We start from the raw sequence: 40,658 nt of genomic DNA on the forward strand, positions 1-40,658 counted from the left end.
GGGGTTGGTCGGCCTGGACCCGCGGCCCCCGCCGGCGGCCGACGCGGGCGCGGTGGTCGCCCCCCCCCCCCCCGCCGCGCGGGGGGGGGGGGGGGGGGCCCCCCCCGCCCCCCGCGGCAGGTGGTACTGCCGCGCGGTCAGAACCGGAGGTGTGCTGGGGCATTCGTCGCCTTGAGCCGTTCTGCCGAGACACGGGTGGATGGGTGGGCGGACTGGTCGGATGTGAGCGTAGCGTGACTGAAGCGTCGCTGTGTGCGAGGGAGTGCGGTTCGGGTGTGCGCAGATACGTTCCGCTGCCCGCACCCCAGGGTTACCGCGTACGGCACGCCGCGGCGTTGCGCGCGGCGCGTCGGGAAGGCGGGCCACCGGCCGAAGAGGCGGGGCCGACGGGGCCTCTCGCGTCCCGCGTGCCACATCAACCTCTCCTTGCGGTGTGGTTTAGCCTGCTGAAGCATGCCAAATCTGGATTCGACAGTTCTTGTCCTCACCTTTTCACCCGTTCGCGCCAGGTCAAGTACCGCCTCGCCGGGAACCGGTGGGGGGATCGGCCTGCCGTACGAACTCCCAGCGCGTGCCGGATCTCCGGACGAATCCGAGCGTGCACAGTTCGTGGAGTCTGCTGTGGGTGACATCCTGGGAGAGGCCGGATGCGTGGGCGACGTCGGCGAGGGACACGGTCCCGCGGGGTGGCAGGGCCTCCAGGACGCGTGCGGTGGCCGGTTCGAGGAGGTCGCGGGCGAGCACTGGGCCGCGTGGTTCAGGGGCGAGGTCGCCGATGGCACCGGCGTGCTCGACGACTTCGTCGGCGCAGGTGACCACCGTGGCCTCACCGCGCAGGAGTTGATGCACACCGGCAGAGAGTGCGCTGGTGACCGGCCCCGGTACGCCCATGGTGAGTCGCCCCAGGGTCTGCGCGCGGCGGGCGGTGACGAGGGAGCCGCTGCGCAGTGCAGCTTCGACGACGACGGTGCCGCGGGTGAGGGCGGCGATCACGCGGTTGCGCTGGATGAACCGACTGCGGGTGGGATGCGCGCCGGGTGGTAACTCACCCACGATGAGGCCCTGTTGGACGATGCGGTCGATCAGTTCGGTGTGGCCGGAGGGGTAGGCGCGGTCGATGCCGCAGGCCAGGACGGCGAGGGTGGCGCCGCCTGCGGCGAGGGTGCCACGGTGGGCCGCTCCATCGATGCCGTAGGCGGCCCCGGAGACGACGGTCCAGCCGCGGTCGGCGAGCCCGGCGCCCAGGGTGGCGGCGAGGTGGGCGCCGTACTCGGTGCACGCCCGGGCGCCGACGAGGGCGACGGAGCGCAGGGCCCACAGGCGGAGGTTCGCGCCGCCGCGTACCCAGAGGCCGGTGGGGCGGGTGTCGCCGAGGTCGTCGAGCTGACCGGGCCATTCGTCGTCCCCGGGGCAGAGGAACCGGGCCCCGAGAGCGGCTGCCGTGGCGAGGTCGCCCGCGGGGTCGGCGCGGGCGGCGCGCAGGCGCAGGCCGTCCAACGCGGCGCGGCTCCCGCCCCTGGGCGGCGGCCCGTCGCCGGTGAGGGCGTGCCACAGGGCGACGGGTCCCAGTTCGCGCAGCCAGCGTCCGGCGCGTGGATCGCCCGGTTCGATGACGCGGCTGAGGGCGGCGCGGGCGGTGCGCTCCGGGGTGGGGCAGTCCGGTGGCGCCGGTGCGGGGGCGGTGGGGCCGTGGGGTCGAGGTTCGCCGGTGGCCGGGCGGCGGGGCTCGTGAGGCGGGTGGGGTGTGGTCATGACGTCACCCGGGCCGGGTCGGGGGCGGGGTGCCGGGGGTGTTTCCCGTCCGGGCGGGGGCGCCGGCGGGTGGTGGGTGCGGGGACGCCGCGCTGAACGCCGGTGCGGAGTTCGAGGGCTGCGGCGACGTCTTCGGCCGTGGGGCGGTCGCGTCTGGCGAGGTCGGCGGCGGTCCAGGCGACGCGGAGGACGCGGTCGAGGCCACGGGCGGTGAGCAGGCCGCATTCCAGGTCGCGTTCGGCCTGGGCGAGCGCGCCGGGTTGGGCGTGCCAGCGGGTGCGGAGTTCGTGGCCGGGCACCTCACTGTTGGTCGTCCAGGGCGTCCCGGCGTAGCGGGCGGCGGCGCGGGCGCGGGCCTCGCGTACCCGTTCGGCGACGGTGGCGCTGGATTCGGCACCGGCGCCGAGGCTGGCGAGGGCGGAGCGGGCGACCGGTTCGACGGTGACGCGCAGGTCGACGCGGTCCATGAGGGGGCCGGAGAGGCGGGCGCGGTAGCCGCGGACGGAGGACGGGCGGCATTCGCAGCCGCCGCCGGGGGTGCCGTGGCGACCGCAGGGGCAGGGGTTGGCGGCGAGGGCGAGGAGGAAGCGGGCGGGCATCCGTAGCATGGCGGCGGCTCGGGCGACCACGACATGCCCGGCTTCGAGGGGCTGGCGCAGGGCGTCCAGCACGCGGGCGCTGCATTCGGCGGCTTCGTCGAGGAAGAGCACTCCGCGGTGGGCGAGCGAGACGACTCCGGGGCGGGGCAGTCCGGTGCCGCCGCCCACGAGGGACGCCATCGTCGCGGAGTGGTGCGGTGCGCAGTACGGCGGCCGTTCGACGAGTGGCTGGCCGGGCGGGAGGGTGCCGGCGACGGAGTGGACGGCGGTGACTTCGAGGGATTCCTTGGGTGTCAGGGGCGGCAGCAGGCCCGGGAGACGTTCGGCGAGCATGGTTTTCCCTGCTCCGGGCGGGCCTTTGAGGAAGATGTGGTGGCGTCCGGCCGCGGCGATCTCCAGGGCGCGGCGGGCAGTGTGCTGGCCTGCGACGTCGGCGAGGTCGGGGATGTGGTCGCCGGAGGGCAGTCCGGCGGCGATGCCGGTGCCGGGCACGGCGAGCCCGGCCAGCAGCGGGTCGGGATGCCCTTCCCGTGGCACTTCCTCCTCGTCGGGGACCGGTTCGTCGGCCAGGATGGCGATGAGTTGGCGCAGGCTGCGAACACCGAGGACGGTGACGCCTGGGACGAGGGAGGCTTCGGCCGCGGTGCATTCGGGGACCACGACGGTGCGGTATCCGGCTTCGGCGGCGGCGAGGACGGCGGGCAGTACGCCGCGGACGGGGCGGACCCGGCCGTCGAGCCCGAGTTCGCCGATCATCATCAGGTCGGTCAGCTCCCGGGGGTCGAGGCGTTCGGCGGCGCCCAGGACGGCGCAGGCGACGGCGAGGTCGAAGCCGCTGCCGCTCTTGGGGACCGATGCCGGGCTCAGACCGATGGTGAGTTTCTTCTGCGGCCATTCGGCGCCGGAGTTGACGACGGCGGCGCGGACCCGGTCCTTGGCCTCGACGAGGCTCTTGTCGGGGAGTCCGACGAGAGTGAAGGCGGCGACGCCCGGTTCGAGGTCCGCCTGGACCTCGACGACGACGCCTTCGACGCCGACGAGCGCGACGGAGCAGGTGCGGGCGAATCCCATCTCACGCCACCCCCCGGACGTGCTCGACGACCGGGGCGCCCCGGGCCGGCAGGAGGACGCCGATCACGTCGATGCGGACGCCTCCCGGCGGCGGTCCGCCGTGGCGTTCCATCCATCGTTCCGCCAGGAGCCGCAGCCGGCGGGTCTTGTCGGGGCGTACGGCGGCCATCGGGTGTTCGTAGGCGCTGGCGCGGCGGGTCTTGACCTCGCAGATGACGAGGGCGTCGGCGTCGGTGGCGACGATGTCGATCTCGCCGTCGCGGCAGCGCCAGTTGCGGTCGAGAATGCACATACCGCTCGCAGTGAGACGGCGAACCGCCAGGTCCTCGCCGTACCGGCCCAGGGCACGGCGCGGCGTGGTGACGGGTCGGGTGACCGGCGAGGCAGGGGTACGGCGCGGAGCTTCGCGGCTGCCCCGAGCCTCGGCGGCGGGGGTGCGGCGGCCCGGAGTGCGGGCCTCGCCGCGGGGTTTCCGGGGGCTCGTACGCCCGGTCCACTCACCGTCGCGGGCCGGGCGGGTGGCGGGCGCGTGGTCCGGGGCGTCCGGCGGCTCCGCCCCGGCTGCGGAGTGTGGGGCCGGGGGCGGCTCCGGGATGTCGGCAGATGCGGGCTCCCGGCTCCCGGCACCGGGGTGGTGCGGGGTGGTGCGAGTCGGTGCGGCGTAAGCCTGACCGGGCGGCGCACCGCTCACCGGAACGAGCCGGACGCCCTCCGCCTCTTGCCGTACCTCACTCGCCGGAACGGGCGGGGCTCCGCGCTCCGACCCGGACGACGCGCCGCACTCCGGCCCGGGCCGGACAGCGCCCCTCTCCCCCGGCCGCGCCTCACCCGCCGTACGGAACGGCGCCCCGGGTACCGAGCCGACCCGGGCAACGCCCCCTGGCCCAGCCTCCCCGGCCCCCGTCGCCCCAACCGACGGGGCCCCCATCCCTCCAGGCCACCCGCCACTCTCCGGCCCCACCCACAGGCCATTCCTCACACCGTGCTGCATGACGTTCATGCGGTACCACCTCCGGCACCGACTGTGACGGCTCAGACCGGAAGTATTGGATCTTGGTGGATAACCGCCCGGCTGTGGATAACCCAGCCACCCGGACGAGCGGAGTAACGCCCTCGCCACACCACCCCGGCAGCCCCGAGCACGTATCCACGCCACCGACCGCACGCCCTGGAGACCGCACGCCCCGGCCTCTCAGCCGCAGGTCGCACGACCCCGGCCCCACCGACCCGGCCCAGCCTGCACGCCCCGGCATACCGCAGGCCCCGACGTCCCGCCCGCCGTCCGAAGCCCCGGCCCCGCCGTCACTCAGCTCCCCGGCAGATCCAGATCGCTCTTGTTCAGCTCTTCGATGTTCACGTCCTTGAAGGTCAGGACGCGGACCTGCTTGACGAAGCGAGCCGGGCGGTACATGTCCCACACCCAGGCGTCGGCCATCGACACCTCGAAGAAGACCTCGCCCTGGACGGAGTGCACCTGCATCTCGTAGTCGTTGGTGAGGTAGAAGCGCCGCTCGGTCTCGATCACATATTTGAACAGTCCGACGACGTCGCGGTACTCCCGGTAGAGCTTCAGCTCCATCTCGGTCTCGTACTTTTCGAGGTCCTCGGCGCTCATGGCAGATCCCCTTCAGCCGTGCGTGCCCCTATTGTGCGTCAGGCCCGCTCGGTCTCCAGGGCCAGCGGCGCACTCGGGGGCCCTTCTTCGAGCAGCGTGCGCAGCAGCCCGGCGAGTCTGGTCGGGTACACCGTCTCATGGGTCGCCGACAGTTCCGCCACGGTCCACCACCTCAGCCCGGATACGCTGCGCCGCTCCAGGGTGGTCTGGCCCCGGGTGTCGGTCGCGGTGCGCTCCGTGCGGGCCAGGTAGTACCACTCGTCCTGCTCCCAGCGGCGGCCGTCGAATGGGAAGGAGCAGCGGCGCTGCCAGAGCACCGGGCCGAGGACCGCGCCGGTGATGCCGGTCTCCTCGGCCAGTTCCCGCAGGGCGGCCTCCTCGTGGGTCTCGGTGCCCTCCAGGCCGCCGCCGGGCGTGAACCACCAGGTCTCCTCCGGGTGCGCCGGTTCGAAGCCGTGCAGCAGAAGGATGCGGTCGGCGGGGTCGAGGAGGATGACGCGGGACACCCGGCGCGCCTCCTCAGGCAGGCCGCCCTCGGCCGCGCCGGTGACGTCGTCAGCCATGGGCCCGCTCCCCGTCGGCCGCGGGCGCCGCCCCGGCAGCCCCCGCGGGCGCGCCCTGAGCTGCTCGTTTCCTACGGGCGGCAAGGGGCCCGTACGCGGCGCCGCCCAGGATGAGGACAGCTCCGGCGACGATGGCGACGGTCAGCGGAGACAGCGGACCCGGCTCGGAGGTGCCGCCGGGCAGCGCGGCGAAACCGTCGGCGCGGTCGAGCATGCCGACGTCGCTCAGTGGCCAGGCCAGGGCGTCGACGCGGCCCAGGACGGCGTCGCGCGGCACGGCACCGTCGTCGCCGTCGGTGGCGTGGGAGCGGGAGTCGAGGGAGTCGCCACGGTGGTCGCCGAGGAGGAAGAGGCGGCCGTCGGGGACCTTGGCGGTGAAGCCGGTGGGCGAGGCGAGCCGCGGGTTCTGGAGGTACGGCTCGTCGACGGGGATGCCGTTGACCGTCAGCTTCCCCTTGGTGCAGCAGGCGACGGTGTCGCCGCCGACCCCGGCCACCCGCTTGACCATGGGGACGTCGCCCCAGACGTTGTCCCGGAAGACGACGACGTCGCCGCGGAGCACCTGGGAGCCGTCGACGTTCTCGGCCAGCACCCGGGCGCCGGGCGCGATCGTCGGGGCCATCGAGTCGGTCGGCACCGTATAGGGGCGGTAGAGCAGAGCCGCCCAGACGAAGCCGCCGAGGAAGAGGACACAGCCGACGGCCACGGCCAGACCGGACAGTGTGCTGCCCGTGGTCCGGCCGTGGCCGTCGGTGCGTTCGGTGCTGCGGACCATCCCAGCGCTCCCACCCCGCGGGCGCGGGCCCGCGTCGAAGATCTGGGACGGCACCCTACCTGGGAGTACGTTCCCCGGTCAGCCTCTTGCGACGCCAGAGGACGAGCGGGACGGCACCGGCCAGACCGAGCGCGGCGGGCGCGGCGGCCATGGCCTTGTCGATGCCCTGCTGCTGGAAGGTGTCCGGCACCGGGAGCGTCGACCAGCGGTTGATCGGCCAGGCGATGGTGAACGCGCGGCCGACGACCTCGTCCACCGAGACCGTGCCGTCGCCCTTGAGGTTCTGGTGGTAGCGCGAGTCCAGGGAGTCGTCGCGGTGGTCGCCCATGACCCAGATGCGGTCCTTGGGAACGTGGATCGGACCGAAGGCGCGGTCACCGCACGGCGTGTTGCCGGGGAAGATGAACGAATCCTCCTTGAGGGCCTTGCCGTTGACCTTGACCGGCCCTGTGCCGTGGCACTCGACGGTGTCGCCGCCGACCGCGATGACCCGCTTGATCAGGTCCTTCTCCTCGGCGGACGGCATCAGACCGATGAAGCTGAGAACCTTCTGGATGGGGTTGGGCTCGGGCGTCGGCGTCTCGTTGAGCCAGCCGCCCGGGTCGTGGAAGACGACGACCTCGCCGCGCTCCGGCTTCGACCCGAACCACGGCGTGAGCTTGTCCACCAGCACCCGGTCGCCGCGCTGCAGGGTGTCCTGCATCGAGTCGGACGGGATGGAGAACGCCTGCACCAGGAAGGTCTTGATCAGCAGGGCGAGGATCAGCGCGATGCCGACGAGGATCGGCAGCTCCTTCCAGAAGGCGCGCTGCTTCTTGGCCTTCGTCACGCCGTCCTTCTCCTCGTCCACGACGGGCCGCCGGGCCGCCGGTGGTGCCTGACCTTCGTTCGGTGACTGTGCCTGTGGCTTCGCGAGATGCACGGAACCCGCCGCCGACGCGGCCTCACCGCGCCCCGCCGGTTCCTCGGGCTCTCCGGTTCCGGACCGCGTGCCGACCGCCAAGTCCCCCACATCCACTCCTTACTCCGCGCTCTCGCCCGCCCGTCAACCGGTGCAGGCCCATCACTCCCATAACGAGCGGGAGTTCCGCAGGGGTCGGGAGTGGGGTCAAAGACTCGGGCAACACCCTATGCGGGCCCGCCCCGGCCGCCGCCTTCGCGCCCGGCGCGTCGTGCACGTTCGCGAAGGTGTCGGGCTCTTCCAGGCGCCGCCAGTGGGCGAACGGCCAGGCGATGACCACGGCCCGCCCGACGACGTTGTCCTCGGAAACCGTGCCACGGTACGCCTCGTCGAGATGGAAGCGCGAATCCGCCGAGTTGGAGCGGTGGTCGCCCATGACGAAGACCCGGCCGGTGGGGACGTTCACCGTGAACGGAATCTCGGACGGCGGGTTGCCGGGGTGGAGGTACGGTTCGGTCAGCGGTGTGCCGTTGACGGTGACGCGGTGCTGTGCGTCGCAGCATTTGACGGTGTCACCGCCGACCGCGACCACCCGCTTGATCAGGTCCTGTTCGTCGGCCGACGGCAGCAGACCGATAAAGGTCATGGCCTCCTTGAACTGCTTCACACCGGGCGGATCGTCGGCCTTCTTCGTCTGCTCGCCCTTGAGCCAGCCGCCGGGGTCCTTGAAGACGACGACGTCACCACGCTCGGGCTGCCAGCCGAACCACGGGGTGAGCTTGTCGACCAGCACCCGGTCCCCGATGCGGATCGTCTGCTCCATGGAGCCGGACGGGATCACGAACGCCTGGACCAGGAACGTCTTCAGGACCAGCGCGATGGCCAGCGCCACCGCGATCAGGATGGGTATTTCCTTGAGGTACGAGCGGCGTCTGCGGCGTTTGATGCGGCGTGCCTGACGTCGCCGGTCGGCCCGGCCGCCGGTCGCCGACCGGTCGTCCGCCGCGTGCGTGCCGTCGTCGTCCTGCGGTCTGCCGTGCCGTCCCCGGTTACCCATGGGAGCCTGCCGGGGCGGGCACCCGGGAGAACGCCGGCGGCCGGTCCAGGCCCGTCCAACGGCTCACCGGCCAGCTGATCCAGTCGGCCCGGCCGATCACCTTGTCGACGGGGACGGTGCCGCCGCCTTCCTCACCGAGGTGGTCGCGGGAGTCACTCGACCGCGACCGGTGGTCCCCCATCACCCACAGCTTCCCCTGGGGCACCACGATGTCGAAGGGCACCGACGACGCGGCGTCCCCCGGATACACATAGCCCTCGGTCACGGGCTCACCGTTCACCTTGATCCGCCCCCGTCTGTCGCAGCAGGCCACCCTGTCCCCTCCGATCCCGATCACGCGCTTGACGTAGTCGGTGTCGGCCGGACGGGCCAGGCCCACCGCCGCGCCGGCTCCGCGCAGCAGGCCCGTCACGGGATTCTCCTCCGTCTCCCTGTGAACGAAAGACCCTGTGCCGTCGAAGACGACGACGTCCCCACGCCGGGGCGCGTCGCCGAAGCGGTACGCGAGCTTGTTGACCAGCACCCGGTCACCGACCTGGAGAGTGTGCTCCATCGACGTGCTCGGAATGAGGAAAGGCTGGACGACGAAGGCGCTCAGCAGCAGCACGAAGACCACGCAACAGACCAGCAGCGTCAGCGGCCGGAAGCGGAGCGGGGCGAAGGCGGCGGGAAAACGCGCGGAGCGCGACCGCGGCTCCCGTCCCTGGTCGGGGTCGGGGGTGCGGTCGCGCTCCGGGAGCTGTGCGTCGGTGTCCATCGGAACGTGAGCCTATCCGGCCGGTTCCGGGCACCGTACGAGAGCCGGGCGCCGGGGCCCTCACCAGGGAGGAGGCCCGGCGTGCGGGCTCACTTGTCGCGCTTCTCCTTGATCTTCGCGGCCTTGCCGCGCAGCTCACGGAGGTAGTAGAGCTTGGCGCGACGCACGTCACCGCGGGTCACCAGCTCGATCTTCTCGACGATCGGGGTGTGCACGGGGAAGGTGCGCTCGACGCCGACGGAGAAGCTGACCTTGCGGACCGTGAAGGTCTCGCGCACGCCGCTGCCCTGGCGGCGGATGACCACGCCCTTGAACTGCTGCACACGGGAGCGGTTGCCCTCGATGACGCGGACGTGGACGTTGACGGTGTCACCCGGGCGGAAGGCCGGGATGTCGCTGCGCAGCGACGCGGAGTCGACGGAGTCGAGAAGGTGCATGACCTACTGCTTTCTTCGCTGATGCCACAGGTCATCAACGGGAATTCGGAGATGATGTTCGGGTGCCGTTCCGTCGGACGGACGTCGTTCCCCCTGTGGCAGGGGCGCGCGCCGGACGCACACAGCAGCTGCCTATTCTTCCACGCCCTGACCGGTCCGCCCAAATCGGCCGTCCTCGCCCGGGGCCCACCCCAGGATGGACAGCAGTTCGCGGTCCTTCTTGTCGAACGCGGCAGGATCGGCCCGCTCGATCAGGTCCGGGCGGTTGCGGTCCGTACGGCGGAACGCCTCGTCACGGCGCCAGCGGGCGATCTTGCCGTGGTGGCCGCTGAGCAGCACCTCGGGGATGCCCCGGCCGCGCCACTCGGGCGGCTTGGTGTAGACGGGCCCCTCCAGGAGGTCGGCCATCGCACCGGGCGCGAAGGAGTCGTCCTGGTGGGAGGCGGCGTTGCCCAGGACGCCGGGCAGCAGCCGGGCGACGGCCTCGACCATCACCAGGACCGGCGCCTCGCCGCCCGCCAGGACGTAGTCGCCGATGGAGACCTCGCGGACGTCGAGCCGGTCGCCGTACTCCTCGATGACGCGGCGGTCGATGCCCTCGTAACGGGCCGGGGTGAAGACCAGCCAGGGCTTGGCGGAGAGTTCGACGGCGAGCTGCTGGGTGAACGGCTCGCCGCTGGGCGTCGGAACGACGAGGACGGGCTCGCCCTCACCGGAGGCGAGGATCTCCTCCAGCGCCTCGCCCCACGGCTCCGGCTTCATGACCATGCCGGGTCCGCCGCCGTAGGGGGTGTCGTCGACGGTGTTGTGCTTGTCGTGCGCCCAGTCCCGCAGGTCGTGGACGCGGACGTCGAGCTGGCCGCGGGCGCGGGCCTTGCCGACGAGGGAGACGTTCAGCGGTTCGAGGTACTCGGGGAAGATCGTGACGACGTCGAGGCGCATCAGCTGTCCTCACGACTGCTGGCGATCTCGGCCTGCGCGTCGTCGAGGAGGCCGGGCGGCGGGTCGATGACCGCGCGCTGCTCCTCCAGGTCGATCTCCGGGACGATCTCGCTGACGAATGGGATCAGCACCTCGCCGCCCTCGGGACGCCCGACGACGAGCAGATCCTGGTACGGCAGGTGGGAGACCTCGGTGATCCGGCCGACGACGGTGCCGTCGCGGGTGACGACGTCGAGGTCGATCAGCTGGTGGTCGTAGAACTCCTCGGGGTCCTCGGGGACCTCCTCGGGGTCGACCTCCGCGATCAGCAGGATGTTGCGCAGGGCCTCGGCGGCGGTCCGGTCGGTCACGCCGGCGAACCGCAGCAGCAGCCGGCCGCTGTGGACCCGGCCGGTCTCAATGGTGAGCGGTCCGGCCGTGGACGGGTCGGTGGCCAGGACGGCTCCGGGCGCGAGCCGCAGTTCGGGCTCGTCGGTACGCACCTCCACGGTGACCTCGCCCTTGATGCCGTGGGCGCGGCCGATCCGCGCGACTACCAGCTGCACGGTGTTGCCTCTCTGCGGCCGATCCGCCGCCGCTTGCGCGGAACCGCTGCGGTGCCGCGCGTGATGTTGCCGATTCCGGTGGCGCCGGGCGCCCGTGGGGTACGGGGCTGCGGCGCCGACGACAAAGGCCGGGGACGGCCCGAAAGCCGTCCCCGGCCCGAGCCGGTGTTCAACTGTTCAGTGGACCTGGTCCACGTCGACGAGGTCGACGCGGATGCCCCGTCCACCGAGAGCGCCCACGACGGTCCGCAGGGCGCGGGCGGTACGGCCGTTGCGGCCGATCACCTTGCCGAGATCGTCGGGGTGCACCCGGACCTCCAGCACACGCCCACGACGCAGGGTGCGCGAGGCTACCTGGACGTCATCGGGGTTGTCGACGATGCCCTTGACGAGGTGCTCAAGGACCTCCTCGAGCATGCTCAGGCCTCGGTGGACTCGGAGGTGGAGTCGGCCGCAGCCTCGTCCGCCTTCTTGTCAGCCTTCTTCGCCTTCGGGGTGATGGCCTCACCCTTCGGCTCGTCGCCGGACGCCTTGGCGGCGGCCTCGAAGAGGGCGCGCTTGTCGGCCTTCGGCTCGGCGACCAGCATCGGCGCCGGGGCGGGCAGGCCCTTGAACTTCTGCCAGTCGCCGGTGACCTTCAGGATGGCCATGACGGGCTCGGTCGGCTGCGCGCCGACACCCAGCCAGTACTGGACACGCTCGGAGTCGACCTCGATGCGGGAGGGGTTCTGCACCGGGTGGTACAGGCCGATCTCCTCGATGGCCCGGCCGTCACGGCGGGTACGCGAGTCGGCGATGATGATGCGGTAGTGAGGCGCGCGGATCTTGCCCAGACGCTTCAGCTTGATCTTGACTGCCACGGGAGTGGTGTCTCCTGGTCTTGACGTGGTGGGGCACAACGGGATGCCACGTGGGGTTGCGGTACTCGGTATGCCCGATGGACGCGCCAGCCGGAGGAGAGAGGGGTCCTGTGCGACTGTCGAGTACAGCGGTCCATTGTGCCACACGCCGTACGGTCAGCCGACCGCGGCCACCTCGGGGATCCGGAACGGCTTGCCGCAGCCTCCGCAGACGATCGGGGCCTGGGCCAGCACGGACGGGACGACCCGGACGTTGCGTCCGCAGTCGCAGACGGCCTTGACGCGGACGCCGCCGCCGGAGGAGCCGTGGCGGGCGGCCGGGCCGCGGAAGCTGCGGGCACTGTCGGCGGCGGTCGCGGCGGTGTGGGCCTTGAGGGCTCTGGCGAGCCGCTCGATGGTGGGGCGGTAGCGGCGTCTGGCCTCGGGGCTGAGTGTGACCAGGGAGAAGCCGCTGCTGGGGTGCGGCTCGTCGGCATGATCCAGGCCCAGCTCCTCGGCGATGGCGAGGAACCGGCGGTTGTGGTAGCGGCCCGCACGGGAGGTGTCGCGGATGCCGCGGGAGGCGGCGATGCCGTGGACTGCCTCGTGGAGCAGCCGTTCGAAGGAGAGCTCGGCGCCACAGGCGGACGACGACTCTCCGATCAGGGACTCGGGCGCGGCCAGATCCGGCAGCTCGGGGTGGTGCCGTTGAATATCGGCCCAGGCGAGCGCCAGTTCGGCGGCGAGAACAGGCGGTGTCGTGCTCACGTCGTGACAACGAGCCGGGGACGCCCGGTGTTCCGATTCCGGGCCATCCCAAATAATTTGCACGTACCAGTCAGTTTCGTGTCATGGGCCGCACCCGGGGTGGCTGCCCCGTTCCGCGCCCAAGGCGCACAGGAGCCCGCAAAGCCGGTGCGTACCCCCGCGTCATCCGTACGGCGTACGCCGTCGCACTGCACGGTGCGGAGGGCACCGTGCGCGGCCGGGTGTGCGCGGGCCCCCGCCGGTGCGCCCCACCGGGACCCCGCTCGGCCCGCTCGGCTGCATCGGCACCCGCACCCACCCCACACGACAACGTCGGCCTTCAAGACCACAACCGGGTCTTGAAGGCCGACGTCATGCGAGCCCCCGAATGAACCAACAGCGTCTGTGCGTACGGCGGGGGCCCGGGCGACGGGACCTCGGGGGTCAGCCCATGAACTTCTTGAACTCCTCGGGGAGTTCGAAGTCCTGGGCGTCGGCTCCGCCGGGGGGCAGGCCGAGCGGATTGCCGTTCTGGGCGGCCTCGCGGCGGGCCGCGGCCGCCGCCTCCTCGGCCTTGCGCTTCATCGGGTTACCGCTCTTGCGCTTGCCCTTGGCCTGCTTGACCTGCTTCTTCTTCTTGGCGCCGCCGCCCGCGCCGGGCATGCCCGGCATCCCGGGGATGCCGCCGCCCTGGGCCATCTTCGACATCATCTTGCGCGCGTCGAAGAACCGCTCGATGAGGTTCTTGACGGCGCTGACCTCGACGCCGGAACCCCGGGCGATACGGGCGCGGCGGGAGCCGTTAATGATCGTCGGTTCCTGGCGCTCGGCCGGGGTCATCGACTTGATGATCGCGGCGGTGCGGTCGACCTCGCGCTCGTCGAGGTTGTTGATCTGCTCCTTCATCTGCCCCATGCCGGGCAGCATGCCGAGCAGCTTGGAGAGGGAGCCCATCTTGCGGACCTGCTCCATCTGGGCCAGGAAGTCGTCGAGCGTGAACTCCTTGGGGCCCTTCTGGAGCTTGGCCGCCATCTTCTCGGCCTCGGCCTGGCTGAAGGTCTGCTCGGCCTTCTCGATCAGGCTGAGCATGTCGCCCATGCCGAGGATGCGGGACGCCATGCGGTCCGGGTGGAACGCGTCGAAGTCGTCCAGCTTCTCGCCGTTGGAGGCGAACATGACCTGCTTGCCGGTGACGTGCGCGATGGAGAGCGCGGCACCGCCTCGGGCGTCGCCGTCGAGCTTGGAGAGGACGACGCCGTCGAAGCCGACGCCGTCGCGGAACGCCTCGGCGGTGTTGACCGCGTCCTGGCCGATCATCGCGTCGACGACGAAGAGGACCTCGTCGGGGTTGACCGCGTCGCGGATGTCCGCGGCCTGCTGCATCAGCTCCTGGTCGATGCCGAGGCGGCCGGCGGTGTCGACGATGACGACATCGTGCTGCTTGGCGCGGGCGAACTCGATCGAGTCCTGGGCGACCTTGACCGGATCGCCAACGCCGTTGCCGGGCTCGGGGGCGTAGACCGCCACCTCGGCGCGCTCGGCGACGACGGAGAGCTGGTTGACGGCGTTGGGGCGCTGGAGGTCGCAGGCGACGAGCAGCGGCGTGTGCCCCTGGCCCTTGAGCCAGTGGCCGAGCTTGCCGGCGAGGGTGGTCTTACCGGCACCCTGGAGACCGGCGAGCATGATCACGGTCGGCGGGGTCTTGGCGAAGCGCAGGCGGCGGGTCTCGCCGCCGAGGATGCCGACCAGCTCCTCGTTGACGATCTTGATGACCTGCTGGGCCGGGTTCAGCGACTGGGAGACCTCGGAGCCGGAGGCGCGCTCCTTGACCTGCTTGATGAAGGCCCGGACCACGGGCAGCGCGACGTCGGCCTCAAGAAGGGCGATACGGATCTCGCGCGCCGTGGCGTCGATGTCGGCCTCGGAGAGGCGGCCCTTGCCCCGGAGGTTTTTGAAGGTACTCGCCAGGCGGTCGGAAAGCGTATCGAACACGGCGGTCGTCGTTCCTCGGGGTCGGGGGCGTAAGGCAGTCGGCTCCTAGGGTATCCGGCCCGGCAAGCGGGCCGCTCCGGGCCGCCGGCACCGGGGCCGGGGCCGGGCGCGTCATTCCAGGGCGCGGCGCACGGCGCGGGCGGCGGACCCGCCCCATGCTCCGCCGACCGGGGATCACCACGCATCCACCCCCTCTCCCCCGTGCGTACCCGCACCACCTCGTCCACCGGAACGCTCCACACCTTGCCGTCGCCGATCTTGCCCGTGCAGGCGGCGGTCACGAGGGCCTCGGTGAGGGGGCGGCGTCCGCGTCGTCGGCGAGGACCTCGATGCGGATCTTCGGGACGAGGTCGACGGTGTACTCGGCGCCGCGGTAGACCTCGGTGTGGCCGCGTTGCCGGCCGTGGCCGCTGGCCTCGGTGGCGGTCAGGCCGTGCACGCCGAACGCCTGCAGCGCCTCCTTCACCTCGTCGAGGCGGTGCGGCTTGATGACTGCCGTGATGAGCTTCACGCGTCCACCTTCTCCGTGTCCGGGCCGAGGCCCCGTTCCGCTGCGTTCGTGGGTGCCGGTCCGCCGCTGAGGGCGCCGGGAGCCTCCGGGGCCACGGCCGGTACGCGGTGGACGGCGCCGCCGCCCGCGCCCGTGAAGTCGTAGGCGGTCTCTGCGTGGGCGGCGGCGTCGACGCCGGTGATCTCCTCGTCCTCCGCGACCCGGAAGCCCATCAGCCGGTCGACTCCCTTGGCGAGGAGGTGGCTGACGACGAAGGAGTAGAGCAGGACGGCGGCCACGCCGAGGGTCTGCTTGCCGAACTGCCCGAGGCCCCCGCCGTAGAAGAGGCCGCGGGCGGGGGACTGCACGCCGCCGGTGGCGAAGAGGCCGACGAGGAGGGAGCCGGCGATGCCGCCGACGAGGTGGACGCCGATGACGTCGAGGGAGTCGTCGAAGCCGAGCGTGTACTTGAGGCCGACGGCCAGGGCGCAGAGGATCCCCGCGATGACGCCGACGGCGAGGGCGCCGAGCGGGCTGACGGCGCCGCATGCCGGGGTGATGGCGACGAGTCCGGCGACCGCGCCGGAGGCGGCGCCCAGGGTGGTGAACGCCCCGTGGCGCAGCTTCTCGTACGCGAGCCAGCCGAGCATCGCGGCGGCGGTGGCGACCTGGGTGTTGGCGAAGGCGACTGCGCCGACGCCGTCGCCGTTGCCCAGCCAGGAGCCGGAGTTGAAGCCGAACCAGCCGAACCACAGCAGTCCGGCGCCGAGCATCACCAGGGGCAGGTTGTGCGGGCGCATCGGGTCCTGGCGGAAGCCGATGCGCCGTCCGACGACGAGCAGGACGCCGAGGGCGGCGGCGCCCGCGTTGATGTGGACGGCGGTGCCGCCGGCGAAGTCGATGACGCCGAGCCGGAAGAGCCAGCCGCCCTCCCCCCACACCCAGTGGGCGACCGGGAAGTAGACGACGGTGACCCACAGGGCGGTGAAGAGGGCCCAGGCGGTGAATTTGACGCGGTCGGCGAGGGCGCCGCTGATCAGCGCGGGTGTCAGGACGGCGAACATCAGCTGGAAGACGGCGAAGACGTACACCGGGATGGTGCTGGTGCCCCACAGTTCGGTCAGGCCGATGCCGCCGAGTCCGGCGAAATCTCCGCGCCAGCCGATGAGTCCGCCGCGGTCGGTGCCGAAGGCGAGCCCGAAGCCGTAGAGGACCCACAGAACGGTGACGATGCCAAGGCTGACGAAGCTCATCATCAACATGTTGAGGACGCTTTTGACGCGCACCATGCCGCCGTAGAAGAAGGCCAGGCCCGGCGTCATCACCATGACGAGGGCGGAGCAGAGGAGCATGAAGCCGGTGTCGGCCGGGCTCAGGGCGGCGTCGGCCGCGAGCCCGTCCGCGAGGGTCTGGATGCCTGGGGGCATCGGCGTCTCCCGTCGTCGATGCGGCCCGTGCGGGTGCCGTGGTGGGGGCCGTCGTTCCGAAGAGGCTGGCGCAGCCCGGTTTCGGCCACGGCCCACGGGCGTTTCACCGCCGTGACGAAGGCGTCGTCGGCGTTACGCGGCGGTGAACGGGACGGTGCGCACGGCACCGGACGCGGGCCGGCCGCGGCGCCACCCGTATGACCTGGCGTGGGGAAGCCGAGTCGGGCGGTACGGGGTGGCGTCCGCGGCCGGTGTCGTGCGGCCTCGGCGTCGTCAGACGGCCTCGGCCTCGGGGAGGCGGCGGGCCAGCTCCTCGCCGAGGTGGATTACCTCCGCGACGGTGCCGAAGTCGCGGGCGGCGGTGTCGACGGTCTTCCGCAGCCGGGTGTTGACCCGCTCGGAGCGGACCTGCTGGGCGAACGGTATGGCCTGCCGGGCCTGCACGGCGCACTGCTCCGGCTCGCGCTGCAGCAGACGGACGGTGGCCATGCCGATGAGGTTGAGGGCGTACGAGCGCTGGTGCTCGGCGTCCTTGGCGAAGAGTTCGACGGCGCGCTCCATGACCGGCGCGGCGAGGGCGGCGTAGGTGGGGCTGCGCCCGGCAACGTAGGCGAGATCGCGGTAGGAGTGGGCGTTCTCGGCGTTCAGTTCGGCTTCGGAGAAGAAGCGGATCCAGTCGGGCTCGGGCTCGCCGGGCACCGCGTCCTCGAAGGTCTCCTCCGCCATGCGGACGGCGCGCTTGACCTTGCTGGGGCGGCCCATCCCGGCGCAGGCACGGGCCTCCACCGCGTACAGCATGGCCTGGGTGCGGGCGGTGGCCGTCTCGCGGCTGCCGTACTGCGCGAGGTGGATCAGCTCCAGCGCGTCGTCGGGGCGGCCGAGGTGGATCATCTGGCGGCTCATGCTGGAGAGGATGTACGCGCCCAGGGGACGGTCGCCGGCCTCCTTGGCGGCGTGCAGCGCGAGGACGAAGTACTTCTGGGCGGTGGGCTGCAGGCCGATGTCGTAGCTCATCCAGCCTGCGAGCTGGGAGAGTTCGGCGGCCACCTTGAAGAGGCGGGTGGCGACGGTGGCGGGCTGCGGCTCCTGGAGGAGGTCGGTGACCTCGTGGAGCTGCCCGACGACGGCCTTGCGGCGCAGCCCCCCGCCGCACTGGGCGTCCCACTGCCGGAACATGGCGGTGGTCGCCTCCAGCAGGTCGAGTTCGGGGGCGGAGAGGCGGGCGCGGCGGGTGCGGTCGCGGGCGGGCTCGGGCTGCGGGGCGCCCGGGGCCGGGGGGACCGGAACCAGCCAGCGCTGCATCGGCTCGATGAGGGACGGTCCGGCGGCGAGGGCGAGGGAGGTGCCGAGGAAGCCGCGGCGGGCCAGCATCAGGTCACTGCGGGAGAACTCGCTGAGGAAGGCGGTGGTTTGGGGCCCGGCCCAGGGCAGGTCGACGCCGGAGACGGACGGGGCGCGGTGCGCGGCGCGCAGGCCCAGCTCCTCGACGCCGACGACGCAGCCGAAGCGTTCGGAGAAGAGTTCGGAGAGGATGCGTGGGATGGGCTCGCGCGGCTGTTCGCCGTCGAGCCAGCGGCGGACGCGGGAGGTGTCGGTGCTGATGTGGTGCGCGCCCATCTGGCGGGCTCTGCGGTTGACCTGACGGGCCAGCTCGCCCTTGGACCAGCCGCTGCGCACGAACCACGATCCCAACTGTGTGTTGGGACGCTTCTCGGCAGTTCCGCTGCCGTTGCCGCCCACTGGTAACGCCCCCAACCGTGTGTCGCCCGACGCGAATCCCGTGCAGGATCCGGCTTGTTGAGGCATCCTGCCCGGCCGGCCCCGGCCGGTCACGCATTCCGGCCACCGCTCCGGCCGGTCCGGCCGGTCCGGCCGCCGGCGGGACCGGCCCGGACGGCGCCCCCGACTCCGGGCACCGAAAGTAATCGTACGATCACGATCTCCGCGAGGTCGCTCACGGAAACGCCACCATTCGCCACCCCTTCGAATGAACTGCCGCTCGGCTCTGCGCGATTGACTTGACACAGGCCGGGCGCGACCCGGCGGAGCGATGCGTGTGACGGCGCGCGCGCCACGGCACACGCCCCGTGGCGCGCCCCCGCTCCGAGGACGCGCCGCGGGGCGTCCGTGCCCCGTCGGCGGAGCGTCACGGCGGCGCTCCGGGCGTCCCGTGCGGCGGGGCGCCGTGGTCGGCTCCGGGGCCCGGGACGGCTCGTAACCACACCGGCACACCACCCGTTGGAGGGGCATGGGTTTCACGATCGGCGGCATCCGGGACATCGGTGCCAGGCGCCGCGTGCGCGCGCCCGAGAGCACCACGGTGGCCGAATACACGGGGCTGTGGGGCTGGGACGTCGTGCCCGGCGCCCGGGCGGCGCGCACCGGCGGCGGGCGCCTGGAGTGCTCGTGCGGGGTGTCCGCCTGCCCGGCGCCCGGCGCGCATCCGCTGTCCTTCGGCGCGGAGATCGCGGCGGGCGCCTCGCTGGAGACGGTCACGGCCGCCTGGTCGCGGACGCCGGGGGCGGCGGTGCTGCTGCCGGTGGGCCGGTCGTTCGACGTGCTCGACGTACCGGAGGCGGCGGGCAGGTGCGGGCTGGCGCGACTGGAGCGGATGGGGGTGCCGCTCGGCCCGGTGACGCTGACGCCCACGGGGCGCGCGCAGTTCTTCGTCGCGCCGGGGGCCGCCGCCGGGCTCCCGGGGCTGCTCTACCGGACGGGCTGGGACGACGCGGCGCTCGATCTGCGCTCCCTGGGGCAGGGCGACCATCTCACCGCTCCCCCGTCCGACCACGGCGCGGACGGCCCCGTGCGCTGGCTCCGTCCGCCGTCTCTGGAGACGGCGGCCCGCCCGCCGCAGGCCCGGCTGCTGCTGGGGATGCTCGCGTACGTCTGCCACCGCTCGGGCCGTCGGGCGGCCGGGTAGCGCCCCCGGTCCGCTCCGACGCGACGGCCCCCGGCGCCTCGCTCCGTACGGGAGCGGGCGCCGGGGGCCGTTGGCGTCGGCGGGTGGCGCGGTGGTCAGTCGCCGATCAGCGCGTCGACGAACGCCTCGGGCTCGAACGGCGCGAGGTCGTCGGCGCCCTCGCCGAGGCCGACGAGCTTCACCGGGACGCCCAGCTCCCGCTGGACGGCGACGATGATGCCGCCCTTGGCGGTGCCGTCGAGCTTGGTGAGGACCACACCGGTGATGTCCACGACCTCGGCGAAGACCCGCGCCTGGACGAGGCCGTTCTGGCCGGTGGTGGCGTCGAGGACGAGCAGCACCTCGCCGACCGGGCCGTGCTTCTCGACGACCCGCTTGACCTTGCCCAGCTCGTCCATGAGGCCGGTCTTGGTGTGCAGCCGGCCGGCGGTGTCGACGAGGACGACGTCGGCGGATTCGGCGATGCCCTCCTTGACAGCGTCGAAGGCGATGGAGGCGGGGTCGCCGCCCTCGGGGCCGCGCACGGTGCGGGCGCCGACCCGTTCGCCCCAGGTCTGGAGCTGGTCGGCGGCGGCGGCGCGGAAGGTGTCAGCGGCGCCGAGGACGACGGACTTGCCGTCGGCGACCAGCACCCGGGCGAGCTTGCCGGTGGTGGTGGTCTTACCGGTGCCGTTGACGCCGACGACCAGGACGACGCCGGGGATCTCGTCGCCGCCGTTGCCGATGCCGTTCGCGATGTGCACGGAGCGGTCGGTGTCGGTGCCGATGAGGGTGAGCAGTTCCTCGCGCAGCAGGGCGCGCAGGTCTTCGGGGGTGCGGGTGCCGAGGACCTTGACCCGCTCCCGCAGCCGCTCGACCAGCTCCTGGGTGGGGGCCACGCCGACATCGGCGGTGAGCAGGATCTCCTCGATCTCCTCCCAGGTGTCCTCGTCGAGGTGTTCGCGGGACAAGAGGGTCAGCAGGCCCTTGCCGAGGGAGTTCTGCGACCGGGAGAGCCGGGCGCGCAGCCGCACCAGGCGGCCGGCGGTCGGCTCCGGAACCTCGATCTCCGGGGCGGGCGGGGCCTCCGGCTCGGCGACCGGCGCCTCGGCCTCGGGGGCTTCGGCGACGGGCAGCGGAGTGTCTTCGATGGTGCGACGGGATACGTCGCTCGGGGCCTCGGCTTCCTCACCGACCTGCGGTTCTGCGGGCGGCGCGGTGACGGAGGGCGTGACGGCGGCGGTCGGCGGGGACGGCGGCAGCTGCTTCTTCTTACGGCCGCTGACGACGAGCCCGCTGATCGCGCCGAGCACGACCACGGCGATGACTACAGCAAGGATGACGATTTCCATAACCCTCCCAGTATCAGCCACGTGCCGTCTCCGGGGGCCGCACGCGCCGATCCCGTGAGCGCCGCGCGCCCCTCGCGCCCCCGCCCCACGCCCCGGTGCGCGGGGCGCGCGTCCACCACGTCGAGGCTGGCCGGAAATCGCTGGTCAGCAGGGTGGAGGGAATGAGTTGGGGGCTTCCTCAGACGGCGTGGAGCTGCGGTTTCATGGAGGCATCCAACGGGACGTACGGCACAAACTTGGATCAAAGTACGATGGTGGACGACTGCGCAACGCGCGTAGAGTCCTGGCGACCGAACCCGGCCGGGCACCAAAGCCGCTGCCTCAGCGCCTCCCGGGGCGCTCCAGAACCGCGCACGGAGACACCTGCACCATGGGCACCACGTCCACCCCCGACGCCGAGGGCGCCGTCGAGACCCGGGGCATCGAGCCCGTACCCGACGGCGAACGCCACGGACACGTCCGCGAACTCTTCCCCACCTGGGCCGCCGTCAACATCAGCGCGCTCCTGCTGACCATGGGCGCCGCGCTGGTGGTCACCAACGGGCTGAACTTCTGGCAGGTGCTGCTGGTCGCCGTCATCGCGGCGACGGTGGCGTTCGGCATGGTCGGGGTGTTGTCGGTGTCCGGGAAGTGGGGCGGCGCGCCGGGCGCGATGCTCTCCCGGGCGGCGTTCGGTGTCCGGGGGAACTACTTCCCGGGCGCGATCCTGTGGGTGGCCCGCTTCGGCTGGGAGACGATCAACGCCGTCACCGGCGCGTACGCGGTGCTGACGGTGCTGCGCCTCCTGTTCGACGTCCGCGCCAACAACCTGCTGGTGGTCATCACCCTGCTCGCGTTCGTCGCCTGTACGTATCTGGTGAGCGGCATGGGGCGTAAGGCGCTCAACCTCTGCAACCGGTACTCCACGTACCTCTTCGGCCTGTTCACCGTGATGGTGCTGGTGTATCTGATCGCCACGATGGACTGGCAGGCGATCTTCGCGAAGAAGGCGGGCACCACCGCGATGGTGATCGCGGGCATCGGCACCATCGCCGCGGGCGGCATCAGCTGGGTGCCCACCGGCCCGGACTTCGCGCGCTACCTCCCGCACTCCGCTTCCGGCCGCCGGATCGTCGGCGCCACGGTCTCCGGCGCGGCGCTGGTGCTGGTGCCGATGGTGCTGATGGGCGGCGTGATGGCGGTGTCCAACCCGAAGCTGGCCGGGCAGAACACCGACCCGATGTCGTTCCTCGGCACGATCCTGCCGGCCTGGCTCGCGGTGCCGTATCTGATCACCGCCCTGGTAGGGATGGTGCTGATCAACAGCCTGTCGATGTACTCCGCCGGGTTCACCGCGCAGACCATGGGCGTCAAGCTGCCACGGGCCCTGGCGGTGAGCATCAACGCCGTCATCAGCCTGGTGGGCGGGCTGTTCATGATGCTGGCCGCCAAGGACTTCATCGGGCAGTTCATCACCTTCCTCACGTTGCTCGCCGTCTCGTTCTCCGCCTGGATCGGCGTCTACGCCGTGGACATGGCCCGGCGCCGCTCCCTGGCCGTCCGCTACGACGCCGACAGCCTGCTGACCATCGGGCGCACCAGCCGCTACTGGTACCGGGGCGGCTTCTGCTGGCAGGCCATGATCGCCTGGGCCGCGGCGCTGGCCACGGGGCTGTGCTTCACGAACGTGCAGTGGTTCACCGGCCCGCTTGCCACCACCTGGATCGGCCGGAACGGCCTGGGCTGGGCGGCCACGATCCTCATCGCCGCGGTCCTCTTCGCGGTGCTGCCCCGCCCGAAGGAGAACGTCCCGGCCACGGACGAGCCGGTCGCCGAGGGCCGGACGCCGCTCAAGACAGGCTGACGGGGGCGGGGCGCGGCGCCCTCCAGGGCGAGGTGCTGGAGACGCTGCTGACCGCATGGCGCGGCGAGCCGTTCCGGTACCGGGGCCGCACCGTGCAGCCGCCCCATGCGGTACGAGGCACGGGCCGGGACGGCCCGCCCCATGCGGCCGCGCCCCCTGCGCCGCCGCCCGGCCCCGTACGCCCGTACCGTCAGCCTTCCGGGTAGAAAACGAACAGCGTGCAGCCGGCCGCGGACTGCGGCACGTGCCAGGAGCCCGCGGGCGCGTGGATAAAGGTCCCCGCGGGGTGGGCGCGGTCGCCGTCGTGGAAGGTTCCGGAGACCACGTAGACCTCCTCGGGGCCCGGCTCGTGGACGTCGATCCCGTCCCAGCAGCTGCCGGGGGCGAACTCCACGACCATCGCCTTCGCGCCGTTCTCCCCGGTCCACAGCAGCCGGGCGCTGATGCCGGGTGCGGGTTCCATGGGTTCGGCGTCGGCCACCGTACGGAAGAGGTAGCCGGGCGTGCCGCCCACGCCCCCGGGGTGCGCCCCCGCCACCGCTCCGGCGGCCATTCCCTCGGGCGTCGCGTCCTGCTCGTCGTTGACCTGCGTGTTCACGTTCATGGGGACAGCTTGTCGGGCCGGCGGGGGGCGTTCCCAGTGCCAGAACCGACCCCGCCGGGTACTTTCCTGCCATGATCAAATCGTCGTCCCCCGCCGCCGCACCATCGGGCGGGGACGGGGCGCGTCATCAGGTCGTGGCGCTGGTGCACGCACCGCAGCCGACGTTCGAACTGGGCTGTGCCGCGGAGGTCTTCGGCACCCGGCGGCCCGGCCTCCCCGCCTACTACGACTTCCGGATCTGCGCGCTGCGGCCCGGCCCTGTGGCGACGACCGCCGGGTACACGCTGCACGCCACGGCGGGGCTGTCCGCGCTGGACGAGGCCGGCACCGTCGTCGTCCCCGGCTGGGCGCCCGACGCGCCGTTACCCGAGGAGATACACGGGGCGCTGCGCGCCGCCCACCGGCGCGGCGCCCGCCTGATAGGGCTCTGCTCGGGCGCGTACGCGCTGGCCGCGACCGGAGTGCTGGACGGGCGGCGGGCGACGACCCACTGGAACCGCGCGGCGCATTTCGCGGCCCGCTTCCCGCGCGTGGAGATGGACGCCACGGTGCTGTACATCGACCACGGCGACGTCGCGACGAGCGCGGGGGCGGCCGCCGGGGTCGATCTCTGTCTGCATCTGCTGCGCGCCGACCACGGTGCCGGGTACGCGGCGCGCGTCGGCCGGTACATGGGGGTGCCGCCGCACCGTGAGGGCGGCCAGGCGCAGTTCACCGCGGAGGCGCCGCCCCTGCGGGCGGACCCGTCGCTGGCGCCGTTGCTGGTCTGGGTGTCCGGGCGGCTGGGGACGCGGGTGTCGGTGGCGGAGATGGCGGCGCGGCTACGGGTCTCGCCGCGGACGCTGGCGCGCCGCTTCGCCGAGGAGGTGGGCACCAGCCCCGGCCAGTGGCTGCTGGCCCGCCGGATCGCGGCGGCGCGCACGTTGCTGGAGGAGACCGATCTTCCGGTCGAGGCGGTGGCCGCGCGCGTCGGCCTCTCGTCGGCGACCAACCTGCGGCGCCGCTTCCACGACGCCCTGGGCACGACACCCGCCGCCTACCGCCGCGCCTGCCGCCACCGCTCCCCCGCACCGCCCGGGAACGCCGGTACCTGACGAGCGGACGGGCCCGAGGCGCGCCGCATGCCGCCCCGCATGCCGCCCCGCATGGGGCGGACGCGCATGAGCGTGCATGGGGCGGACGCGCATGGGGCGGGCACATGGGGCGGCGCGCATGGGGCGGCGCGCAGGAACCGGGCGCACACCCCACGTACGTACGGCGCAGGCACACAGGGGGCCCACGCACCACGCGGCGCCCACCGGACCACCCCCGCACACGACACCGCCCCGGCTCTCCGAATGAGCCGGGGCGGCATCCACTTCCGAGGAAACGGACTGGCGGGGTGGGTTAGCCCATCTCCTCCAACGCCTTGCCCTTGGTCTCCTTCACGAACTTCAGCACGAAGGGGATCGAGAGCAGGGCGAAGACCATGTAGATCACGTACGTACCGGAGAGGTTCCAGTCGGACAGGCTCGGGAAGCTCGCCGTGATGGCCCAGTTGGCGATCCACTGGGCGGAGGCGGCGATGCCGAGCGCCGCGGCGCGGATGCGGTTGGGGAACATCTCGCCGAGGAAGACCCAGACCACCACGCCCCAGGAGAGGGCGAAGAAGAGCACGAAGCAGTGGGCCGCGATGAGGGCGACGGTGCCGTGCGTCGTCGGCAGCGTCCCGGCCGCCGTCTTGGCGGAGAAGGCCCACGCCTCCAGGGCGAGCGCGACGGCCATACCGGCGGAGCCGATGAGGGCCAGCGGGCGGCGACCGATCCGGTCGACGAAGATCATCGCGATGACGGTGCCGATGATGTTGATGATCGACGTGGTGAAGCTGTAGAAGAACGAGCCACTGGGGTCGATGCCCACGGACTGCCACAGCGTCGACGAGTAGTAGAACGCGACGTTGATGCCGACCAGCTGCTGGAAGACCGACAATCCGATACCGACCCACACGATCGGCAGGAAGCCGCCCCGGCCGCCCAGCAGATCCCTGAACGTCGACCTGTGCTCCCGGCGCATCGCCTCCTGGATCTCCTCGACCCGCGTGTCGAGATCGACGCCGTGCCCCTCGACCTCGGACAGCACCTGCTTCGCCTTGGTGATCTTGCCGACGGAGATCAGGAAGCGCGGCGACTCCGGGATGACGAACGACAGCAGGCCGTACAGGAGCGCCGGGATCACCATCACGCCGAGCATCCACTGCCACGCCTCAAGGCCGGCGAGCTTGCCGCGTTGGTTGCCGTCGGCGAGGTTGAGGATGCCCCAGTTGACGAGCTGGGAGATGGCGATGCCGACGACGATCGCGGCCTGCTGGAACGAGCCGAGCCGCCCCCGGTACGCGGGCGGCGAGACCTCGGCGATGTACGCCGGGCCGATCACCGACGCCATGCCGATCGCGATACCGCCGAGCACCCGCCACATGGCGAGGTCCCAGAGCGCGAACGGCAGCGCGGACCCGACGGCGCTGACGGTGAAGAGCCCCGCGGAGATCTGCATCACGCGGATGCGGCCGATCCGGTCGGCGATCCGGCCCGCGGTGGCGGCGCCGATCGCGCAGCCGATCAACGCGATGGCGATGACCTGGGCCAGAACAGCGGAACCCACGTCGTACCGGCCGCGGATCGCCTCGACGGCGCCGTTGATGACGGAGCTGTCGTAGCCGAAGAGGAAGCCGCCCATCGCGGCAGCCGCGGTGATGAAGATGACATGGCCGAGATGGTCCGGCTGGGCCTTGCGGCCTTCCGGTACCGCCGGTTGCGCGGTGCTGGTCAACGTGTACTCCAGTGGCCCGGCGGCGCTGCCGGGCGTAGGGGACTGGCACTTCCAGTGGCGCATACGTCGAGAGCAGCCACCACGTGAAGGTAAAAGCGACATTGCAGAGAATATTCGTTCAAGTTTCTAAGTCAATAGAGAGGAATGAAAAGATGCAGCCGCCCCGTTGGGTGACCTGAATTCAAGTCCTGAACAGAGGTGTCGGGCTCAGCGCAGCCGCTGGCTGATGACCTTCGAGACGCCGTCGCCCTGCATCGAGACGCCGTAAAGGGCGTCGGCGACCTCCATCGTCCGCTTCTGGTGCGTGATCACGATCAGTTGGCTGCTCTCCTGCAGCTCCTCCATGATCCCGATCAGCCGCTGCAGGTTGGTGTCGTCCAGCGCCGCCTCGACCTCGTCCATCACGTAGAACGGGCTGGGTCGCGCCTTGAAGATCGAGACCAGCAGGGCCACCGCGGTCAGCGACCGTTCACCGCCGGACAGCAGCGAGAGCCGCTTGACCTTCTTGCCGGGCGGGCGGGCCTCCACGTCCACCCCGGTGGTCAGCATGTGCTCCGGATCGGTGAGCACCAGCCGGCCCTCGCCGCCCGGGAAGAGCCGCCCGAAGACGCCCTCGAACTCCCGCGCCGTGTCGTGGTACGCCTCGGTGAAAACCTGCTCCACGCGCTTGTCGACGTCCTTGACGACCTGGAGCAGATCGGCCCGGGTCTTCTTCAGGTCTTCAAGCTGCTCGCTCAGGAACTGGTGCCGTTCCTCCAGTGCGGCGAACTCCTCCAGGGCGAGCGGGTTCACCTTCCCGAGCTGCTGATACGCCCGCTCGGCCGCCTTGAGCCGCTTCTCCTGCTCGGCGCGGGCATACGCCACCGGCCGGTTCCGCGGATGCTCCGGATCGTCCGGCAGCCGCTCCCCCTCCGCGGGCGGCGACGGCGGCACGGACTGGTCCGGTCCGTACTCCGCGACCAGCGCGGACGGCTCCACACCCAGCTCTTCCAGGGAACGCGACTCCAACTGCTCGATCCGCAGCCGCTTCTCGGCCCCGAGGACCTCGCCCCGGTGCACCGAGTCGGTCAGCTTGTCCAGCTCCGACGCGAGCTGCCGGCCCTGCTCCCGCGCGGCCGCCAGCGCCTCCTCGCTCCCGGCGGTGGCCCGCTGCGCCACCGCCCGCTCCTCCTCGGCCCGTACGAGGGAGACCTCGACGTGTGCCAGCAGCTGCCGGGCGCCCGAGACGACCGCCGAGGCGACCGCCGCCTCGTGACGCAGCCGGGCGCGCCGCCGTTCCGCGCGCGCCCGCGCCTCGCGCTCCGCGCGCGCCCCCCGGTCCAGCGCGTCGGCCCGCCCGGCGAGCGCCTTGACCCGCTCCTCGTGCGTACGCGTCTGGAGCCGGGCCTCCATCTCCGTCTGCCGGGCGTTGGCACCGTCGGCGGCCAGCCGGTCCCGTACCGAAGTGTCCGGCTCCTCCTCGCCCGGCTCCTCCTCCGCGACCGCCAGCCGCTCCGCCAGCTCCTCGGCCTCCTCGGTGGCGCGGGCCAGGGCCTCCTCGGCCTTCGCCGTCGCGGCGGCGGCCCGTTCGGCCTCCCCCGCCGCCGCCCGCGCCTGCCCGGCGAGCCGCCCGAGGTCCCCGGCGACCTGCGACTGCTCGCGCTCCGCGGTACGCCGCCGGGCGTCCAGCTCCGCGACGTGCGCGGCGGCCGCGGTGCGCCGTTCGGCGGCCCCGTGCCGCTCCTCGGCGAGCGCCGTGCAGCGGGCCCCCAGCGCGGCGAGTTCGGCGGCCGCCTCGTCGACGGCCGCCCGGACCTCCAGCAGGCTCGGCGCCCCGGCCGACCCGCCGTGCGCGAAGTGCCCGCCGAGTACATCGCCCTCGCCGGTGACGGCCGTCAGCTCGGGCCGCGCCGCGATCAGCTCCTCGGCGTCCTCCAGCGTCGCGACGACCACCACGTCCCGCAGCAGCCGCCGGACGGCCACGGTCAACTCCGGCGGTCCGTCGACGAGTTCGACGGCCCGTAGGCCCGGCTCCCGTGGGCCGGGCAGCAGCGGGACGGTCTCCGGGGCGCCCGCCCCGTCCGGCTCCGTACCGGCCTCCCGCGCGGGCGCCGGAACCCGTACGCCGCACGGTGCCGCGGCACCACCGGGGGCCCCGTGCGCGGGCACGGCGGGGCCGGCCGTCGCGGGCACCGTCTCCCCGGGGGCGGCCAGCAGCATCGCCGCCCGGCCCGCGTCCTGCCTGCGCAGCAGGCGGATCGCGTCGGCGGCGACCGCCGGTCCGCGGACCGCGAGGGCGTCGGCGGCGACGCCGAGCGCGGCGGCGACCGGCACCTCGTGGCCGGGCGCGACGGTCAGCAGCTCCGCCGCCGGTCCGAGCAGGCCGGTCAGCTCCCCGGACGCGGCCAGGAGCGCGCCGCTGCCGTCCTTGCGCCGCAGCCCCGTCGCGAGTGCGTCATGCCGGGCCGAGGTCGCGGCGCGCCCGCGCTCCGCGACGGTCAGCGCCTCCCGCACGGCCTCCAGCGCGGTGTCCGCCACGGCGAGTTCCTGCCGGGCGGCCTCGTCGCGTTCGGCGTCCTCGGCGCGCGTCGCCTCCAGGGCACCGGCCTCCGCCGCACGCCGTTCGTACTCCTCCTGCGCCTCCTGCGCCCGCTGCCGGGCGCCGTCGCGGGAGGCAGCGAGCCGCCCGATCTCGGCCTGCGCGGAGGCGGCCCGGCCACGGGCGGCGCTCACCTGCCCGCTGAGCCGCGCCAGGCCCTCGCGCCGGTCGGCGAGGGCCCGCGCCACATCGCGCAACCGCCGCTCCTCGTCGGCCAACTCCCGCTCCAGGGCGGCGCGGTGCTCGACGGTGTCCTCCAGCGCCCGGCTCGCCGCCTCCACCGCGGCGGTCAGCTCCGCCTCCTGCTCCCGGATGCGGGCGGCCTCGCGCTCCATGTCCTCGGGGTCGCGGCCGCGCCGCTCGTCCGGCGGCGCCTGCTGGGCGCTGCGGACCCGCGCCTCGGCGAGCGAGACGGTGCCGCGCACCCGCTCGGCGAACCGCGACAGCTCGTACCAGTTCTGCTGGGCCCGCTGCACCCGCGGCGTCAGCGTCCGCAGCCGCTCCTCCAGCTCCGCCTCCTGCCGCCGGGCGTCCCGCAACCGCTGTTCGGCGGCCTCCTTGCGCTGCTTGAGCGCCGCCTCGTCGGCGATCTCGGCGTGCAGCGCGCGGCGCAGCGTGACGAGGTCATCGGCGAGCAGCCGCAGCCGGGCGTCGCGCAGATCGGCCTGGATGACGGCGGCGCGCCGGGCGACCGCCGCCTGCCGGCCGAGCGGTTTGAGCTGGCGGCGCAGTTCGTCGGTGAGGTCCTGGACGCGGGCGAGGTTCGCCTGCATCGCGTCCAGCTTGCGGACCGCCTTCTCCTTGCGCTTACGGTGCTTGAGGACCCCGGCGGCCTCCTCGATGAAGGCCCGGCGGCCCATCGGGTCGGCGTGCAGGACGCCGTCGAGCTGCCCCTGGCCGACGATGACGTGCATCTCCCGGCCGATGCCGGAGTCGCTGAGGAGCTCCTGGACGTCGAGCAACCGGCAGGTGTCGCCGTTGATCTGGTACTCGCTGCCGCCGTTGCGGAACATCGTCCGGGTGAGGGTGACCTCGGCGTACTCGATGGGCAGCGCGCCGTCGGAGTTGTCGATGGTCAGCGACACCTCGGCCCGGCCGAGCGGCGGCCGCCCGGTCGTACCGGCGAAGATGACGTCCTCCATCTTGCCGCCGCGCAGCGACTTGGCACCCTGCTCACCCATCACCCAGGACAGCGCGTCCACGACGTTGGACTTACCGGATCCGTTGGGCCCCACGACGCAGGTGATGCCCGGTTCGAAGCGGAGCGTCGTGGCGGAGGCAAAGGACTTGAAGCCTCGCAGGGTCAGACTCTTGAGGTGCACGCCGTGCGACTTTACCGGCCGATTCCGGGCGCCCCGGACGACATCCCGGGGCCCGGCGGAAGCCGCCGCGCCCCCTCACGTTCTCTTTCGGTTTCATGCCGCGTGGCGCAGGGCACATCATGCGGTAAGCGCCGGACGGAGCCGGCACTCGGGGCGCGGGGAGGGCGGACATGACGAAGGGACGCCGAAGCGTCCCTTTTGCAGATCTCGCGTAGCGCGGATCGTGCTGATTGCAGTTCCTCAAGCAGGTGGCATACGCCGTACCGGCCCTTGAGGCGGGGGTCAGGTGAGCGCGGGCTCCGCCTGGGGTACGTCGAGCATCGAACCGTCGTGACGTGCGGCAGCGGACAGCATGTCGTTTTCGGCCTGCATCCGGATCAGTTCGGATTCCAGGTCCTGCACGCGCTGCTGAAGCCGTCGCATCTCGGAGAGGACTCGGGGGTCGGAGCCGCCGACGTAACCGAGAAGCGCCTTTGCCATGATGGATGGTCCTCCACAATGAGTGACCGACCGAAGCGGTGTGGGTCGTGAGGGATTCGCGCACCCGCGGTGCTTGTCATTTGCGGGGTTCTCCATACCAAACAGCTAAGGTGCGCGGGGATTCCAGAGTCTCACCAAATGTTTTGACGGTCAACACGATCACACCCCGTATCGCCGGGTGCCTGAGACGGCGCTGCCGTGACGGCCGGGCGCCGATGCTCCAGAAAGGTCCCGCGGGGGCGTGGAGATCATCCGTACAGCGGCAGCCTTGCATGGGACGGCCGAGTTGGCAACCACCAGGCCAAATCTCCCGGCAGCGGACCTCCGGGGCACAGTCTGAAGATCATTCCCGAGGCCGCTCCGGGGCGGCTTTCCGCCGTCCGTCAACGCGTCGCGAAGCCGTCGTAACCCCCGCGCGGGGTGTCCCATATCTCAGTCACACCGTCGACGCGCCCGGGCGTGTCCCCGGCGCGCAGCCACTCCAGCAGTTCCTCGCAACGCTCCTTCGGGCCTTCGGCGACGACCTGGACACGTCCGTCGTCCAGATTGAGCGCGAATCCGGCCAGTTCGCCGATGCGCAGGGCGTTGGCGCGGGTGAACCAGCGGAACCCGACGCCCTGGACCCGGCCGCGCACCCATGCCGTCAGGCGGACTTCTTCGTTCATGGCGTGCACGGTATCCGGCCGATCGGTCGGCGAGCACATCGGTCCGGTGGGCCATGGCGTACAGTCACCCGGCAATCCAGCTCACTCTTTCGGGTGAATTTCTCGATGCTGAGGACGGAAGGACGCCAGCGGATGGGCCGCCACAGACGCTCTGCTCCCCCTGCCACCGGGCCGGTGGGCGCACCACCCACCGACGCCGCGCCCGGCGAGGGACACCGACGGGGCCGCCGTGCCCGGCGCACGGTGCCGGTACGCACGGGGCTGATCGGCGCGTCCGCCGCGGTGGCGATGGGCACCGTCGCGGTCGCCTCGGGGCTGATCCCGGGCGGCGGCGACCGATATGTCGTGGGTGACGAGGCCGGGCAGCCGGTCCGGGCCGGTGCGCTGCCGGACGCCTCCCCGCAGGGCGGCGAGTCGGCCGCACCGGCGGACCGGGCATCGGGTGCGGTCGGCCGCGGCAGTGCCCGCGCCACGCCCCCCGGCACCGGCCGGCCCACCTCCGCGGCGTCCCCGTCCGCCTCGCCGTCCCCGAAGGCGCACCACAGGCCGGCGTCGCCCACGGCCGGATCCGGGCACGGCGGGAGCAGCGGCGCCTCCGGCACGGCGCCCACCACGGTGCCGGCGCCGTCCGCACGCCCGCAGCGCTCAGTGGGCTCCGGGACGTCGGCCGAGGCGCAGGTGCTGTCGATGGTCAACGAGGAACGCGCCCGGGCCGGCTGCACGCCGGTCAAGGCCGACACTCAACTGGCCTCGCTGGCACGGGACTTCAGCGACGACATGGCCACGCGCGGCTTCTTCGACCACACCGGCCCGGACGGCGCGGGCCCCTGGGACCGCGCCCGCGTGGCGGGCATCTCCGGCCTCGGTGGCGAGAACATCGCCCGCGGCCAGGCGGACGCCGCGGCCGTCATGGAGTCGTGGATGCACAGCCCCGGCCACCGCGCCAACATCCTCAACTGCGAGTACCGCACCCTCGGCGTCGGCGTCCACCGCGGGCCGGGCGGGCCCTGGTGGACCCAGGACTTCGGTTTCTGACGCCGACCACCGCCGGGCGCGGTCTCAGTCCGGAACCCCCAGATCCCGCCGCATCACCGCGCTCAACACGCTGAGCGCGGGCTCCGCCGCCTTCAGATCCGCCAGGGCCCGGTCGGCGCTCTCGCCGTCGTCGGCGCGGCCCCGGTCGAGGCGTTTGACGACGGCGTCGGCGTGCGCCAGGACCCGGTTGACGTCGCGCGACGCGGCCAGCACCACCCCGGGGACGCTCATCTGCGCCTCGGCGTAGCGGTCGCGGTACTCCAGCCGCGCCTCCTCCGTCTGCTCGCGTTCGTGCGCACCGTAGGCGCCGTCACGCAGGCGGTGCAGCGCGTCCTTGAGGAGGGTGTGGAACTGCCGGGAGGCTCGGTTGAGCGCGGTGTACGCGGTGCGCCGCTCGTCGAGGGAGCGGCGCGCCGCCTCCTCCGCCGCCTCCTCGACGCGCTGCCGCCGCGTGATGCGGTGGGTGAGCAGCGGGGCGAAGAGCGTGCCCAGGACGCCCACGACGGCGGTGATCATGGCGGCGATGACGGCGCTCACCCCGGCGGCTCCGTGCTCGTCCCTTTCACTGGCCCCACGCATCCTTCCGTGCCGTGTTCCGGGCGTTCTTCCGCCCGCCGCAGGAGATAGGTGTGCAGGGCCGCGGCGGCGGTGAGCCGATGGCGGGACGCCTGGTGCAGGGCGTCGCGGCGGCGGGCCAGCTCCGTGCGGAGGCGGTCGGGGCTGCCGGTCGTGCGCAGTTCGCGGAGGACGGCGGCGACGGCGGCGAGCGGGTGGCCGCCGCGTCGCAGCAGCGCGGTGACGTGCGCGAGGTGCAGTTCGGCGGCGGGGTAGCGGCGGTATCCGGTGGCCGGTTCGCGCTCCGGACGCAGCAGACCGTGGTGCTCCCAGAGCCGCAGGACGGGCGGCCGGACGCCCACGGCGCGGGCGGCGTCGCCGATCCGCAGGGGGCGCGGTGCGGATACGGGCGGCTCGGCGGCCAGCACGGTGCCGAGGGCGTCGTGCACCGCCGCCAGCTCACCGCGCTCCCGGTCCAGCCGGGCGTGGCTCGCGTCGAGCGCGGCCAGCGCGGTCTCCTCGTCGCCGTCGTGGACGGCACGCAGGACGGTGCGGGTGGTGGCCCAGCCGTGTCCGGCGGCGAGCGCCCGGGCAGCGGTGAGCGCCTCGGCGTGCAGGGTGGTGAACCGGCGGTGGCCGCCCGCGCTGCGCGGTGCCGGCGGCAGCACCCCGGTGTCCAGATAGCTGCGCAACTGCTGTACCGAAAGACCCGCCGCCCGCGCGAGCTCACCGGCCCGCAACCGGTCCGCCACGCCGCCCTCCCCCGCCGCCCCGTTCCGTCCCAAGCGGTCAGCTTACGGGCCGGACTCCCCCGGCGGGCACCGTTTCCGGAGGGCCCCGCCGCCTCACCGCCAGTTGAGATTTTCCCGCCCATTTCCCGCCCCGACCTGCGCAGACGTCGTCGAAATCCCTGCTCGCACTTGCATGGAAGACTGGAGACCGGGCGGAACGACGCCCCTGACGAGAGGGAGACCACGGCATGAAATTCGTGCTCGAAGTCGAGGTGGACGAGGGCAGGATCGCGCAGGACCCGGCAGGCGAACTGGGCCGCATCCTGCGTTACTGGGGCGGCAATCTCCACCACTACGCGATGGCGCCCGGCGACGGCTCGGCGGTGTACGACTCGGAGTACCGCGAGGTCGGCCGCTGGCATCTCACCGAAGCGCCCAGCGCCTGACCGCGGGCGCCGGGCGGCCCGCGCTCAGGGCCGCGGCGGCCGCTGGCAGCGCGGGCAGAAGTAGCTGGAGCGGTTCATCCAGGGACGGCGGCGGATCGGGGTGCCGCACCGGCGGCACGGCTCGTCCTCCCGGCCGTACGCGTCAAGGGACCGCTCGAAGTAGCCGGACTCGCCGTTGACGTTGACGTAGAGGCTGTCGAAGCTGGTGCCGCCGACGGCGAGGGCGGCGGCCATCACCTCCCGTACGTGGCCGAGGAGTTCGGCGGTGCGCGGGCGGGTGAGGGTGGCGGTGGGCCGCTCGTAGTGCAGCCGCGAGCGCCACAGCGCCTCATCGGCGTAGATGTTGCCGACGCCGCTGATCAGGGACTGGTCGAGCAGGGCGCGCTTGACGGTGGTGCGGCGGCGGCGCAGCGCGTCGTGGAACGCGGCGTCGTCGAAGCACGGGTCGAGCGGATCGCGGGCGATGTGCGCGATGGCATCCGGGAGCTGGTCCACGTCGCCGGGCACCGTGTCGTGCAGCGAGAGACCGCCGAAGGTCCGCTGGTCGACGAAGCGCAGCTCGGTGCCGGCCGCGTCCTCGGGCGGCGGGGACACGGTGTCGTCGAAGCGGACCCGGATCCGCAGATGCTTCTCGTCCGGCGCGTCCTGCGGCTGCACCAGCAGCTGGCCGCTCATCCCGAGGTGCGCGAGGACCGCGAGGCCATGGGTGACATCGGTGGTGATCTGCGGCGCCAGGCCCTCGGCCGCGGTCTGTGCGGCGGGGCCGCCACCGGACACCGGCAGCCAGAGGTACTTGCCACGGCGCCGCGCCGCATCGATGCGCAGCCCGGTCAGCCGGGCGGCGAAGTCGGCCGCGCCCGCGGTGTGACGGCGGATCGCGCGCGGGTGCAGCACCTCGACCGAGTCGATGGTCCGGCCGCTGACCCAGCGGTCCAGTCCTCGGCGTACGACCTCGACCTCGGGCAGTTCGGGCACCGCGGCTCTCCTCACGGGTTTCGGCAGGGTACGGAAAAGACTTCTGACCCCGTCGGGCGGTGTCGCCCGGCGGGGTCAGAAGGGGTGGTTCAGCGGGCCGGCGTCGAGGAGTCGCCGGAAGCCGTGGACGGGTCGGCGGCGGTGCCGTCCTGCCCGGCCTCGGCGCGCTCGTCCGCCGCGGCGCGGATGGCACGCCACGCGGACTCCGCCGCCTGCTGTTCGGCTTCCTTCTTGCTGCGGCCGGTGCCGGTGCCGTACGAGACACCACCGACGCGGGCGGCAGCCGTGAACGTCTTCTCGTGGTCCGGTCCGGCCTCGGTGACCAGGTACTCCGGAACGCCGAGACCTTCGGTCGCGGTGAGCTCCTGGAGGCTCGTCTTCCAGTCCAGGCCGGCGCCCAGGCTGGAGGACTTCTCGATGAGCGGGTCGAAGAGCCGGTGCACCAGCTCGCCGGCCGCATCGAGGCCCTGGTCGAGGTAGACCGCGCCGATCACCGCTTCAAGGGTGTCGGCGAGGATGGACGCCTTGTCCCGGCCGCCCGTGCCTTCTTCGCCCCGCCCGAGGCGGATGAAGGCGCCGAGGTCGAGGCCGCGGCCCACCTCGGCGAGCGCGCGCGAGTTGACCACCGCGGCCCGGAGCTTGGCCAGCTGGCCTTCCGGGAGATCGGGGTGGATGCGGTACAGCGTGTCCGTGACCACCAGGCCCAGCACGGAGTCCCCGAGGAACTCCAGCCGCTCGTTGGTGGGCAGACCGCCGTTCTCGTACGCGTAGGAACGGTGCGTCAGCGCACGTACCAGAAGGGCGGACTCAAGGTGGTACCCGAGCCGCCCTTCCAGAATCGTGTGGGACGAGGCCGTGTCCGCCGGTGCCTGCTCCTCGCCGCGGGTGCGGGCCGAGGGGCGGGCGTCTTGCGCCTTCTTGGGGCTAGACACAGTGCCTGTCACCAGCCGCTCAGACCTCGAGGACCTGGCGCTTGTTGTAGGTGCCGCAGCTCGGGCACGCGATGTGCTGCTGCTTCGGCTCGTGGCAGCGCTCGCACGCCACCAGGGTGGGGACCGCAGCCTTCCACTGCGACCGGCGGTGGCGCGTGTTGCTGCGCGACATCTTCCGCTTCGGAACAGCCACGGCTACTTCTCCTGCTTCTCGTCGACGTGCGCTGATCGAGGCGCGTCGCCGCTCAATTTGTCCTTCTCGTCGTCCTGGTTGGTCCCGACGAGTCCCTGCAGTGCCGCCCAACGGATGTCGACGGCATCGTGGTGGTGGTCCGGGTCGTCCGCGAGCCGTGCTCCGCAATCGGAACACAGACCCGGGCAGCCTTCCCGGCACACCGGCTGCAGCGGCAGTGCGAGCACCACCGCGTCCCGCAGCACGGGTTCGAGGTCGAACAGGTCGTCCTCGACGAAGAGCGTGTCCTCCTCGTCCTCGGCGTCGTCGCCGGATTCCGCAGGGCGGGTCCGGGCATCGGCGTCGGGGTAGGCGAACATCTCCTGGAAGTCCGCTGCGAACTCGCGCTCCAGCGGCTCCAGACACCTTACGCACTCCCCCTTCACGGTTGCACGGGCGGTACCTGTGACAAGTACCCCGTCCATGACCGATTCCAGGCGAAGGTCGAGCGCGACCGGGGTGCCCTCGGGCACGCCGATCACCTCGTTGCCGAGGTCCCGGGGGGCCTCGACGGTGCGGGAGAGCCGCTGGAGCGCGCCGGGACGACGGCCCAGCTCGCGCGTGTCGAACACGAGCGGGGAACGGTGGTCGAGGCGGGCGTTGATGGCTTTCCTGCTTTCTGTACCGGGGGTCCGGCGCTCCGCCCTTCCGGCCACCGGACTCGAAGAGCGGGCGGAGACGGAAACGGGCAGCCGGGATCGCGGACGTACACGCGACCGAACAGCCAGGATACTGGACATGCCCGGATAGGCCCAATCCGCTCCCCTCCGGACGGGCCTCCCTAGGGGCGGCCCTCCTCGTACTGCCGGAGCTGGTCGAGGTTGATCACGCTGGTGTCGAAGAGGCTGGTCTCCTCCAGGGCTCCGGGCTGCGCAGGTGCCTGCGGGAGCTGCTGGGGGGCCTGCTGCGGGGCGTCCGGGTAGCCGGTCCGCTGGTCGTAGCCCTGCTGCGGGACCTGCGGGGCGGTCTGCTGCTGCCAGCCGTAGCCGTAGGGGTCCTGCGGCTGGGCGTACTGCTGCTGCCCGTAGGCGTAGCCGTCCTGGCCCGCCGCGTAGCCCTGGTCCGGGTAGTAGCCGGGCTGGGCGTACTGCGGGGCCTCCGCCGCGGCCCGGAGCGGCTGCGGGGCGGGGTGCACCGGGGCTGCGGGCTGCTGCGGGGCGACGTCGGCGAGTCCGGCGAGGAACTCCGCGTCGGCCTGGTGGCCGCCGGCCCGCTCGTCCGCCTGGGCGGCCAGATGGGCGCCCAGCTCGTCGACGGCGCGGGCGCCCTGGAGCTTGTCGCGGCCGCGGCCCACCGCTTCGAGGGTCTTGGTCAGCACCGCCTGGAAGGCGCCGAACTTGGCGTCGACATAGGCGTCGGCGCGCTCGGTGAGCGTCGCCGGGTCGGCACTGCGCTCGGGGGCCTCGGCGTCGGCGTAGCCCTGTTCGTCGAGGCCGGGGCCGCGGCCGAGCAGCTTCTCGCGGCCGCGGTCGACGGAGCCGATGGTCTTGGTGAGGACGACCTCGAAGTTGGCGAGCTTGCTGTCGACGTAGTCGTCGGCCTCGGCGCGGATCTCCTCGGCCTCCCGGCGGGCCTCGGCGAGGATGCGGTCCGCCTCGTCCTGCGACTGTCGGGCGACCTCGGTGTCGGAGATCAACGAGCCGCGGTGGGCGTGGGCGGACTCGATGATGCGCTCCGCCTCGACGCGGGCCTCCTCGACCATCCGCTCGCGGCCGCCGAGCAGCTCCTGCGCCTGGGCGAGCGAGCCGGGCAGCGCCGCGCGCACCTCCTCCAGCATGGCGAGCAGTTCGGCCCGGTTGACCACGCAGGACGCCGACATGGGCACGGAACGGGCGCTGCCGATGTTGTCGACGATCTCGTCGAGCTTCTTCTGCACGTCCACGTTGGACTCGCCACTCTCTGAAGGGATGGAACGAGGGAACGCCACGACTGTACGGCCACCGGACTCCGCTCCGACACCTGCTGACGGCCCGTCAGCAGGTGGTGACGCCCGGTGGGTGCACCAGGGTGCGGTTCAGCGCTGCCGCAGCCGTTCGGTGAGCGCTTCCAGGACGAACGGCGGGACGAGGTGTCCGACGTCGCCGCCCCATGCCGCGACCTCCTTGACGAGGCTGGAGGAGAGGAAGCTGTAGGTGGGGTTGGTGGGGACGAACAGCGTCTCGACGCCGGAGAGCCCGTTGTTCATCTGGGCCATCTGGAGTTCGTAGTCGAAGTCGCTGACGGCGCGCAGACCCTTGACGATCGCGGGGATGTCGCGCTGCTTGCAGAAGTCGACGAGCAGGCCGTGGAACGCCTCGACCTCGACGTTGCCGTACTCGGCGGTGGCGCGGCGGATGAGGTCGATGCGCTCGTCGACCGTGAACAGCCCCTGCTTCGACTGGTTGATCATCACGGCGACGTGCACGACGTCGTACAGCTTGGAGGCACGGGCGATGATGTCCAGATGCCCATTGGTGATGGGGTCGAAGGACCCCGGACAGACGGCGCGGCGCAACTCTGGTTCCTCGCTCTCCGATGCGTTCATGACACGCGTTCCGACGTCTCGTCGGGGGACGTCGAAGCGGCGCGACCGTACCAAAGCGTCCCCTCGCCGTAGCGGCGGGCCCTGATCGCCGCGAAACCGTCCGGCCAGGAGAACGCGCCGCCACGAGTGCTCCGCTCCACCGTGACGAGTGCGCCGGGCGCGCACCAGCCCGCTCGGCGGAGTGTGAGCAGGATCTCCCGCAGCTCGTCGTCGGTGACGGCGTACGGCGGGTCGAGGAAGAGGACGTCGTACGGGTCGCCGGGCGCGGAGCCGGCGGCGGTCTGTTCGGCGCGGCCGGTGCGGACCTCGGCGCCGGGCAGGCCGACGGCCTTGACGTTCTCGCGGACGGTGCGGGCGGCGCGGGCGTCGGCCTCGACGAGCAGGACGTGGGCGGCGCCCCGGGAGAGCGCTTCCAGGCCGACCGCGCCGGAGCCCGCGTAGAGGTCGAGTACCCGGGCACCGGTCATCGGGCCGTCCAGCGACTCCCAGGTGGAGAAGAGGCCCTCGCGCGCGCGGTCGGAGGTCGGGCGGGTGCCGTTGCCGGGGGGTACGGCCAGGCGGCGGCCGCCGGCCGTACCGGCGATCACGCGGGTCATGGGCCCGTCCTTACGTGGTGCGGGGTCGGTGGGGAGACGGCGGCCGGGGTGCGGCGCCGTGGCCTCCACGATATTCCGGGTGGGCACGGGGCGGCGCCTGGCGGGCGGCCGGGCCCGGCGGAGGCACCGGGAAGGGTGAGGCTTCTCACGTACGGGGGCGGGCCTGACGTGGGGGCAGGCCCTGGGCCGGGCCACGGTGCATGGGCCCGGGCCTCGCGCGGCGGGCCTGGCCGGTCGGGCGGCCTCGCACCGTGGGCCGGGCTGGTCGGGCGGCCTCGTCCGGCAGCTCGATCCCGTCACCCCTTGTCGAGATACTCCTCGCGTTCGTCGTCCAGCAGGGCGGCGAGCGCGGTGCGCAGTTCGGGGTAGGCGTCGAGGGACGGGGCGGCGGCGACGACGGCGGTGGCCTCCTCGCGGGCGGCGGCGATGACCTCCTCGTCCTCGATGACGGCGAGCATCCGCAGCGAGGAGCGGACGCCGGACTGGGCCTGGCCGAGGACGTCTCCCTCGCGGCGCTGTTCGAGGTCGATGCGGGAGAGTTCGAAGCCGTCGAGGGTGGCGGCGACGGCGGCGAGGCGGGCGCGCGCGGGGCTGGCCTCGGGCATCTCGCTGACCAGCAGACAGAGCCCGGGGGCGGCGCCCCGGCCGACGCGGCCGCGCAGTTGGTGGAGCTGGGAGACACCGAAGCGGTCGGCGTCCATGATCACCATGGCGGTGGCGTTGGGGACGTTGACGCCGACCTCGATGACGGTGGTGGCGACCAGGACATCCAGCTCACCGGCGGCGAAGCGGCGCATGACGGCGTCCTTGTCCTCGGGCGCCATCCGGCCGTGCAGGGCCGCCACCCGCAGTCCGGCCAGCGGCCCGGCGGTGAGCTGCCGGACGAGGTCGAGCACGGCGAGCGGCGGCCGCTTCTCCTCGGTGTCCTCGGGCGACGGCTCGGCCTCGGCTCCGCCCTTGGCCGTTCCGGGGGCGTCCTCCTCGTCGCCGATCCGGGGGCAGACGACGTAGCCCTGGTGGCCCGCCGCGACCTCCTCGCAGACCCGCTCCCAGGCGCGGGCGAGGAAGTGCGGCTTGTCCTTGGCGGGCACGACGTGCGTGGCGATGGGCGAGCGCCCGGCGGGGAGCTGATCGAGGACGGAGGTCTCCAGGTCACCGAAGACGGTCATGGCGACGGTGCGCGGGATGGGGGTCGCGGTCATCACCAGGAGGTGCGGGGTCCGCTTCTCGCCCCGGGAGTGACCCTTGCCGCGCAGGGCGTCGCGCTGCTCGACGCCGAAGCGGTGCTGTTCGTCGACGACGACCAGCCCGAGGTCGTGGAACTGCACCTTGTCCTCGATCAGGGCGTGGGTGCCGATGACGATTCCGGCCTCACCGGTGACGAGATCGAGGAGGGCCTGCCGCCGGGCGGCGACGCCCATGGAGCCGGTGAGCAGCACGACCTTGGTGCCGGGGGGGGGGGGCCCCCGGCCCCCCCCCCCCCCCCCCCCCCCCCCCCCCCCCCCCCCCCCCCCGGGGGGGGCCCCCCGCCCCCCCCCCCCCCGGAAGTGTTGAGAGACAGACACGCACGCG

Annotated in this window: 39 protein-coding genes and 1 pseudogene; 5 read left to right on the top strand and 35 right to left on the bottom strand. The window is 72.7% G+C overall.

The window, feature by feature from the left end; translation table 11 throughout:
* Positions 1-510: 510 nt before the first annotated feature.
* The 19 genes and pseudogenes from dprA to ACFWWQ_RS18805 form a co-directional block, all read right to left on the bottom strand.
* Positions 511-1,752, bottom strand: a complete 1,242-nt coding sequence (gene dprA, locus ACFWWQ_RS18715; RefSeq protein ID WP_384597461.1) for a DNA-processing protein DprA — start codon at positions 1,750-1,752, stop codon at positions 511-513.
* Positions 1,749-3,422, bottom strand: a complete 1,674-nt coding sequence (locus ACFWWQ_RS18720; RefSeq protein ID WP_384597464.1) for a YifB family Mg chelatase-like AAA ATPase — start codon at positions 3,420-3,422, stop codon at positions 1,749-1,751. Before ACFWWQ_RS18720 ends, dprA begins: the two co-directional genes overlap by 4 nt.
* 1 nt (position 3,423) lies before the next feature.
* Entirely contained in the window at positions 3,424-3,765 is a 342-nt protein-coding gene (locus ACFWWQ_RS18725; RefSeq protein WP_143942778.1) for a YraN family protein, read from the bottom strand.
* A gap of 963 nt (positions 3,766-4,728) precedes the next feature.
* Positions 4,729-5,037, bottom strand: a complete 309-nt coding sequence (locus ACFWWQ_RS18730; RefSeq protein WP_003980220.1) for a DUF2469 domain-containing protein — start codon at positions 5,035-5,037, stop codon at positions 4,729-4,731.
* A 38-nt stretch (positions 5,038-5,075) separates the two neighbouring features.
* On the bottom strand, positions 5,076-5,600 hold the full coding sequence (locus ACFWWQ_RS18735) for an NUDIX hydrolase (RefSeq protein ID WP_384597466.1): 525 nt from the start codon (positions 5,598-5,600) through the stop codon (positions 5,076-5,078).
* Positions 5,593-6,375, bottom strand: a complete 783-nt coding sequence (lepB, locus tag ACFWWQ_RS18740) for a signal peptidase I (RefSeq protein ID WP_384597468.1) — start codon at positions 6,373-6,375, stop codon at positions 5,593-5,595. Before lepB (ACFWWQ_RS18740) ends, ACFWWQ_RS18735 begins: the two co-directional genes overlap by 8 nt.
* A 55-nt stretch (positions 6,376-6,430) precedes the next feature.
* A complete protein-coding gene (gene lepB, locus ACFWWQ_RS18745; protein ID WP_384597563.1) occupies positions 6,431-7,378 on the bottom strand; it encodes a signal peptidase I in 948 nt (315 codons plus the stop codon).
* On the bottom strand, positions 7,320-8,333 hold the full coding sequence (gene lepB, locus ACFWWQ_RS18750) for a signal peptidase I (protein WP_384597470.1): 1,014 nt from the start codon (positions 8,331-8,333) through the stop codon (positions 7,320-7,322). The genes lepB (ACFWWQ_RS18745) and lepB (ACFWWQ_RS18750) overlap by 59 nt, the downstream gene beginning before the upstream one ends.
* The gene (gene lepB, locus ACFWWQ_RS18755) at positions 8,326-9,090 is read right to left on the bottom strand and encodes a signal peptidase I (RefSeq protein WP_384597472.1); all 765 of its coding nucleotides are present in this window, start codon (positions 9,088-9,090) and stop codon (positions 8,326-8,328) included. The genes lepB (ACFWWQ_RS18750) and lepB (ACFWWQ_RS18755) overlap by 8 nt, the downstream gene beginning before the upstream one ends.
* 89 nt (positions 9,091-9,179) lie before the next feature.
* Complete coding sequence (rplS, locus tag ACFWWQ_RS18760) at positions 9,180-9,527, bottom strand: 50S ribosomal protein L19 (RefSeq protein ID WP_384597474.1); 348 nt, start codon at positions 9,525-9,527, stop codon at positions 9,180-9,182.
* Between the two features lie 132 nt (positions 9,528-9,659).
* On the bottom strand, positions 9,660-10,469 hold the full coding sequence (gene trmD / locus ACFWWQ_RS18765) for a tRNA (guanosine(37)-N1)-methyltransferase TrmD (protein WP_384597476.1): 810 nt from the start codon (positions 10,467-10,469) through the stop codon (positions 9,660-9,662).
* Complete coding sequence (rimM, locus tag ACFWWQ_RS18770) at positions 10,469-11,014, bottom strand: ribosome maturation factor RimM (RefSeq protein WP_384597478.1); 546 nt, start codon at positions 11,012-11,014, stop codon at positions 10,469-10,471. Before rimM ends, trmD begins: the two co-directional genes overlap by 1 nt.
* A gap of 177 nt (positions 11,015-11,191) precedes the next feature.
* Positions 11,192-11,431 carry an RNA-binding protein gene (locus tag ACFWWQ_RS18775; protein ID WP_384597480.1) on the bottom strand — a complete coding sequence of 80 codons (240 nt, stop codon included), beginning with the start codon at positions 11,429-11,431 and terminating at the stop codon, positions 11,192-11,194.
* Between the two features lie 2 nt (positions 11,432-11,433).
* The gene (gene rpsP / locus ACFWWQ_RS18780) at positions 11,434-11,874 is read right to left on the bottom strand and encodes a 30S ribosomal protein S16 (RefSeq protein ID WP_384597482.1); all 441 of its coding nucleotides are present in this window, start codon (positions 11,872-11,874) and stop codon (positions 11,434-11,436) included.
* A 156-nt stretch (positions 11,875-12,030) separates the two neighbouring features.
* Complete coding sequence (locus tag ACFWWQ_RS18785; protein WP_384597484.1) at positions 12,031-12,621, bottom strand: hypothetical protein; 591 nt, start codon at positions 12,619-12,621, stop codon at positions 12,031-12,033.
* A 423-nt stretch (positions 12,622-13,044) separates the two neighbouring features.
* Positions 13,045-14,592, bottom strand: a complete 1,548-nt coding sequence (ffh, locus tag ACFWWQ_RS18790; protein WP_384597486.1) for a signal recognition particle protein — start codon at positions 14,590-14,592, stop codon at positions 13,045-13,047.
* Positions 14,593-14,780: 188 nt separating this feature from the next.
* Positions 14,781-15,103 (bottom strand): annotated as a pseudogene (locus ACFWWQ_RS18795) (P-II family nitrogen regulator); the annotation flags it as partial.
* Positions 15,100-16,509 (bottom strand): ammonium transporter, encoded by a 1,410-nt coding sequence (locus ACFWWQ_RS18800; protein ID WP_384597488.1) that lies wholly within the window; start codon positions 16,507-16,509, stop codon positions 15,100-15,102. The gene ACFWWQ_RS18800 and the pseudogene ACFWWQ_RS18795, both read right to left, overlap by 4 nt.
* 273 nt (positions 16,510-16,782) lie before the next feature.
* On the bottom strand, positions 16,783-18,249 hold the full coding sequence (locus ACFWWQ_RS18805) for a hypothetical protein (RefSeq protein ID WP_384597490.1): 1,467 nt from the start codon (positions 18,247-18,249) through the stop codon (positions 16,783-16,785).
* Positions 18,250-18,757: 508 nt separating this feature from the next.
* On the opposite strand from ACFWWQ_RS18805, the gene ACFWWQ_RS18810 reads away from it, so the two are divergent.
* A complete protein-coding gene (locus ACFWWQ_RS18810) occupies positions 18,758-19,432 on the top strand; it encodes a bifunctional DNA primase/polymerase (protein ID WP_384597492.1) in 675 nt (224 codons plus the stop codon).
* 95 nt (positions 19,433-19,527) lie between these two features.
* Here ACFWWQ_RS18810 and ftsY read toward each other — a convergent pair whose 3' ends face one another.
* Complete coding sequence (gene ftsY, locus ACFWWQ_RS18815; protein ID WP_384597494.1) at positions 19,528-20,763, bottom strand: signal recognition particle-docking protein FtsY; 1,236 nt, start codon at positions 20,761-20,763, stop codon at positions 19,528-19,530.
* A gap of 370 nt (positions 20,764-21,133) precedes the next feature.
* Between ftsY and ACFWWQ_RS18820 the strand changes: the two genes are divergently transcribed.
* Positions 21,134-22,606 carry a purine-cytosine permease family protein gene (locus ACFWWQ_RS18820; protein ID WP_384597496.1) on the top strand — a complete coding sequence of 491 codons (1,473 nt, stop codon included), beginning with the start codon at positions 21,134-21,136 and terminating at the stop codon, positions 22,604-22,606.
* Positions 22,607-22,796: 190 nt separating this feature from the next.
* Here ACFWWQ_RS18820 and ACFWWQ_RS18825 read toward each other — a convergent pair whose 3' ends face one another.
* A complete protein-coding gene (locus ACFWWQ_RS18825) occupies positions 22,797-23,159 on the bottom strand; it encodes a cupin domain-containing protein (protein ID WP_384597565.1) in 363 nt (120 codons plus the stop codon).
* 122 nt (positions 23,160-23,281) lie between these two features.
* Here ACFWWQ_RS18825 and ACFWWQ_RS18830 point away from each other — a divergent pair, with 122 nt between their 5' ends.
* A complete protein-coding gene (locus ACFWWQ_RS18830; protein WP_384597498.1) occupies positions 23,282-24,304 on the top strand; it encodes a helix-turn-helix domain-containing protein in 1,023 nt (340 codons plus the stop codon).
* Between the two features lie 292 nt (positions 24,305-24,596).
* On the opposite strand, the gene ACFWWQ_RS18835 is transcribed toward ACFWWQ_RS18830, so the two are convergent.
* The 4 genes from ACFWWQ_RS18835 to ACFWWQ_RS18850 all read right to left on the bottom strand — a co-directional run bounded on the left by ACFWWQ_RS18835 (position 24,597) and on the right by ACFWWQ_RS18850 (position 31,060).
* Positions 24,597-26,015 (bottom strand): sugar porter family MFS transporter, encoded by a 1,419-nt coding sequence (locus ACFWWQ_RS18835; protein ID WP_384597567.1) that lies wholly within the window; start codon positions 26,013-26,015, stop codon positions 24,597-24,599.
* Positions 26,016-26,222: 207 nt separating this feature from the next.
* Positions 26,223-29,915: a chromosome segregation SMC family protein gene (locus ACFWWQ_RS18840; protein ID WP_384597500.1), complete on the bottom strand. Its 3,693-nt coding sequence runs from the start codon at positions 29,913-29,915 to the stop codon at positions 26,223-26,225.
* A gap of 282 nt (positions 29,916-30,197) precedes the next feature.
* Positions 30,198-30,395: a hypothetical protein gene (locus ACFWWQ_RS18845; RefSeq protein ID WP_030287366.1), complete on the bottom strand. Its 198-nt coding sequence runs from the start codon at positions 30,393-30,395 to the stop codon at positions 30,198-30,200.
* 383 nt (positions 30,396-30,778) lie between these two features.
* Positions 30,779-31,060 carry an acylphosphatase gene (locus tag ACFWWQ_RS18850; RefSeq protein WP_384597502.1) on the bottom strand — a complete coding sequence of 94 codons (282 nt, stop codon included), beginning with the start codon at positions 31,058-31,060 and terminating at the stop codon, positions 30,779-30,781.
* A gap of 132 nt (positions 31,061-31,192) precedes the next feature.
* Between ACFWWQ_RS18850 and ACFWWQ_RS18855 the strand changes: the two genes are divergently transcribed.
* Complete coding sequence (locus ACFWWQ_RS18855; protein WP_384597504.1) at positions 31,193-32,095, top strand: CAP domain-containing protein; 903 nt, start codon at positions 31,193-31,195, stop codon at positions 32,093-32,095.
* 24 nt (positions 32,096-32,119) lie between these two features.
* Here the strand turns inward: ACFWWQ_RS18855 and ACFWWQ_RS18860 are convergent, their stop codons facing one another.
* Positions 32,120-32,632 (bottom strand): hypothetical protein, encoded by a 513-nt coding sequence (locus ACFWWQ_RS18860; protein WP_384597506.1) that lies wholly within the window; start codon positions 32,630-32,632, stop codon positions 32,120-32,122.
* Complete coding sequence (locus ACFWWQ_RS18865; protein ID WP_384597508.1) at positions 32,629-33,435, bottom strand: MerR family transcriptional regulator; 807 nt, start codon at positions 33,433-33,435, stop codon at positions 32,629-32,631. The genes ACFWWQ_RS18860 and ACFWWQ_RS18865 overlap by 4 nt, the downstream gene beginning before the upstream one ends.
* Positions 33,436-33,629: 194 nt before the next feature.
* On the opposite strand from ACFWWQ_RS18865, the gene ACFWWQ_RS18870 reads away from it, so the two are divergent.
* Positions 33,630-33,827 (top strand): hypothetical protein, encoded by a 198-nt coding sequence (locus tag ACFWWQ_RS18870; protein ID WP_143941862.1) that lies wholly within the window; start codon positions 33,630-33,632, stop codon positions 33,825-33,827.
* Positions 33,828-33,851: 24 nt separating this feature from the next.
* Here ACFWWQ_RS18870 and mutM read toward each other — a convergent pair whose 3' ends face one another.
* The 8 genes from mutM to ACFWWQ_RS18910 form a co-directional block, all read right to left on the bottom strand.
* Entirely contained in the window at positions 33,852-34,802 is a 951-nt protein-coding gene (gene mutM / locus ACFWWQ_RS18875; RefSeq protein ID WP_384597511.1) for a bifunctional DNA-formamidopyrimidine glycosylase/DNA-(apurinic or apyrimidinic site) lyase, read from the bottom strand.
* Positions 34,803-34,891: 89 nt separating this feature from the next.
* Positions 34,892-35,746: a ribonuclease III gene (rnc, locus tag ACFWWQ_RS18880; protein WP_384597512.1), complete on the bottom strand. Its 855-nt coding sequence runs from the start codon at positions 35,744-35,746 to the stop codon at positions 34,892-34,894.
* A 7-nt stretch (positions 35,747-35,753) separates the two neighbouring features.
* Positions 35,754-35,927: a 50S ribosomal protein L32 gene (rpmF, locus tag ACFWWQ_RS18885; protein ID WP_003951102.1), complete on the bottom strand. Its 174-nt coding sequence runs from the start codon at positions 35,925-35,927 to the stop codon at positions 35,754-35,756.
* A gap of 2 nt (positions 35,928-35,929) precedes the next feature.
* Positions 35,930-36,538: a YceD family protein gene (locus ACFWWQ_RS18890; protein WP_384597514.1), complete on the bottom strand. Its 609-nt coding sequence runs from the start codon at positions 36,536-36,538 to the stop codon at positions 35,930-35,932.
* Positions 36,539-36,747: 209 nt separating this feature from the next.
* Complete coding sequence (locus ACFWWQ_RS18895) at positions 36,748-37,848, bottom strand: cell division initiation protein (RefSeq protein ID WP_384597516.1); 1,101 nt, start codon at positions 37,846-37,848, stop codon at positions 36,748-36,750.
* Positions 37,849-37,980: 132 nt separating this feature from the next.
* On the bottom strand, positions 37,981-38,460 hold the full coding sequence (gene coaD, locus ACFWWQ_RS18900; RefSeq protein WP_285229398.1) for a pantetheine-phosphate adenylyltransferase: 480 nt from the start codon (positions 38,458-38,460) through the stop codon (positions 37,981-37,983).
* A 26-nt stretch (positions 38,461-38,486) separates the two neighbouring features.
* Positions 38,487-39,086 (bottom strand): 16S rRNA (guanine(966)-N(2))-methyltransferase RsmD, encoded by a 600-nt coding sequence (rsmD, locus tag ACFWWQ_RS18905; protein ID WP_384597518.1) that lies wholly within the window; start codon positions 39,084-39,086, stop codon positions 38,487-38,489.
* A gap of 296 nt (positions 39,087-39,382) precedes the next feature.
* On the bottom strand, positions 39,383-40,658 hold a 1,276-nt coding region (locus tag ACFWWQ_RS18910; protein WP_384597521.1), incomplete at its 5' end, for a helicase-related protein.

This window comes from Streptomyces sp. NPDC059080, from assembly GCF_042739975.1.
Classification (GTDB): domain Bacteria; phylum Actinomycetota; class Actinomycetes; order Streptomycetales; family Streptomycetaceae; genus Streptomyces; species Streptomyces benahoarensis.

Bases quoted from the DNA above. Each gene is read 5' to 3' on its own strand.
- ACFWWQ_RS18850 (WP_384597502.1), bottom strand. From the start codon at position 31,060: ATGAACGAAGAAGTCCGCCTGACGGCATGGGTGCGCGGCCGGGTCCAG.
- ACFWWQ_RS18810 (WP_384597492.1), top strand. From the start codon at position 18,758: ATGGGTTTCACGATCGGCGGCATCCGGGACATCGGTGCCAGGCGCCGC.
- ACFWWQ_RS18830 (WP_384597498.1), top strand. From the start codon at position 23,282: ATGATCAAATCGTCGTCCCCCGCCGCCGCACCATCGGGCGGGGACGGG.
- lepB (WP_384597472.1), bottom strand. From the start codon at position 9,090: ATGGACACCGACGCACAGCTCCCGGAGCGCGACCGCACCCCCGACCCC.
- lepB (WP_384597470.1), bottom strand. From the start codon at position 8,333: ATGGGTAACCGGGGACGGCACGGCAGACCGCAGGACGACGACGGCACG.
- ACFWWQ_RS18825 (WP_384597565.1), bottom strand. From the start codon at position 23,159: ATGGCCGCCGGAGCGGTGGCGGGGGCGCACCCCGGGGGCGTGGGCGGC.
- ACFWWQ_RS18800 (WP_384597488.1), bottom strand. From the start codon at position 16,509: ATGCCCCCAGGCATCCAGACCCTCGCGGACGGGCTCGCGGCCGACGCC.
- ACFWWQ_RS18775 (WP_384597480.1), bottom strand. From the start codon at position 11,431: ATGCTCGAGGAGGTCCTTGAGCACCTCGTCAAGGGCATCGTCGACAAC.
- lepB (WP_384597468.1), bottom strand. From the start codon at position 6,375: ATGGTCCGCAGCACCGAACGCACCGACGGCCACGGCCGGACCACGGGC.
- ACFWWQ_RS18820 (WP_384597496.1), top strand. From the start codon at position 21,134: ATGGGCACCACGTCCACCCCCGACGCCGAGGGCGCCGTCGAGACCCGG.
- dprA (WP_384597461.1), bottom strand. From the start codon at position 1,752: ATGACCACACCCCACCCGCCTCACGAGCCCCGCCGCCCGGCCACCGGC.
- rsmD (WP_384597518.1), bottom strand. From the start codon at position 39,086: ATGACCCGCGTGATCGCCGGTACGGCCGGCGGCCGCCGCCTGGCCGTA.
- ftsY (WP_384597494.1), bottom strand. From the start codon at position 20,763: ATGGAAATCGTCATCCTTGCTGTAGTCATCGCCGTGGTCGTGCTCGGC.
- rplS (WP_384597474.1), bottom strand. From the start codon at position 9,527: ATGCACCTTCTCGACTCCGTCGACTCCGCGTCGCTGCGCAGCGACATC.
- ACFWWQ_RS18870 (WP_143941862.1), top strand. From the start codon at position 33,630: ATGAAATTCGTGCTCGAAGTCGAGGTGGACGAGGGCAGGATCGCGCAG.
- ACFWWQ_RS18855 (WP_384597504.1), top strand. From the start codon at position 31,193: ATGGGCCGCCACAGACGCTCTGCTCCCCCTGCCACCGGGCCGGTGGGC.
- trmD (WP_384597476.1), bottom strand. From the start codon at position 10,469: ATGCGCCTCGACGTCGTCACGATCTTCCCCGAGTACCTCGAACCGCTG.
- ACFWWQ_RS18845 (WP_030287366.1), bottom strand. From the start codon at position 30,395: ATGGCAAAGGCGCTTCTCGGTTACGTCGGCGGCTCCGACCCCCGAGTC.
- ACFWWQ_RS18720 (WP_384597464.1), bottom strand. From the start codon at position 3,422: ATGGGATTCGCCCGCACCTGCTCCGTCGCGCTCGTCGGCGTCGAAGGC.
- ACFWWQ_RS18735 (WP_384597466.1), bottom strand. From the start codon at position 5,600: ATGGCTGACGACGTCACCGGCGCGGCCGAGGGCGGCCTGCCTGAGGAG.
- ACFWWQ_RS18730 (WP_003980220.1), bottom strand. From the start codon at position 5,037: ATGAGCGCCGAGGACCTCGAAAAGTACGAGACCGAGATGGAGCTGAAG.